Here is a 55,991-nt window from a genome sequence, read left to right as displayed (position 1 = left end):
TTTGCTGCCCTGCCGGCGATGGCCATGCCACTGGATGACGATGATGACGGTGTTGCCGCGGCGCTGGCCACGGCCAATGTTCCGCAGGCGCTCAAGCTGATGCTCGAGGCGGCGATGGAATCGGGCAACGAGAACGACGTTGCCGTGATCGTGAAATATGCGCGCACCGCGGCACCGGACGGCGCCGACCAGCTGGTGAGGATCGCGGCCGATTGGCGCGATTCCAGGACGAAGAAGGCGCAGGCCAAGATCCGCAGCGCCGATTTCTTCGCGCTGGTGAAGGGCCATGCCGAGCTTGGCGGCTATGTGACCACCGGCAATACCGAGAATGTCGGCATCGCGGCGGCGATGGAGCTGAAGCGCGACGGGCTGGAATGGCGCCACAAGCTGCGTATCCAGGGCGACTATCAGGAGAGCCTGGGGATCACCACGCGCGAGCGCTATCTCGCAGCGTACGAACCCAACTGGAAGTTCGACGACCGCGCCTATCTCTACGGTGCCGCGCAATATGAGAGCGACCGCTTCTCCGGTTTCTCCGACCGCGTCTCGCTGTCGAGCGGGATCGGCTACAGCGCGGTCAAGTCGCCGGCGGTGGAGCTCGACCTCGAAGTGGGTCCGGCGTTCCGGTACACCCGCTTCATCGATCAGCCGGCCGAAAGCAATGCCGCGGCGCGCGGAAGCGTGGATTTCGGCTGGAAGATCACCAAGGGCATCTCGGTGACGCAGAATGCCTCGGCCTATCTGCAGAACGCCAACAGCACCGTCTCGTCCAAGTCGGCGCTGCTCACCAAGCTCTTCGGGCCGCTCTCGGCGCAGTTCAGCTATTCGCTGCAATATGAAAGCACCCCGGCGATCGGGCGCAAGAGCACCGACTCCACCAGCCGCGCGGCACTGGTCGTCGATTTCTGACCTGACGGCTCGGCCGGCTGCTTCCTTCCTTGTTCCCCGGCTTTCGCCGGGGAACCGAGTGGTAAGCGGTGCCATGCCTTGCCTGCATGAGATTCCCGGCGTTCACTGGGGTGACCGCAATAATATTTCGCGCTAGGTCCAGTGGATGACCGAGCTTTCCAAGACAGAACGCGCGGCAGTGGAGAGGGCCGCGGCCTCGCCGATGCTGGCGCGGACCGAGGCCTGGACGGCGATCAACAGCGGCACCCGCAATATCGCGGGGCTCGCCCGCATGGCCGATGCGCTGGCCGACGCATTCTCCGTCCTGCCCGGCCCGATTACGCTGGTGGAGCCCGAACCCGCCGACAGCGTGACCGTCGACGGCCAGGTGCTGCCCCTCGCCCATGGCCATCATCTTCACCTAGCGGTGCGTCCCGACGCGCCGGTGCAGATCCTGCTAACCGGCCATATGGACACGGTCTATGGTGCCGATCATCCGTTCCAGGCGAACAGCTGGCTGCCCGATGGCAACCTCAATGCGCCGGGTGCCGCAGACATGAAGGGCGGGCTTGCCCTGATGCTCGCGGCGCTGGAGGCAGTGGAGGACAGCACGCTCGCCTCGCATATCGGCTATGAGGTGCTGATCAATTCGGACGAGGAGACCGGCTCCTTCTCCTCGGCCGGGCTGATCGCCGGCGCCGCCAAGGGCAAGATTGCCGCGCTCACCTATGAGCCTGCGCTGCCCGATGGCACGCTGGCGGGCGCCCGCGGGGGTACCGGCAATTTCTCGATCGTGGTCCACGGCAAGTCCGCCCATGCCGGGCGCAACCCCGATGAGGGGCGCAACGCGCTGGTCGCTGCCGCGGACCTGGCGATGCGGCTCAATGACGCCAAGGCTCCCGGGCTTGCGGTGAACCCGGCGAAGATCGACGGGGGTGGCCCCAACAATGTCGTGCCCGAACTGGCGATCCTGCGCGTCAATTTCCGGCCCAAGGATGCCGAGGCGATCACTCGCGCCCGGATCGCGATCGACCAGGCCGTGGCGATCGTTTCCGTGAAGCATGACGTACGCATCCATGTGCATGGCAGTTTCAACCGCCCACCCAAGCCACTGGATGCCGGTGCTGAGAAATTGTTCGAACTTGTGCGCGCATCCGGCGCCGACCTGGGCATTCCGGTCGCCTGGAAATTCTCCGGCGGGGTGTGCGACGGCAACAACATCGCCGCCTGCGGGGTGCCGGTGGTCGACACGATGGGCGCGCGCGGCGGCCTGATCCACAGCCCGGACGAATTCCTGATCCCGGAAAGCCTGGCCGAACGCGCCGCGCTTTCCGCCGTCACCATGTTGCGTATCGCCGAAAAGGGGAAGTTATGAGTTTCGTGATCCGTGCCGCCCGCGACGAGGATCTGCAGGCGCTCTACGAGATGGCGAAGCTGACCGGCGGTGGCTTCACCAATCTGCAGCCCGAGAAGGACGTGCTCCGCGCCAAGCTCGCGCGCAGCCATGCGGCGTTCGATCGCGCCGAGGACGAGAGCGGCGACGACGTGTTCGTGCTGGTGCTCGAGAATGTCGATACCGGCGAAGTGCGCGGTACCTGCCAGATCTTCACTGCCGTGGGGCAGCGCTGGCCCTTCTATTCCTATCGCCTCGCCACCGAGACCAAGCATAGCGAGGAACTGGGCCGAACCTTCCGCGCCGAGACGCTCAGCCTGGTCAACGACCTTGAGGGCTGCTCGGAGGTGGGCGGGCTGTTCCTGCATCCGGGCGAACGCGCCGGCGGGCTGGGCATGCTGCTGGCACGCAGCCGTTACATGTTCATCGCCCGCCACCGGGCGCGCTTCGCCGAGCGGATCCTTGCCGAACTGCGCGGGGTGATCGACGAGGCGGGCGGTTCGCCCTTCTGGGATGGCGTGGCGGGGCGCTTCTTCGGGATGAACTTCCAGGAGGCGGACAGCTTCAATGCGATCCATGGCAACCAGTTCATCGCCGATCTGATGCCCAAGCACCCGATCTATACCGCGATGCTCTCCGAGAGCGCGCGCGGGGTGATCGGCCTGCCGCACCCCTCTGGCCGGGCCGCGATGCGGATGCTGGAGAGCGAGGGCTTCGCCTGGGAGCGCTATGTCGACATCTTCGACGGTGGCCCGACAATGACCGCGCGGACCGACCAGGTGAACACGGTGCGCGATGCCAGGACCGCCAGGGTGTCGGCGATCGAGCCGGGCGGCGAGGCCGCGCTGGTCGCGACCGGGCGGCTCACCGGCTTCCGGGTGACGCAGGGGCGCGTGACGGCGCAGGGCGACGGCGTCGTCATCGATCCGCGCACTTCCGAGCTGCTCGCGGTCGGCTTGGGCGACGAAGTCATGCATGTGGGCCGCTGATGCTTACCGAGATCAATTTCGACGGGATCATCGGCCCCAGCCATAATTATGCGGGGCTGAGCCACGGCAACCTCGCGGCAACGCGCAACCGGGGCGAGACCTCGTTCCCGCGCGCTGCGGCGCTGCAGGGCATCGCCAAGATGCGCGCGAATATCGCGCTGGGGCTGACCCAGGGCATCCTCCTCCCCCATGCCCGCCCGGATCACCGCTGGCTGGCGCGCCTCGGCACCCGTTTCGAGGATGCGCCGCCGCACAGCCAGGCCCAGGCGCTCTCCGCCTCGCCGATGTGGGCAGCCAACGCCGCGACTGTCTCGCCGGCGCCCGATACCGGCGACGGGAAATGCCATCTGAGCGTCGCCAATCTGGTGACGATGCCGCATCGCAGCCATGAATGGCCCGAGACGCTGGCGCAGCTGCGCATCGCCTTTGCCGACCCCGCCTTCACGGTGCACGGTCCGGTGCCGGCGCCGTTCGGGGACGAGGGCGCGGCCAATCACATGCGGCTTGCCGCCGAGCATGGCGCACCGGGGGTCGAGGTGTTCGTCTATGGCATCTCGGGCGGCCCCTTCCCTGCCCGCCAGCATCCCGATGCCAGCGCGGCGGTGGCGCGCAAGCACCGGTTGGAACGCGTGCTGTTCGTCCAGCAGTCCGAGGAGGCGATCGCCGCCGGCGCGTTCCACAACGACGTGGTCGCCGTGGCCAACGGACGGGTGCTGTTCGCGCACGAACAGGCCTTTGCCGACAAGGACCGCTTCTACGCCGACCTGCGCGCGATGCTGCCGGAAGTGGAGATCGTCGAGGTGCCCGCGGCGAAGGTCAGCCTCGCCGACGCGATCAAGTCGTACCTGTTCAACGCGCAATTGGTGACGCTGCCCTCGGGCGAGATGGCGCTGGTGCTGCCGGGCGAGGCACAGGCGACGCCGAGCGTGTGGAACTGGCTGCAGGAGCATGTCGCGGGCAATGGCCCGATCCGGCGGCTCGAGGTGGTCGATGTCCGCCAGTCCATGGCCAATGGCGGCGGCCCGGCCTGTCTGCGCCTGCGCGTGGTCTGCGATCCGTCGACAGTTGATCCGCGCTTCTTGGTCGACGATGCAAGGCTCGATCGCATCGCATCCGTGATCGAGGCGCATTGGCCCGAGGCGATCCCGTTCGACTCGATCGCCGACCCGGCGCTGATCGCCCAGGTGGAGGCGGCACGGGCCGCACTGCTCGAGGCGCTGGACCTGTCGGATTTACTTACAGGTAACCATCCGTTTTAACGCGAAACTACGTATTTTGGCGCTTGGCCCGGGGCTTGCTTAACCTCTGGCATGTTCTACCGCATCGGCCGCCTGTTCACGATCAAGTCCAAGTTCGAGGCGTTCCTCGTGATCTACGGCCTTGCCTGCGGCGCGACGGAGCGCGGCGTGCACTATCTCGGCAAGTTTCCCGGGTGGGAGGGCTGGATGCTCTTCGCACTCTGCCCGATTGCTGTATTCATGGCGGGCGCCAAGATCCTGGACAGCTTCGATGTTCCGGATTGACCAGCGAATTGTTTCTGTAACGATCGGGGTTTAGCGGCCGTCGGGCTGGCCTGTGGGGAGGTTTTGAGCGCGTGCGTTTGTTCCGGGGTATATTTTCTTCTCTCGCAGCGCAGGCGCTGCTCGCCGCGGTAGTGCCGGGCGGCCTGATGGTATTCGTGATGCACGAGAGCCAGCAAGCCGAACTGGCCCAGCGTGACCGCGAGCGGCTCGATGCGTTCGTGCAGACCGCCGCGGAAGCAGCGCGCGCCGGGCGCCCGCTCGACCAGGTGGCGCAGCTCCCCGGGCCGCTTTCCGGGCGCGTGCTGCTCGTCGATCCGCAGGGTCAGGCCATCGCCGGCCCGACCACCAGCCTCGCCACGCGCGCCGAACGCCCGGTCCAGGTCGATGGCCGCACCGTGGCGACCGCCAAGATCGTCCGTCCGCCGGAGCTCAACGACCAGGATCGCCGGGTACTCGCCACCCAGTATATTGGCGTGGCGGCGATCGTGCTGGTGCTGTTCGTGCTGCTGCTGGTGATGGCCTATGTCTTCGCCCGGCGCTGGACGAAGCCGCAGCTCCAGCTCTACCGGATGAGCCGCGACGTGGTGAACGGCGATCTCGACCTCTATTTCGACGAGGAAGGCCCGGCCGAAGTGGTGGCGACGATGCGCAACCTGCGCCGCATCGCCAGCCAGTTCAGCCGCCTGGAGACCGCACGCCGCACCTGGCTGGTGTCAATCTCGGGCGAACTGAAGACGCCGACCGAGAATATGGGCGAGCATTTCATCAAGCTGTGCGAGGTGGATCCCCCGCTCCCGCCCGAACTGATCGGCGCGATCGAGGAGGATACCCGCCGGCTGATCCACATGGCCGAGGACCTGAACGCGGTGGCGCTGGCCGATCTCGGCCGCCTGCCGGTCAGCTTCGCCCAGGTCGATCCGCGCGCGCTGATCCACAACGCCATCTATGCCGACAGGAAGCGCGCCGAGGCACAGGGCGTGCGGCTCGAGACGAGCACGCTGCCCGAATATACGGTGATCGTGAAATGGGACGGCGCGCGCATCGAGCAGCTGTTCGGCGCGCTGATCGACAATTCGCTGCGCTACACGCCGAAGAACGGCCGAATCGTGCTCGGCCTCGAAAGCTCGCGCGATGCCTGGCGCCTGATCATCGACGACAATGCCCCGGGCGTGGATGTGATGCTCGCGCAGCGGCTGTTCGAGCCCTTCTACCGGAGTTCGGACCGTTCGGACGAATCGGCCGCCTCCGGCCTTGGCTTGGCGACGGCGCGTGCGATCGTCGAGGCGCATCATGGGCGGATCGAGGCGAGCCGCTCGCCGATCGGCGGCCTGCGCGTGACGGTGATCCTGCCAGGCAACCCACCCACCGCCTGATTTGCCCTGTAACGGCCGACAGACCCAAGCCCCGCCTGACCTCGGTCTGGCGGGGCTTTCTGTTTCGAAGAGCTTCTGAAGGGCCCTGCGGCCGCCGCCGGAACGCGCAGAGCCTGAAACAGAAAAACCCCGCTAAGCCGTTGGCCTAGCGGGGTTTTAATTGGCGCACCCGGAACGATTCGAACGTCCGACCCTCAGATTCGTAGTCTGATGCTCTATCCAGCTGAGCTACGGGTGCGCTGTGGAGGGGAGCCTTTAGAAGCGCTTTTTGGATCGCGCAAGCCGTTGCGTGCACTTTTCCACAGGCATAAGGCACTTTCATGCGATTTATTCTGCTGCTCAGCCTTACCGCCCTCGCCGGATGCACCGAATCCACGGGGCGCTTCCCCTCGTTGCTGCCCCGGCCGATTGAATCGACCAGCCTGGCCGAGCCCGATCGCCCCGTGGCGATGGCGGCCCCCGACGCGGCGCTCGACAAGCGAATCGCCGAGATTCGCGGGACGCTGGCAGAGGGGATCAAGGCATTCACCGCCGGCGCTCAGGATGCGGAGGCCAAGATCGCTGTCTCCCGCGGGCTCCCGCAGGGGTCCGAGGCATGGCTGCAGGCGCAGGTAGCGATGGGATCGCTGGCCGAGTTGCGCCGCCCGGCGGTCTCGGTGCTCTCCGAGCTGGAGGAACTGGCGACGCAGCGCGGTGTGGATGGCTTGCCGCCCTACCCAGCGCTCGATGCGGCGGTCGCGGAAGCCGACCAGGCGGCCACGCAGCAGCAGAACCGGATCGATTCGCTCGAAGCCGCGCTGGGCGGCACCGGCAACTAGGCTCAGTCTTCCGTCAGGTCCGGGTGCAGAACGCGCAGCACCGGGATCACCGACGCATAATCATCGGTCCAGGGCTGGAATTCCGGCCAGCTCTTGAGCTGCCGCCAGCCCCCGCCCCGTGCCGCCAGCCGCTGCAGCACCGCGGGATCGTGGCTGAGCGCAATCCATTCCGAAGCCGATTCGGCTCTTGGCTCGACCTGATCCACCTTGGTGCCCCCGCCCGGCAGCGGCGTGGCGATGAAATGCGGCGCAGGTTCATAGGACAGGCGAATCGCCTTCCATCCCCCGTCACGCGCTGCCGCGGACACCACCGGTGCCAGCGCCATGAACCGGTTCGAGATATGGACCAGCAGCAGCCCGTTCGGCGCCAGCACCCGGCTATAGGTGGCGAAAGCCTGGCGGGTGAGCAGGTGCATCGGCACCGAATCGGACGAAAAGGCGTCGAGCGCGAGCAGATCGAGGCTGGCGGTCTGCGATTCGGTAAGGCGCACCCGGGCGTCGCCGATCGAAATCCGGGTCTGTGGCGCACATTGGCGCAGGAAGGTGAACTTCCCCGAATCGCGGGCGAGCTGCACGATCGCCGGATCGATCTCGAAGAATCGCCACGCCTGGCCGGGCTTGGCATAGCAGGCGAGCGTGCCGGTCCCGAGGCCGACCACGCCGACACGAGCCGCGGGCCCGTAAAGCTCGGGCAGCGCCTGCATCGCCTGCCCCACGCCTGACCCGGGAACATAATAGGTGGTGGGCTGGGTCGACTGCGCGCCCTTTAGCTGGATGCCGTGCAGCGTGGTGCCGTGCGCCAGCTGGTTCTCGTTCTTGTACTCGGTGACGGTGTAGACACCGAAATAGCTACGGGTGCGCGCGTCGGAGAGCGAGAGCTGGATCGAGCGATAGCCGCCGAACAGGATCAGCCCGCCCGCCAGCGCCGCCAGATAGGCCGGACGCCGCCCTACCGCGACCAGCCCGAGCACGGCGACCAGCACAAAGGCGATCTGCTCGTGCATCTCGCCGAGCAACTGCCCCGGATTGGCGATGCCGATCCAGACCAGCAGCGCCACCAGCGCGCCGATCAGGACCGTCTTGCCACTGGCGCCGTGCAGCCAGAAATCGCGGATCACCGGCAGCAGGAAGATCTGCGGGCTGAGGATGCCGGCGGCGAACACCAGCAGCGGATATTCATAGGTCCAGTCGAACAGGATCGGCGCGAGCAGACCTGCGAACACGCCGCCCAGCACGCCGCCGAACGACATGGCGAGGTAGAAGTCGGTCAGCCGGTCCGGTGCCGGGCGCAGGGCATACATGCGGGCATGCAGCGTCACCGAGACGGTGAACAGCAGCAGCAGGCCGATGAGCGCATTGAGATAGGCAAGCTGCTGGTGCCCGGCGATCAGCGTGGCACCGAACATCAGGATGATCACCGGCGCGAAGCGGGTGAGGATGTCGGGCAGCACCGCATTGTCGCGGAAGGCGACCGAGAAGCTGAGCAGATAGAGGCCGAGCGGCAGCACCCATAGCATCGGCACCGCGACGATATCGGTGGTGAGGAAGGTGGTGGTGGCCAGCATCAGTCCCGAGGGGACGAAGGCCAGAATAATCCAGTGCAGCACGCGGCGGCGCGGCGGCGCGGGCGTGTGATGCGCGACGTGCGGCTCGCCCTCGGCCTGGCGTGGCAGGCGGGCGGCGCAGGTGGCAACAAGTGCGAGCACCAGGACATAGCCGGCGGTCCACAGCCAGCTCTGCCCCTTGAGCGCCAATGTCGGCTCGACGATCAGCGGATAGGCGATCAGCCCGCCGAAGCTGCCGATATTGGACGCCGCGTAGAGCGCGTACGGATCACGGCCATGGCTGGCCAGGCTGTACCAGCGCTGGAGCAAGGGTGCCTGGGCCGAGATGGCGAAGAAGAGCGGGCCGATCGAAGCGATGAGCAGCCAGGGCACCCAGATCGCGGGCTCGGCATCGCCGGGCAGCTCGGTGGCGCTCACGCCGATCGGCAGCCAGAGCGCGGCGACGATCAGCACGCCGATATGGATGGTCGCCTGCATGCGCGGCGGCACGCGGCCGAGCCAGTGCGCATAGGCATAGCCGCCGAGCAGCAGCGCCTGATAGACCAGCATCGCGCTGTTCCACACCGCCGGCGCGCCGCCGAGCCGCGGCAGCGCCATGCGCGCGACCATGGGCTGGACGAGGAAGAGCAGGAAGGATCCGGTGAGGATCGCTGCCACGAACAGCCAGCGCGTGGTGCGCGATCCGGCCTGTGGCGTCACGTCTTCGATGCTGCCCTCCATCCCGTCAGCGCCCCCTGCCGCTCTGGGCCGATTCGGCTTGCCGATCGCTGAACCGAGGTTGGGGGAAGGATTGTGCGGGATACGTAACGAACATGCCGCGGAGGCAAGCAGAGGACGTCCTGCTAGTAAAGGGCCAGGATGTTTCCGCTACCTTTTGCGCCGTGCCATCAGTCCGCCGGGCGCGCGATCCGATAGGTGATGTGCGGGTTGAGCCAGTCGGGTGCATTGGGGTGGATGAAGTCCTCGTCCTGCGCGCGCGTCATGCCCAGCCGCTCCATCAGGCCCCAGCTGCGGGTGTTGCCCAGCACCGTCATCGCCGCGACCTGGGGCGTATCGAGATTTGCCCATGCCCAGTCCAGACTGGCCTGCGCGGCTTCACGCGCATAGCCCTTGCCCCAGCCGGTAGCGGCCAGACGCCAGCCGATCTCGACCTGCCCGAACAAAGGCGTGCCCTCGGGCCCGGGCTTGAGCCCGCAAAAGCCGAGGAACGCGCCGTCTTCCTTGCGCTCGATCGCCCAGAAGCAATAGCCGTGCGCACCGAGCAGCGCGTTCTGGCGCGCCATTGCGGCATCGGCATCCTCGGCACTGAGCGGCGGGCCGAGGAATTCCATCACTGCCGGATCCCGGCCCATGGCGTGCCAGGCAGGGCGATCGCTGTCTTGCCAGCGGCGGAGGATCAGGCGGGAGGTTTCGATCATCATGCTTCCTAGTCGGTCGTTCCGGGGCGCGTAAGGACATAGACGATCTGCGCGCCGACGGGGTCTCCGGGCGGATAGCCCTGGTGGTGGAAATCGAGATCGGGCCTGCGGGTCATGCCCAGGCGCTTCATCAGGCCCCAGCTCGCCTGGTTCTCGATCGTGGTCCAGGCCCCGATTGCCCGGGCATCGAGGTTGGCCCAGCCCCAGGCGATGCTTGCCTCGATCGCCTCGCGGGCATAGCCCCTGCCCCAATGCGGCTCCGCGATCCGCCAGCCGATCTCCGGCATGCCGGCGACCAGCGCACCCGGGGGATAGTCCGATGCGATGCGGATGCCGCAGCTGCCGATCAGCTCGCCGGTATCGCGCAATTCGGTGGCCCAGTAGCAATGGCCGAAATGGGCATGATCGTTCAGCCGGCGCTCGAACATCGCGTCCATCTTCGCCACGGGCTGGATCCCGCCCAGATACCGCATCATCGGCCCGGTATTGAAAATCGCATCGAACGCCGGGCGCTCCTCCGGCCTCCAGGGCCGCAGGCGGAGACGCTCCGTCTCGATCATGCCGGGCGGTCGATCGCGTAGACGATCATCGCGCCGAAAGGGTCTTCCGGCGCGAAATCGGGGTGCCGGAAGTCGAGATCGGCGCGCCGCCGCATGCCGAGCCGCTCCATCAGGCCCCAGCTGCGCGTGTTGCCGATCACCGTCCAGGCGGCGATGCGCGGGCGGTCGGTATTGGCCCAGCCCCAGGCGATGCTCGCCTCGGCCGCCTCGCGGGCGATGCCCTGCCCCCAGAATTTCTCGCCGATCCGCCAGCCGATCTCGAGCTCGTCCGATACCGGCGTGTTCGGATGGCCACCGATGCGGACGCCGCAGACCCCCGCCATCTCGCCGGTCTCGCGGATCTCGACCAGCCACATGCAATGGCCGTGGCGGGCCTGCTGGTCGATCATCTTGTCGATGATCGCGTCGTGCTTGGCCTGGGGCACCGGGCCGCCGAAATGCTCCATCATCGCCGGGGTATTGGCGAGGGCATGGAACACCGGCTTGTCGGCCTCGACCCAGGGGCGGAGGCGCAGGCGGGCGGTCTCGATCACCGGGCGAGCAGCTTCGCCGCCAGCGGCGCATGATAGGTGAGCACGCCCGAGCAGCCGGCCCGGCGGAAGGCCATCAGCGTCTCGAGCACCAGCGCCTCGCGCTCGCCGGCGCCCGCTGCCGCCGCGGCCTCGATCATCGCATACTCGCCGCTCACCTGATAGGCGAAGACCGGCACCTGGAACTCGCTCTTCACCCGCAGGATGATGTCGAGATAGGGCAGGCCCGGCTTGACCATCACGCTATCGGCGCCCTCGGCGATGTCGAGCGCGACTTCGCGCAGCGCTTCCTCGGCATTGGCCGGGTCCATCTGATAGGTCTTCTTGTCGCCCTTGAGCAGCCCGCGCGAGCCGACCGCGTCGCGGAACGGGCCATAGAAAGCCGAGGCATATTTGGCGGCATAGGCCATGATCTGGACGTTGACGTGCCCGTTCGCCTCCAGCGCCGCGCGGATCGCGCCGACACGGCCGTCCATCATGTCCGACGGGGCGACGATGTCCGCCCCCGCCTCGGCCTGGACCAGCGCCTGGTCGACCAGCACCGCGCTGGTCTCGTCGTTGAGGACATAGCCATTGGCGTCGACGATGCCGTCATGGCCGTGGGCGGTATAGGGATCGAGTGCGACATCGGTGAGCACGCCGATATCGGGCACCGCGTCCTTGATCGCCTTGATCGCCCGGCACATCAGATTGTCGGGGTTGAGCGCCTCGCGCCCGTCATCGGTACGCAGTTCGCGCGGCGTATTGGGGAACAGCGCCAGGCAGGGAATGCCCAGGTCGCGCGCCTCGCGGGCGCGGTCGGCAATGCCGTTCAGCCCCCAGCGCGAGACGCCGGGCAGCGAGGCGATCGGCTCCTCCCCTTCCCCTTCTGTGACGAAGAGCGGCCAGATCAGGTTGGCCGGGGTTAGGACGGTCTCGGCATGCATCCGGCGGCTCCATTCGGAGGCGCGGGTGCGGCGGAGGCGAAGCGCGGGATACTGACTCATGCTGGGGCTGATGCGCCCTCAGCAATTGGGTTGCAAGCGTCCGGCGGGTTCGGTGGTCGCCAGCGTCTCTTCCTCGACCTTTTCGGGCTCGGGCGGCACCACCAGCACCTGCGATCGCCAGCCGCCGTACCGGTAATAGAGCGAGGCGAACAGCAGCGAGAAGGCCGATCCGATCGGGAAGGAAAGCCATAGCGCATCGGTGCCGAACCAGCGCTGGCCGAAGAATGCGAAGCCGAAGCGGATCGGGAACAGGGTGAACGCCAGGATGACCAGCGGCGGCACGGTGGCGCCATTGGCGCGCACGGTGGAGAACAGCACCATCGTCGCGCCGAACATCAGGAAGGTCCAGCTGGCGAGAAGCTGGATATGGCGGGCGATCGGGATGGCCGGACTCTCGGAACCGACGAACAGCGCCATTACCGGGCGATCGAACAGGATGATCGCGACGATCACGATCAGCGTGACGATCGTGTTGAAGATCAGCCCCGAACGGGTGATCGCGCCGACCCGATCCCATTTGCCCGCGCCGATATTCTGGGCGGCCATGCCCGATACCGCGACGCCGATCGCCATCGCGGGCATCTGGATATAGGTCCAGAGCTGTTGCGAGACGCCATATGCCGCGGCGGTATCGACGCCGAGCCGGTTGACCAGCCCGACCATGGTGAGGCCGGCGGTGGACATCACCAGCATCTGCGCCCCCATCGGCAGGCCCTTGGCGACGATCGTGCGGACCAGCGCGCCTTCGGGGATCAGGTAGCGCAACTCGGGTCCGCGCAGCCGCACCGGCAGGTCGCGCCAATAGACATAGGCGAGCAGGCCAAGGCTCGAGACGATCCCGGCGATCAGCGTGGCGGTGGCCGAGCCGGCGATGCCCATGCGCGGGAACGGCCCGATCCCGTCGATCAGCAGCGGGTTGAGCCCTGCATCGATGATCACGCTCAGCACCATGAACCACAGCGGCGTGACCGAGTCGCCGGTGCCGCGCAGGCTCATCTGGATCAGCACGCCGAGCATCGAGAACGGCAGGCCGAGGAAGATCACCCGCAGATAGGCCAGTGCCATCTGCTGCGCCTCGCCCGGCGTGGCGAGCAGGCGGAGGATCTGAGGAGCGAAGACCCAGCCGATGATGGCGATCAGGCAGGCGCCGCCCATCACCAGCCCGATCGCGGAACCGAAGGCGCGGCGGGCGGCCTCTACGTCGCGGCGGCCCATCGACTGGCCGATCAGGATCGTCGCGGCCATGCCGAAGCCGAACACGGCCGAGAACATCAGGAACATGATGATATTGGCATTGGCCGTCGCGGCCAGCGCCTGCTCGCCGAGGAAGCGGCCGACCCAGATCGTGTTGATCGAGCCGTTGAGCGACTGGAGGATGTTCGAGCCGAGCGTCGGCAGCGCGAACAGCAGCAAGGTGCGGCCGATCGGGCCCTGGGTCAGGTCGTGTCTGGGAGGAGGGCCGGCCATGATGCTCGCTTCGGTTGGGCGGGAAGAGAAACTACCCGCCTGCCCTTCACCAGCATTGGCCGGCGTTCAGGTCAAGCTACCCGAGTGCGTCGGCGACGCGTGGCCCACAGGCCGATCGCACCCAGTGCGAACAGGCCGACCGCCTCACCCGGGATCGGGCTAGGGCCGCCACCGCCGGGGGTGCCGGTGCTGGGCGGGTTATAGGTGCCGGTATAGGTGCCGAGATGGAACTCGCCATTCTGGGTCAGGCTGCCGAACACCGCCGAACCCTGGATGTAGTTGCCCTTGGTCGCCGCTGCCGTGGGCGCGAGGACCGAGCCGCCCCATGCGGTACTGGCGTTCAGCGTGGTGGCGTCGGGGAAGTTCCAGATGACATGCTCGCCCAGCCCCTGGGTGCCGCCGAGGAAATTGTCGTTCAGGTTGACGTTTCCGCCGCTGACATTGACGATCGCGGTGTCCGCGCCGTTCAGGTTGAACTGGATCTCGCCGATCTTGTCGAGATCGGCCGCGCTGATGTTGAACACCGCAACCCCATCCGCATTCGGCATGGCGTTGAAAGTGCCGCGATTGCCGGCAATCACCAGGTTGCTGTTCGCGTCGAGGCCGCCGAGCGTCTTGGACAGGTCGGTCAGGCTCGAGCTGAGCAGGCTGCCCTGCTGCTTGAGGTTTACCGAGAAGCTGGGATCGCTCGCCGCAAGTCCCGACTGCACCGTGTTCTGGTTGACGTTGGTGTTGGCGATCGTGCCGCCGACCTTTACCGTCTGCGCCGCGCCGTTCAGGTTGAAGCCGCTGTTGACGTTGCCGCCGATCACCGCGCCCGAACCGTTGTTGAGGTTCTTGGTCGATCCGTTGACGTCGCCGACCACGGTGAGGCCAGGAATGCCGAGCGGGCTCGGGGTTGGATTCGCGATCTGATAATTGGAAGAATTGCCGTTGAGGTTGCCGCCGACAAAGGTACGCCCCTCGACTTCCGACGAGGAGGTCAGGTCGCCGAGCACCACCAGGTTCCAGGTCCGCAGCGCATCGAGCCCGGCGACGGACTGGGCGGAAGCGGGTGCAGCGGCGAACAGCGCCACGGCAGCAACGCCGGCGGACATCAGGAAGCGGCTCATGGAGAACTCCGAGGGGTACGACTCGAAGTTGGTTAAAGACGCTGCACCGCAGCAGGGAAATTGCGAAGCTTGGTTAACGGCGTCCCGTATCGGGAGCAGCAACGAAACGACACCGTCGCCCCGGTCCCAAACATCGTCATCCCCGCCTCCGCGGGGATGACGGAATAGAGCTTAACCGAGACGAGCCAGCGCCGCGCTCAGCCGCTCGGCCTCGGCTGCCTTTTCGGCATGATCGGCGCGGGCCTTCTCGACTGCCTCGGGCTTGGCCTTCTCGACGAAGCTCGGGTTGTTGAGGCGACCGGCAAGCCCGTCCCGCTCCTTCTCCGCCGCGGCGATCGCCTTGGCGAGGCGGGTCTTCTCGGCTTCGATATCGACCACGTCGCCGAGCGGCACCACGAAGGTCGCTTCGTCGACGACGATCTGCAGCGAACCGCCGGCAGGCACCTCGCCCGAAGCCTGATCGACGCGCGCCAGACGCGCCAGCGCTGCTTCCTGGCGACCAAGCCGGGCGGTGGTTTCACCCGAGGCATCGCGCACGAAGACCGGCAGGCGAGCACCTGGCGGCACGTTCAGTTCGGTACGGGCGGCGCGGATCTCACTGACGAGCCGGATCAGCCAGTCAATCTCCTGCGCGGCCGAGGGATCGAGCGCACGGGCATCGGCCATCGGCCACTTGGCGACGATCAGTTCATAGTCGCGCGGGCCCATCTTCGACCATAGCTCTTCGGTGATGAAGGGCATGAACGGGTGGAGCATGACCAGGATCTGGTCGAGCACCCAGCCGGCGACCGCGCGGGTCTCCTCGACGCCTTCCGCACCCTCACCCTGCAGCACCGGCTTGATGAGCTCGAGATACCAGTCGCAGAAGCGGCTCCAGACGAACTGGTAGATCGTGTTCGCCGCTTCGTCGAAGCGCAGGTCGGCCAGCGCCAGGTCGAGCGCCTGCACGGTGGCGACGGTCTCGGCGATGATCCAGCGGTTGACCGCGAGGTTCGCCTCGGGCGCCTCGATCGTGGTCGAGGCCGAGATGCCGTTCGACTGGGCGAAGCGCGCGGCGTTCCACAGCTTGGTCGCGAAGTTGCGATAGCCCTCGATCCGCTTCTCATCCATCTTGATGTCGCGGCCCTGGCTTTCCATCGCCGCCATGAAGAAGCGCAGCGCATCGGCGCCGTAATTGTCGATCAGCCCGAGCGGATTGACGACGTTGCCCTTCGACTTGGACATCTTCTGCCCGTCCGCCGCGCGGACCAGGCCGTGCAGGTACAGCGTCCTGAAGGGCACTGCCTTCATGAACTGCAAGCCCTGCATCATCATGCGGGCATCCCAGAAGAACAGGATGTCGAAGCCCGAGATCAGTACGTCATTGGGATAGCGCCCGCCGAGCGTGGGATCAGGGTTCTCCGGCCAGCCCATCGTCGCGAAGGGCCAGAGCGCCGAGGAGAACCAGGTGTCGAGCACGTCGGGATCGCGGGTGAGCGCAACGCCCTCGCCCGCCTGTGCCTGGGCTTCCGCTTCGGTCTCCGCGACATAGGCGGTGCCGTCTGCGTCGAACCAGGCCGGGATCTGGTGGCCCCACCAGAGCTGGCGCGAGACGCACCAGGGCTGGATGTTCTCCATCCAGTTGAAATAGGTCTTTTCCCAGCTCTTAGGCACGACCTTGGTCGCACCCGAACGGACGGCCTCGATCGCCGGCTTGGCCAGCGTCGCGGCATCGACATACCATTGGTCGGTCAGCCAGGGCTCGATCACGTCGCCCGAGCGGTCGCCGAACGGCGTCGCGATCGTGCGCGGTTCGGCGTCATGCTCCTCGCCGTCCTTGTCGACATGCGGGATCAGGAAGCCTTCTTCCTTCAGCCGCGCGACCACCAGCTTGCGCGCCTCGAACCGGTCGATGCCGAGCAGGTCGTCGGGGATCAGCCCGTCGGACGTCTGGGTGATGCGGGCCTTGGTATCGAGCATGTTGAGCATGTCGCGCGCCTCGATCCCGGCGCGGCGGCCGACCTCGAAGTCGTTGAAGTCATGCCCCGGCGTGATCTTTACCGCGCCCGAGCCGAGCTCCGGATCGGCATGCTCGTCGGTGACGATCGGGATCAGGCGACCGGTGATCGGCAGGCGGACCTGCTTGCCGACCAGCGCGGCGTAGCGCTCGTCGGTCGGGTGCACGGCCACCGCCATGTCGGCCAGCATCGTCTCGGGGCGCGTGGTCGCGACCTCGATGAAACCCGATCCGTCGGCGAGCGGGTATTTCAGGTGCCAGAAGCTGCCCTTGACGTCCTTCGTCTCGACCTCGAGGTCGCTGATCGCGGTGCCGAGGCCCGGGTCCCAGTTCACCAGGCGCTTGTCGCGGTAGAGCAGCTTCTGCTTGTGCAGCTCGACGAACACCTTGAGGACGGCCTTGGAGAAGCCCTCGTCCATGGTGAAGCGCTCGTTCGCCCAGTCCATCGAGCAGCCGAGGCGGCGGAGCTGCTGCGTGATCTCGCCGCCGCTCTCTTCCTTCCACTCCCAGACCTTGGCGACGAATTCTTCGCGCGTGAAGTCGGTGCGCTTCTGCTGCTTGAGGTTCATCTGGCGTTCGACGACCATCTGGGTCGCGATGCCGGCATGGTCGGTGCCGACCACCCAGCGCGCGTCCTTGCCCTTCAGCCGGGCATGGCGGACCAGGATGTCCTGCAGCGTATTGTCGAGCGCATGGCCGATATGCAGGCTACCGGTCACGTTGGGCGGCGGGTTGACCAGCGTCCAGGGATCGGCGCCATCCCGCTCGGGGCGGAACAGGCCATTGGCTTCCCAGTGCTGGTACCAGCGGGATTCGAGTTCGGCGGGGTCGAAGGTCTTGGGGAGTTCGCTCATGATCGAGCGGCTTTAGCGGCGAGCCGGGCCCCGGGTCGATACAAAACTCGCGGATGATGCAGGTTGTTGATACAAATGCGTAACGACCGAGCCGAGGAGGGAGGCGATGATGCGTCTGGAAATGACCGTGCTGGTGTGGAGCTGCCTGTTGGCGCTCGTGCACATCTTCGGTGCCGCGCAGGTGAAGACCCGGCAATATGGCACCAAATGGAATATGGGTGCCCGTGACGAGGAACTGCCGCCCCCTGCCCCGATCGTCGGGCGGATGAGCCGCGCCCAGGCCAATTTCTTCGAGACCTTCCCGCTGGCGATCATCGCGGTGGTGGCGCTGAGCGTCACCGGTACGCAGACCTTCTGGACCCAGCTCGGCGCGCTGCTCTGGCTGGGCGGGCGGATCGTCTACCTGCCGCTCTACGCCGCCGGCGTGCCGGTGCTGCGGACGATCGTGTTCCTGGTCAGCCTGGCCGGCATCCTGATGATGCTGTGGCCGTCGCTGGCGCTCGGCATCGGCGCGAACACGATCCTGGGCTAGCTTCCCCGCGCTAGAGCGCGAGGTCGATGTCGACGATGGCGCGGTCGGCCAGCGCGTTCGGTCCCCAGACCGGCGAATGGACGATCGTGCCGTCGGCTTTGGTCCAGGACAGGCGCACGCTGATCGGAACGCCCGGCGTCACGACATAGCCGCCGCTCGCCGGGAAGCGGCTGCGGTCGCGCAGCAGCCATTTCGCGAAGCCGGTGAGCGGTCTGGCGCCGGTGATCTGGCCGGCGATCATCCAGTTGGTGGCGCCGCCCTCTCCAGCCGTGCCGATCTCGACGTGCACCGGGCCGCTGGCGTCGATGCGGCGATGCTCCACCGCGATCCAGGCATCCAGCGGCTGCGGCACCGGGTTGCGCTCGGCGACCGGATCGACGGGGCGGATGCCCAGGTTGCGCAGCAGGCGGTTCACCCCCGCGCTGCCGCCCGCGAGCACCAGCGATTCGATGAGCCGGCAGAGGAAATGCGCATCGGCACCGCCGGTGTCATAGCCATAGTTCGCGAACAGCTCGATCAGCAGCACCGACTGGAAGCCGAAGGTCACCGCCAGCGCGAACAGGCAGGAAAGGATCGGCTTGATGTTCCGCCCGTTGAAGAAGGCCGCGACGAAGCCGAGGTTGAAGAACCATGCCAAGGCGGATTCTAGGATCGCCGCGAGCACGAACAGCACGATCAGCGCCTTGCCCGATTCGGTGATCACCTGGGGCGCTTCCGGATCGCCTGCATCGGCGCCGGGCTGGTTCGCCTGGGGTGGAATGGCGGCTTGCGGCGCGGCCGCATCCACCGGCGCGGCTGTTTCATTGGCGACGAATACGCCGTCCTGCTCGTTGGCGACAAGGACACCGTCCTGCGCCAGCGCCGGCCCGACGACCAGATTGGTGGAAAGCAGGAACAGAATGGCGAGCAGGCTGCGCATCAGGTGTCTCCCCCAAAGACAAGGGGGATCAATTACCCGATACGCAGCCTGCTAGCTAACGGACTTCAAGCCATTTCCGAGCGAATTACTGCGCGGTCTTGCCGGTATACTGGTCCAGCCAGCCGAGCACATTGCCATACCATTGCATCGAGTTCTTCGGCTTGAGCACCCAGTGGTTCTCGTCCGGGAACACTAGCAGCTTGGACGGTATCTCGCGGCGCTGGAGCGCCGTGAACGCGGCCAGGCCCTGGGTATAGGGGATGCGGAAGTCCTTCTCGCTGGTGATCACCAGCTGCGGGGTCTTCCACTTGTCGACATGATTGACCGGGTTCCACTTCTCGAACGCGGCGGGGTCCTCGAAATAGGCCTTGCCGCCATGTTCCCACTCGTCGAACCACAGTTCCTCGGTCTCATAGGCCATGGCGCGGGCGTCGAACACGCCGTCATGCTGGACGATGCACTTGAACCGATCGGGCCACTGTCCCTCGATCCAGTTCATCATGTAGCCGCCATAGGAGGCGCCGAGCGCGCAGGCATTGTCGGCATCGAGATACGCGAACTTGTCCGTCGCGGCCTTGAGGCCCTTTTGCAGGTCCTCGAGCGGCCAGCCGCCCCAATTGTTGCGGATCGCGTCGGTGAAGGCCTGGCCGTAGCCGGTCGAGCCGTGGAAATCGACCGCGACCACCGCATAGCCGGCGCCGGCGAACACGGCCGGGTTCCAGCGATAGGACCAGCTGTTGTTGCTCGAACCCTGCGGACCGCCATGGACGATGAAGGCGATCGGTGCCTTCTTGCCCTCGGCCAGGCTGGCGGGCTTCACCGAATAGCCCCAGACGGTGTCGTTGTTGGCGCCGGCGAAGCTGAACCGCTCGACCTTGGGCAGGTCGATGCCGGCAAGCTTCTCGGCGTTGACCGAAGTCAGCCGCGTGCTGGCCTTGCCCTTGAGCGCGTAGAAATCGTCGGGCGCGGTCAGGCTGTTCATCGAATAGACCACGCCGCCTTTGGTCGGCACGATCGCCGAGACATTGCCGAGCTGGGTGAGCCGGGTGACCTTGCCGGTCTTCGGATCGACCGACCAGATCGGGTTCTCCTGGGTATCCTCGGCGGTGACGTAGATCGTCTTCGAATCCGGCGCCCAGGCGATCGAGCCGACCGAACGATCCCAGGCCTGGGTCAGCGCCTTCACTTCGCCGGTGGCGAGGTTGCGCAGCTGGAGTACCTGGCGATCGGCTTCATAGGTGGCGCGCGCCATCGAGAAATAGGCAAGCCACTTGCCGTCGGGCGAAACGGTCGGGAGATTGTCCATCCCCTCATTCGCCTTGGTCAGATTCACCGGCGCCGAGCTGCCGTCGGCAGGCGCCGCGAAGATGTCGAGATTGGTCGACTTGGACTCGATCCGCCCCGCCTCGCGCAGCGCGAAATAGACGGTCTTGCCGTCCGCGCTCCACGACACTTCCTCGCCCCCGCCAAAGGGCTTGGAAGGCGTGTCGCCGATCAGGCTGCCGACGATCGGGGTGCCGTTGCCGGTGGCGCCGTTCGGGCCGAAGGGCAGCACGAACAGCTGCGAGCGCTCGCCGTTCGACCACATATCCCAGTGGCGGACGAACAGCTGGTCATAGGTGCGGCCCGAGCCGGCGTTCGGGTCCTTCTTGACCATCGCCGGCTCGAGGCTCGGCGCGCCGGGCCTGCGATCGGCCCAGACGAGCAGCTTCGAGCCGTCGGGCGAAACCTTGAACCCGCTGAACCCGCCCGGGATATGGGTGAGCTGGGTCGCGGTGCCGCCGGTGATGGCGACGCCCCACACGGCATCGTCGCCGCCCTTGTCCGACTGGAACCACACGGTCTTGCCGTCGGCCGAGAATTGCGGGCTGGTCTCGTTGACATCCGCTTCCGCCACGAGCTTCTCGGGCTTGGCGCCCTTCTCCGTCAGGTCGAGGCGCCACAGGTCGTAGCGCCCCTTGTTGGCGGCGAGATCGGTCTCGCGCTGCTGCCAGACGAGCCAGTGGCCGTCGGGCGACACCGCCGGCGCGCCGACGCGCGACAGGGTGGCGACGTCCTGGATGGTGAGGTCACGCGCCAGCGCGGGCGCGGTGGTGGCGGCGAGCGCAACGCTCGCGAGCAGGATGTGCTTCATGGCCACGAGGATAGCCGGAAGGTTGCGGGCGTTACAATCGGCCAGCACCATCAAACCAGCCATTTTCGTCATCCCGGCGAAAGCCGGGATCTCGTGCGGCTCTTTTCCACAATCGCCTAAGATCCCGGCTTTCGCCGGGATGACGGATTAGTCGTGGGATTGGAAAACAGCCGGTTACCGCCCGGTGATTCGCGAGATTTCCTTCGCGACCATGTCTTCCACCAGACGCGGCAGGTTGGCATCGAGCCAATCGCTCAGCATCGGCTTGAGCATCGAGCGGACCATGCCCTCCAGCGTGTCCGAGCCGGTCACTTCCGGCTTCACCACCATGCGCGACAGCGCTTCGAGCGGGCCGCGAGTCGCCTGTGCTGCGCTCTCCGACACGATCGGTTCGGCGGGCTGCTCGACCGGTGCCGCGGCGGCGGGCGCGACAACCTTCTTGGCGGGAGCTTCGGGCTGCGTGGGTGAACCCATCGACATCGGCGTCGGCGTCTCCAGACTGTCGTCTTCGACCGGTTGGCTCAGCTCAAGTATCTCGTCAACCGTGGCGGACTTGTCCGCCACCGTCGTCGTCGCGCGACCGGCACGACGCGTACGCGTCGCGATGGCAGCATCGCCTTCCTCGGCGATGATGCGCTTGATGGAGGAAAGGATCTCCTCCATCGACGGTTCGCTACTGATGTCCCCCATCAACCGGCTACTCCTGCAAGCCCCGGGGTGGGGTAATCACGGCTTTTTACGGTTAATGTCAACAGGCCGCGTGGTGTCGGTGCGCTGGAGCACCGGGTCGAGCGACGTGCCGCTGACATCCGGCGTCTGCACCGGCGTCTGGTTGGTGCGGGTGCCCACCGTCTGCGGCTCGGGATCGTCGTTGCGGTCCGACCAGCGATTCTTCACGCGCTTGTAGTTGATCTCGGGGTCGTAGAGCGGCCCGCCGTCAAGGTTAAGGTCGCGTGCCTCGGCCCGGCCCATCGCCGCCAGCAGCTGGAAGCCGGCCACATAGGCGTCGCGCTCCGCCGTGACATAATTGACCTGGCTGTTGAGCAGTTCCTGCTCCGCGTTCAGGATGTCGAGGATCGTGCGGGTGCCGACGCTGTTCTCGGCGCGGACGCCCTCGAGGCTGAGTTTGTTGGCATCGACCGCGACGCGGGTCGATTCGATCACCCGCAGCGAGGACTGGTAGTTCGCATAGGCCGAGCGGACCTGGGCGATCACGCCGCGCTCGGTGAGCGTGACGGTTTCCATCGCCGCGGCACGGCGCGCCTGGGCCTGGCGGACCTGCGCGGCCGGGCGGCCGCCCTGGAAGATCGGCAGCGTCACCTGGGCGCCGACGCTGTTCGCGATGCCGTTGGCGTTGATGCCGTTCGCGGCGTGCAGCTGGTCGCTCAGCGAGCCGAGATAATTATAATAGTTGCTGCTCGCGGTCAGCGCGACCTGGGGCGAGCGCGTCGCCCTGGCGGCACGCACGTCGAACGCGGTGGCATCGCGCTGCTTCTGCGCCGCCTCGAGGTCCGGATTGCTCGCGATCGCGGCCTGTTCGGCATCCTGCACGTCGCCCGGCAGGTTCGGCAGCGCCGGCGGCTGGGCGAGCACGCCCGGAGGCGCGCCGATGATGCGGATATAGTTTTCGCGCGAACCGATCAGCCCGGCTTCGGCGGTGCGGAGCTGGCTCTGGGCAAGCGCGAGGCGGGCTTCCGACTGGGCGACGTCGGTGCGGGTCAGGTCGCCGACTTCGAACCGGTCGCGAGTCGCCTGGAGGTTAACCTCCAGCACATGGACGTTCTGCTGGTTGAGGCGAACGATCGCCTCGAAGCGCAGCACATCGACATAGGACGTCACCGCATCGGTGAAGAGCTGGGCTTCCGAACCGCGCAGGCTGGCCTGGCCGGCATCGACGCGGGTTTCGGCCGCGCGCACCGAGTTGCGCACGGCGCCGCCCGAATAGACCGGCACCGAGACGCTGAGGCCGGCGCGGCCCTGGCGGGTCGGCCCGGCGAACGGACCTGAAAGCGCGTCGCTGTCATAGATGCTGTCGGTGACCGACGCGGTGCCGTTCAGGCCCGGACGGCCCGCGGCTCGTGCGATCGGGACATTCTCGTCGTTCGCGCGCTGGGTGGCGCGGTCCGACTGGAGGCCCGGATTGGTGTTGTACGCCTGAACCAGTGCATCGCGCAGCGTCGTCGTCGGTTGCGCGGCCTCGGCCGGCGCCGCAGTGCCGACTTCGACGCGTACGGGCGTGCTGGTGCCCGAACGCGTCGTCGTGGTCTGCGCGGCAGCAGGCACGGCAATCGCAACAAGGCTGACGCCCAGGAACAGAGAGGAAATTCGCATGAGCCTCTTCTTCAGATCAGAATTTAAAGGTTCGTAGGCGTTCGAAACCAGGAAGCACTGCACATTCGATGTCGGCGAAGTCGGTGAGGCCGAAGCCCCCCTCGGTCCGCTGACCGGTGGCGAGACGGGTGACGCCCCGATCCACGATACCGGTGACCACGCGGCCATCGGGCTTGAGCTGGTCGAGCAGCGCGGCGGGAAGCTCCTCGACCGCGCCATCGACCACCAGAAGATCATATGGGCCTTCCGAGGCGTGGCCGGCGGCCAGCGGACCCTCGATCGGCTCGACATTGGCATAGCCGGCCAGCGCGGTGCGGGCGAGCGCGGCCAGGGCCGGCTCCTCCTCGACCGCGACCACCGACGTGGCGAGGTCGGCGAGCAGCGCGGCGGCATAGCCACCGGCGCCGCCGATCAGCAGCACCTTGTCGGTCGGGCGGACATTCGCGACTGTCAGCAGCCGGCCCGTCGCCAGCGGCAGGTTCTGGCTGCGGCCGCCGGGCAGCGGCAGCAGCGTGTCGCGATAGGCGATCGCGCGATTCTCTTCCGGCAGGAAGTCCTCGCGCGGAACGCGTGCCATCACCTCGACCACGCGAACATCATTGACCGCGTTGGTGCGCAGCTGGCTGGCGACCATCGCGTGGCGCATCACTTCGAAGCGGTTCGCCTCGGCAGGCGCGGTATCGACCGAAAGAGCCATCATCACTCCGGATATCTGGCACAACCGTATTAGTTGTGCAATACACTGTTTCTGTAGGCGGCTTGTATCCCCTTCATATGGCTTCGCCAAGCAATGCGCGCAGCTATTTTTGCACTGCAATGTTGACAGGACCGCAAGCACCTGCGCATTGCCGCCCCTCGCTCCGAGGCCCGATGGCGGAGTGGTGACGCAGAGGACTGCAAATCCTTGCACGCCGGTTCGATTCCGGCTCGGGCCTCCACTCTATTTCCCCACCATGACGCGTCACCTTTTGGCTGTGCCGGTGTGGCTTTCCTGCAACTCATCTACGGATTCGCACGGCCCGTCGGCGACGTACCGACCCGCACGCGGAACAAATCACGATTCCGTGCCGTTGACCTCCCGATTATCGGGAGACGAGGCATGTACGATTTCGGCATCCGACACGCTCTTACCGGCTATCGTGTCGCGTATCGTCCGCAGCAGCAGAATTATTGTCCGGGCTGCGGGGGATCCCATTGGGTCATCGGCCGGCTGACCGCTGAATGCGCGTTCTGCGCGACGGCATTGCCGCTGATGGCGGGGGGCAGTTCCGGCAATGGTCTTATCCGTCGCCAGGGCGAGGCGGCGTTGGCCGCCTGAACCTCCCGCCTGCTCATGCGTTTCCGCGGGTCTGAACTCCGCGAACAGGAACGCTTATGACCGATGTTTCCGTTACCTCGCCCGTCGAGCGGATCGCGCGCGTGATCGCCGCCGAGATGCTGAGCCCCAATGGCGAGGCGTTCGAGGAACCGGTGGAACCGGTCGGGCTCATGGTCGAGCGGATCTGGCCGGTCGAGGTCGAGCGGGCGATGGCGATCCTGCGTACCCTGCGCGAGCCGACTCGCGAGATGGTCGCGGCCGGGCGCGAGGCGGGGGATGATCCGGCGTTGATCTGGAACGCGATGGTCCGCGCCGCGCTGGAACAGGCGGTGCAGACGGTGGAGACCGTGGCCGAACCCGCCTGAGGCTTGCAGCCCGGGCGCGAGCCGCTAATGCCTCCGGAATGACCGGCGCCCAGCTCACGCTTTACAATTCGCTCACCCGCAGTTTGGAATCCTTCCAGCCGCTCGACCCCGCGCAAGGCGTACGCGTCTATTCGTGCGGGCCGACGGTCTATAATTACGCCCATCTCGGCAATCTGCGCGCCTATGTCTTCACCGACACGCTGAGCCGGGTGCTGACCTGGAAGGGCTATCCCCTCACCCATGTCATCAACATCACAGATGTCGGCCACCTGACCAGCGACGCCGATGCCGGCGACGACAAGATGGAAGCGGCGGCCAAGGCCCAGGCGAAGAGCATCTGGGACATCGCCGCGCATTACACCGCAGCGTTCAAGCAGAACATTTCGGATCTCAACATCCGCCAGCCGAGCCGCTGGTCGGTGGCGACCGATCACATTGCCGAGATGATCGACTTCGCCGAGAAGATCGCGCCCGAGCATTGCTACGAGCTCGAGTCGGGCCTGTATTTCGACACGACCAGCGTGCCCGACTATGGCCGCCTTGCCGGCAACCAGGATGACGCCGCCGAAGGGCGGATCGATCCGGTGGCCGGCAAGCGTCATCCCCAGGACTTCGCGATCTGGCGCAAGTCGCCGCAGGGCGAGCAGCGCCAGATGGAATGGGACAGCCCCTGGGGCAAAGGCGCGCCGGGCTGGCACCTCGAATGCTCGGTGATGAGCATCAAATATCTGGGCGCTCCGTTCGACATCCATACCGGCGGCATCGATCACCGTGAGATCCACCACCCCAACGAGATCGCGCAGAACCAGGCGTTCTGCGGTTGCTCGGATACCGGCTCGCATTTCTGGATGCACAACAACTTCCTGGTCGACCGCCAGGGCAAGATGTCCAAGTCCAAGGGCGGCTTCACCACGCTGCAGTCGCTGATCGACGCGGGCGTGCATCCGCTCGCCTATCGCCTGATGTGCCTTTCGGCGCAGTACCGCAGCGAGCTGGAATTCTCGGCCGAGAACCTCGCCGCCGCCCTCACCCGCCTCAAGCGACTGGTGATGACGGTGAGCGCGCTCAAGGCGCGAGCCGAGGGAGACGGCACTGCTCCGGTCAACTGGCTGGAGCGGCTCGACGAGGCAGTGTCGGACGATCTCAACACGCCCAAGGCACTGCCCGCGCTCGACGAGATGCTTGCCGAGAAGAAGCTGTCGCCCGCCGATCGCCTCGCCGGCCTTGCTGCGTTCGATGCGGTGCTCGGCCTGCGCCTGCTCGAGCTGACCCGCGAGGAACTCCGCGTCCGCCCCGCCGGTGCGACGATCACCGCCGAGGAGATCGAGGATCGTCTGGTCGAGCGCAAGGAAGCCCGGCTGGTGAAGGATTTCCAGCGCTCGGACACGATCCGCGATGCGCTTGCGGCCGCCGGTATCGAGGTGATGGACGGCGATCCGCTCGGCTGGGACTGGAAGCCGGCGATTTAATCGCAGCGGGCAGGCTTCGCAGCGCCGGCGACCGGCTTGGTCGATGCCGGCTGGGTTTCCGTCGCCATGGCTGCACCGGACAGGCGTCGTCCCTGTCCGGAGTCGCCCCGATGAAGCCCTACCCTGTCCTTGTCACGCTGCTCGTCGTCCCTGCCCTGTTCGCCGCCGCGACGGTCTGGGCCAATGGCGACGAACCAGAGCTCGCCGGCAGCTGGTCCCAGGCCTCGATCGGGCAGGAACTGGTGATCGCGCCGAAGTTCAAGCTGCAGCCGAGCATGACGCCCAACTACGGCACCAGCCTGGGCGGGACGGTCGGCACCGGCTCGTATACCAATACCACGATCGTCACCGAAGCGACGCCAATGCGTGTCGACCGCCGCATGAACCTGTCGATCCGCCCTGACGGCGGCTATAGCTGGCGCATCACCAAGGTGCAGCCGGAGGGCGCGCGTTGCGCCCGGACGATCGACCAGGTGAAGCAGGGGCGCGTATCGATCGCGGGCGGCAAGATCAGTTTCGCGACGAGCGGCGGCACCGAGACCTGGCGGAGCAGCTGCGGCAAGAGCGGCACTGGCGCCGTTGCGGCCATCACCGAGACCTATCGCTATTCGCTGGCCGCCGGCGTGCTCTCGGTTCGCGGTTCCGGTGGAGTGAACTGGCAGTTCCGCCGCAATTGACCCCTGGGTCAGCCCTGAAGCGTTGGCGGGCGCAGGCAGCGCCGATTTTGTCGCAGCGACGTTCCTTCTGGTGGCGGCAAATCACAAGGGCGGGGTGAACTTTCACCGCAGGGCCGTCCATGTCTCGATCGAACCACACCCGCCTCGCCGGCCTGTCCGCTTTTCTGGCTTTCCTCGTCGTCGCACAGGGCAGTGCTCACGATGCGGCGCGAGCCGCGCCGCTCCCGATGCAGGACTGCGCGGCGGCGCTGCAGCAGGCGGCGGACGATATTTCGGCGCTGCCCTCCTCCACGCCTTCTGAGGTCAACGACCAGCTGCAGCTCGATTACGATGCGGCACAAGCGGCGACCAGTCCCGCCGCCTGCATGGCGATCGTCCTCCGCATGAACGAGGTCGTGCGGCGCTATCGCGTTACGGGCAGCGCGGACGGTGCAGGTGGTGCCGGACCGGGTGCACGAAGGTCCGGCCAGGGCAGCGACCGCGCAGCTGCGACGCCTGCGCCCTCCGCCGAGCAAATTGCCCGGGAAGATGTCGAGGAGCGGCGCCGCGAACGCCTCGAGCGGGCAACCCAGGACCAGAACGAAGACGTCAGCGCGGTCGCCGCCTATGGCGAGGCACTCGCTGCCTATCGCTTGGCGATCCACGCTGTCGCCAAGGCTGTGCAGCCGCAACCCGAGCTCGGAAGCGTGGATAAGCCGATAGCCGAGATTGGCGTGCTCATCGAGCGGATGGAGAACGACATCATCGTCAATGACAATGTCGATGCGCTCCACGCCAGGCTGGAGGATGCCTTCCGGCGGATCGACGAGCTGCGCAAGGCTGCCGATCGTGCCTCGGAGCGCTTCCGGGCGGCGAAGGCAGCCAAGGAGGCGGCGGAAAGCAATAAGCCTGGCGATGACCCTTTGCTGGGACCATTGGTTCCGCTGCGCTTCTACAAGAACTACAAAGTGGCGGAAGAGCGCTATCTCCAGGCCGCGCGCAGGCTCGCGCAAGCTGAATTCGCCGCCAAGCAGGCGCGCAACAAGATCGACCGCTGGATCCACTGGTACCAGCCGTTTCTCGACATGAAGCCCGGCTATAAGCAGGCCTATGACGCGGCCTATGCGCGGCATGCCGAGGAGCAGGAGAGTGTCAGGAACAAGTGCGACAATATTGCGCTCAGCGCCTGCGCCCAGCTGACCCGCACCACCAATGAGCGGCAGAAGCGCGAACTGGACGGCATCTTCAACAGCTATGTGATCCGGCAATAGGCCGTATCGGGCGGCCGGATTTCTCGCAGTTGCCCTTGCATCCCCCCGCCCGCTTTCGCCAAATACGGGCCTGAATGGTTAGGAGCAGGGCGATGCGGAAAGAGCAGCTGGAGCCGGCGGGCACAGGGCTCGGCCGATGAAGGCCGTCCTCCCCGCGCTCGCCCGGCCACTCGTCGAGCCGCAACTGCCGGCGGGCCTCGATATCGCCTGGTTCGCTACGCCCGAGGAAGCGCGCGCCGCGGTAGCCGATGCCGATATCGCCTGGCTCGATCACAACAATCCGCAGATCTGGGCGGAGAACGTAGCCGCGGCGACGCGGCTCCAATGGCTGTCGACCATCTATGCCGGGCTCGACGTGCTCGACACCGCGCTGCTGCGCGAACGCGGCACCCGGGTGACCAATGGCAGCGGGGTCAATGCGCATACCGTCGCCGAATATGCGGTTATGGGCGCGCTGGTCGCCGCCAAGCGCTTCGACCAGGTCGTCCGCGCCGCCGATCGCCAGGAATGGCCTACGGACGCGCCGGGCAAGCTCGAGCTGTTCGAAAGCAAGGCGCTGGTGATCGGCTATGGCACGATCGGCAGGCTGATCGGCGAGCGATTGCAGGCCTTCGGCGTTGAAGTGACCGGCGTCACCCGTTCAGGTGCCGAAGGCACGGTGGGCCCGGATGCCTGGCGCGCGCTGCTGCCCGAGACTGACTGGGTGTTCCTGGCCGCTCCGTCCACCGATGCCAGCCGCGCGATGATCGGCGCCGAGGAACTGGCGGCGATCAAGCCGAGCGCCTGGATCATCAATGTCGGTCGCGGCGAGCTGATCGACCAGGACGCGCTGATCGAGGCCTGCACCAAGCGGCGCATCGCCGGCGCTTTTCTCGACACCGTTACGCCCGAGCCGTTGCCGCCGGAGCATGCGCTGTGGACCACGCCCAACGTCATCCACTCGATGCACCTGTCGGGTCGCAGCCAGACGCGCATGTTCCTCCGCGCCGCGGCCCTGTTCGTCGAGAACATCAACGCGTTCGTCGAGGGGCGTCCGCTCCGCAACGAAGTCGATCTCGCCGCCGGCTATTGATTTCCGCTTGCCCAACCGAGGTGGTGAAGATTAGTTAGGTGCATGCCTAACCAAATCGACGCTGCCTTTGCCGCGCTTGCCGATCCCACCCGCCGGGTGGTGGTCGAGCGGCTGGGCGACGGCCCGGCCAGCGTCAGCGATCTCGCATCCGGCTTCACCATGGCGATGCCGAGCTTCCTCCAGCATGTCCGGGTACTCGAGGGCGCCGGGCTGGTCCGCACCGAGAAGCAGGGCCGCGTCCGCACCTGCACCCTCGAGCCGCTCGCCCTTGCGGCGGTCGAGCAATGGATCATCGAGCGCCGCCGCGCGACCGAAGCGCGTTACGATCGCCTCGCCAAATTCCTCGACGCCGAGGATCAGGAGAATTGAGCATGGCCGAAGCCGTCCACGACAAGTTCGTCATCGAGCGCCGCTTCAAGCAATCCCCGGCCCGGGTCTTCGCCGCCTTCGCCAGCGAGGAAGGCAAGGCGCGCTGGTTCTCTGGCCCGAACGAACTCTGGGACATGGTCGATCGCCATTTCGACTTCCGGGTCGGCGGCACCGAGCATCTGGAGGGCCAGTGGAAGAGCGGCACGGTCACTCGCTTCGACGCCTCCTATCACGACATCGTGCCCGACAGCCGGATCGTCTATGCCTATCGCATGAAGCTGAACGGCAAGCCGATCTCGGTGAGCCTGTGCTCGATCGAGCTGCAACCAGACGGCGCCGGAACCCGTCTGCTCCATACCGAGCACGGTATCTATCTCGACGGCTATGAGGATAATGGCTCCCGCTTCCATGGGATCAGCCTGCAGTACGACAAGCTGGGCGAGACGCTGCCCGACTGAGCCGGGCATGCCCCGCCCTCCCCGCGATCAGGCTCCCACCACCTCCGGCAGCGCCGCGGCATAGCGCTTCACGTCCTCGATCCTGCCGGTCGAGACGCGCGACCATTGCGACCATTTGCCATAGGCGCCGCGGATCTGGATGCCCTTGGCCGCCATCGCCTTCTGCACCGCATCGGCATCGGGCACCTTTACATAGACGAAGTTCGCCTGGCTCGGCGCGGCGGTCAGTCCCGCCTTCTTCACCGCATCGAGGATCAGCCCGCGCCCTTCCAGGATCCGGTTCTTCGAGAAGCCGGTAAAGGCGGTGTCGTTGTACGAGGCGATCGCCGCCGCCAGCCCTGCGGTATTGCCGCCGAAGCTCATCTCGTATTTCCGGATCGTCGCGATCGTCTCGGGCTGGCCGATCGCGAAGCCGACGCGCAGCCCGGCCATGCCGTAGATCTTGGAGAAGGTGCGGCAGACGAGCAGGTTGTGCCCCTCCTTCACCAGCGCCGAGACCGAGCTGTAGTCGGGCCTGTCGGTCAGCTCCATATAGGCTTCGTCGACCAGCACCGTCGCGCTCGGCCCGACCTTGCGGACGAACGCCCGCATCGCATCGCCGTCGAGCAGCCGCCCGGTCGGGTTGTTCGGGTTGCAGATATGGACGAGCCCGACATCGGGTCCCACCGCCGCCGCCATCGCATCGAGATCGATGTCGAGATCGGGCTTGAGCGCCACCCGCTTCAGCTTCGCGCCCTTGGCCTCGGCATAAAGCGCGGTCGTATCCCAGAACAGCTCGGGGCACAGGATCGCGCCCTTGCCCTTCAGCGCGAGCCCCGCCGCGCTCAGCACTTCGGTCGAGCCGCTGCCGAGCGCGACATGATCCGGCGTCACCCCGAAGCGCTCGGCGATCATCGCGGTCAGCTTCCTGGCGGCGGTGTCGGCGTAATAGCATCCCTTGGCCGACCATTCGGCGATCGCCGCGATCGCGCTCGGCGCGGGGCCATAGGGGTTCTCGTTGCGCGAGAGCAGCGCGATATCCGCCGCCGGCCCGAACAGCGGCGCTTCGGCCCCCGCCGCAGCATAGGCAAGGCGCGGCGGGAATGCAGCGCAGGCCGCGGTTGCGGCACCGCCGCGGATCAGCGTCCTTCTCGAAAGCTCGACCATCTTCGCCTCCATCATTTGAGTCCGTTGCGGATCATCACGATCCCGATCAGCACGAGGTACAATCCGAAGATCCGGCGCAGCAGCGACGGACTGAGCGCATGCGCGGCGGCGACGCCCCAGGGCGCCGAGATCAGCGTGGTCGAGGTGACGACCAGTGCCGCCGGCAGGTTGACGAAACCCAGCGAGCCGAACGGCAGCCCAGGCTTGCCCAGCCCGATCGCGATGAAGCCGATCACGCCGGGAATGGCGATGATCGCGCCGATGCCCGAGGCTGTGGCGATCGCGCGGTGGATCGACTTGCCGCACAGCGTCATCACGATGATCGCGATCGTGCCGCCGCCGATGCCGAGCAGCGAGGAAAAGGCGCCAAGCCCGCCCGCGATCCCCGCCCGCGCGGCACCGCCCGGCATGGCAGTCGCCAGCTGACGCTCGGCGAGCAGCGGGAACAGGAAGTGCAGCGCCATGATGAGCACGCCGGTGCCGAAGATCGCGGCCAGCCCCGCGCCCGGCACCCGTGCCGCCAGCAGCACGCCGCCGCCGACTCCGAGCACGATCCACGGCGCCCAGCTTTTCAGGACGTCGAAGTCCACCGCGCCGCGCTTGGCATGGGCGTGGACCGAGCGGATCGAGGTCGCGACGATCGTGGCCAGCGAAGTGCCGATCGCGACATGCGCGAGTTCGTCCGGGCTGCCGCCCAGCAGCGGCAGCACCGCGAACAGTGCCGGCACGACGACAAATCCGCCCCCGATCCCGAAAAGCCCGCCGGCGAACCCGGCTACCAGCCCGGCGGCAAGCATCGCCGCGAGCGCTTCCACCCAGGCAACCGCGGTCACCGGGCACTTCCTTCGAGACTGGGTACGCGCAAAAGAACTTTGGGCACGAAACTCTCCCGCTGAGCTTCCTGCCTCTCCCGTCGCAGCGCGCTTCCCGGTCCGCGCCCTTTGGGCCGTCGGACGGTGCGTGCCGCTATGTACGTTCCTTGCGACGCATGGCCGCGTCGCTGCCGGCCTGCGATTCCGGCGTATGCGAGGCTATCAGAGACCGTGGCGACTGCAAGTGCGCATGAATTACCCTGCTGGGGAAATTTTCGCTTGCAGGATTTTACCCAGCGGGGGTAAGGCGCCTGCACTATGACGACACTTGCAGGCACCAAGATCCGCCGCTTCCGCGAGGAACGCTCCCTCACCCGCGCTGCCTTTGGCGCCTGGTTCGATATTCCGGGCTCTACCGTCCAGGGCTGGGAGAAGGATGGCAAGCGCGCCAATGCCAAGGTGGCGAACCTGATCGCCGCGCATGGCATTGCCGGCCATGCCGACTGGAATGTGACTGTGCGCGACGCGGAGAATGACATGCATGCAAGCTGGAGCCCCTCGAGCTGGAAGGCCGCCGAGGCGCGCCAGCTGCCCAATTACCCCGATCAGGGCGCGCTCGACGCGGCGACCAACCAGCTGACCTCCTTCCCGCCCCTCGTCTTCGCCGGCGAGGCGCGCGAGCTGACCAGCGAGCTGGCCAAGGTGTCGCGCGGCGAGGCCTTCCTGCTCCAGGGCGGCGATTGCGCCGAGAGCTTCGCCGAGTTCCACCCGAACAACATCCGCGACACCTTCCGCGTGCTGCTCCAGATGGCGGTGGTCCTCACCTTCGCCTCGAAGCTGCCGACGGTGAAGCTCGGCCGCATGGCCGGCCAGTTCGCCAAGCCGCGCTCGGCCGATACCGAGACGATCAACGGCGTCGAGCTGCCGTCCTACCGCGGCGACAATGTCAACGACATCGCCTTCACCCCCGAGGCGCGCATCCCCGACCCGCAGCGAATGCTCCAGGGCTATTCGCAGTCGGCGGCGACACTCAACCTGCTCCGCGCCTTCGCACAGGGCGGCTATGCCAATCTGCACCAGGTCCATAAATGGACCCACGACTTCATGGGTCGTAGCCCCTGGGCGAAGAAGTACGCCGATGTCGCCGACCGGATCGGCGAGGCGCTCGACTTCATGGCCGCCTGCGGCATCGATGCGGACAGCGTGCCGCAGCTCAAGGCGACCAGCTTCTACACCAGCCACGAGGCGCTGCTGCTCCCCTATGAGGAAGCGATGACGCGCCAGGATTCGCTGACCGGCGACTGGTACGACACGTCCGCGCACTTCCTGTGGATCGGCGATCGCACGCGGTTCGAGGGGTCGGCGCATGTCGAGTTCCTGCGTGGCATCGGCAACCCGATCGGCATGAAGTGCGGCCCCAGCCTGGAGCCGGACGCGCTGCTGCGCCTGCTCGATACGCTGAACCCGAGCCGCACACCGGGCCGGATGACGCTGATCACCCGCTATGGCCACGACAAGATCGAGGCCGGACTGCCCAAGCTCGTCCGTGCGGTGAAGCGCGAGGGGCATCCGGTGGTGTGGAGCTGCGATCCGATGCACGGAAACGTCATCAAGGCCGCGAACGGCTACAAGACCCGTCCGTTCGATCGCATCCTGGCCGAAGTCCGCGGCTTCTTCGCCGTGCACCGTGCGGAGGGTACCTTCGCCGGCGGCATCCATGCCGAGATGACGGGGCAGAATGTCACCGAATGCACCGGTGGCGCGATCGACATCACCGAGCAGGGCCTGGCTGATCGCTACCACACGCATTGCGACCCGCGCCTCAATGCGGGACAGAGCCTGGAGCTCGCGTTCCTGCTTGCCGAAATGCTCAATGAGGAAATGGCTGAACGCAGAAAAGCCGCTGCTTGATCGAATATTACGGAACCGCTCCGTTAATTAACGGATTTACATCGCTGTCAGCATCCTGGATTGGCTACGCTTTGCGCGGAGTTTTGCTTGGCAACGGTGAGGGAGCGTCTGCCAGAGAATTGGTTTGCGGCGGTGCTCCCGGCGCTGCAGCTGTTCGTCGGTGCGCTGGCCGGCTGCATCGCCTGGGCTCTCTGGCATCGCTCTACCGGCCATAGCCCTCCCATCGGGCTCGCCATCGGCGTTTCGGTCGGCGGATTGCTGCTCACCAGCACGCGATTCTGGCCACTGCTCGCGGTGGCGGTGCTGCTCACCTATTGGCTGTTCCAGTCTCCCTTCCCGCTGATCGAGCAGCTTTTCCGGGCAATGGGGCTGGCGCTCGGTGCATTGGTCACCGCGATGCTCATCAAGCGCCGTGGCATCAACCCGAATGAACTGCTCGATCCGCGTTCGATCCTCTGGATCTTCCTGGCCGCGGTTGCCGGCTCGCTCGTCGCGGCCACGATAGTCGCGCTTGGCGCGACGGTGGTGGGGCAACCGGCTACTTTCATTGACAGGTTCGCGCAGCAAGGGCTTGGCATGATCCTTGTGGCGCCGCTGGTGCTTGTGTGGGCGACCCCGCCGCGCGAGCGCTGGTCGCCCTTGCGCTGGGTGGGCTTCGTCGCGGTCATGCTGTTCTGCGGCGCCATCGCCGCCCATGCCTTCCTTACGACGACCGGCAGCCCGATGAGCTGGGCGATCTTCCCACCGCTGGTGCTTGCCGCGCTGGGATGGCACCTGCGGGGCGCGACGACGTCGGTGGTGATCAGCGCATTGATCGTGCTGTGGAGCACCGAGATCGAAACCGGCCCCTTCTCCACTGCGGCGTCGGACCATCGCCAGCTCCTGGCCCAGATATTCGTCGCGGTGACCTGTGCGACCATATTCCTGCTGGCTGCCTATGCCGATGAGCGCCATGCGGAGGACAAGCTCAGCCTGGCGGCGCGCAGGCTGGAGATCGCGCGGCTGAACCTGACCAACATGGTCCGCGATGCGACTTCGGCGGTGGCGATCCTTGACCGGAATCTGCACTTCGTCGCCACGTCCAAGCGTTTCATCACCGATTTCCGCCTGCCCGAGGGCGTGTCGATAGAGGGGCGCAGCCATTTCGAGGTCTTTCCGACCTGCGCTCCGGAGCGTCGGCAGCAATATGCGCGCGTGCTGGCGGGCGAGACGCTTTCGGGCAATGGCGATGCCTTGCATCATCCGGACGGCACTGTCGATTATGTCCGCTGGAGCTTCCACCCGTGGCGCGACGAGGACAGCCAGATCGCCGGCGTCGTGATAACCAGCGAGTTCATCACTGCCGAGATGGAGGCGCGGCGCAGGCTGGAGGAGGCCGAGCGCCGCTATCGCGCCGTGTTCGAGCAGGCCGGCGTGGGCGTCGCCCGCCTCTCGCTCGAGGGCGTCTTCCTCGAAGTGAACGACCGGATCTGCGAGATGACCGGCTATCCCCGCAATGAGCTGCTCGGGCAGAATTGCCGCAAGGTCGGCACCGCGGAGCAATGGCCGTCGACCGAGGAAGGCATCCAGGCGCTCGCCCGTGGTGAAATTCCGCTCTATTCGGACGATCGCATGCTGCGGCTGCCCGATGGTCAGCTGCGTCCGGTGCATTGCACCGCCAACATGGTGCGGGCGGGCGACGGCGCGCCGGATTATATCGCGGTGGTGATCCTCGACGTGTCGCGCCGCATCGCCGCCCAGCGCGCGCTCGAGGAAAGCGAGAAACTGCTCCGCCTTGCCCAGGAAGCGGCTGGCGTGGGGGTCTGGGAGATCAATCTGATCCGTGGCGGCTCGCGCCATTCGCCGGAAAGCGCGCGCCTGTTCGGGCTCGAATGGCACGAGGGCGAATATCGCCTGGCGGATGTCGCCGATCGGCTCGGGATCGATCAGGTCATCGAGCTGCGCAAGGCGATCGTCCATGCGCGGCGAACCCAGGGGCCGCTCGACATGACGCTGCGCCTCACCATGGCCGATGGCGAGATCCGCTGGGTGACGCTGCAGGGTCGCTATGATCCGCACAATGGCCAGCCGCGGCTGCTCGGCCTAATCATCGACATCACGCATGATATCGAGGCGGAGGCGCAGCTGCGCGAGGCGCATGAGAAGCTGCTCCGCCTCGCCCGCCTGAACGCGATGGGCGCGATGGCGTCGACGCTGGCGCACGAGCTGAACCAACCGCTGGCGGCGATCACCAACTATCTCGAGGCCTGCCGCTACCTCACCCGCTCGCGCGGCGATCCCGATCATGACATCCTCGACGCGCTCGACCGGGCTCGGGTGCAGGCGCTGCGGGCCGGCGACATCATCCGCAAGATCCGCTCCTTCACCGTCACCGGCGAGGTCAACCAGGCGCATCTCGATCTTGATCGCGTGATCCGCACCGCCTGCACCGCGGTGCGCCAGCTCAAGGTCTCGCGCGAAGTGACGATCGAGTGCGACTGCGACACCGGTGAGGCCGAGCTGATCGGCGATGCGCTCCAGATCGAGCAGGTGCTGACCAACCTGATCCGCAACGCGGTCGAGGCGACCAGCCATAGCCCGCTGCGTGAAGTCAGTGTGACGGCCCGGACCGAGGAACATGAGGTGATCGTCCGGATCGCCGATTCCGGCCCGGGCCTCAGCGACGCGATCCTCGACAATCTGTTCGAGCCGTTCCGCACCACCAAGGAAAGCGGCACCGGCCTCGGCCTGCCGATCTGCCGCACCATCGTCGAGGCGCATGGCGGGCGGCTCTGGGCGGAGAACCGGCCCGAGGGCGGTGCGATGTTCAGCTTCGCGCTGCCGAGCGTCGAGGCCAGCGTAACAGCCTGAGGCACTGCGCAACAAACTGAAACACCGCTGCAAGACCCGGCCGTCAGAGGGGAGCGGGCCGGCGCCTTGCCCCTCTGTGACGCCGGTCCCCCAAACCTACGGGGCGGCCGAATCTCCCCCTGACATTACGGCCGCCCCGGCCTTTCCGGGCCCTAGGGAAACAGATCCACCACCTCGGCACCCTCGCCCTCCGCGGCGAGCAGCAGGGTGCGGTGGCAATGGGCCGGATCGCGCTCGAAACAGAGCAATGCGCTTGGCTTTTCCGCCGCCAGCGCCCGCATCCTCGCCGCTTCCGCCTGTGCCTCGGGCAGCTCGAGCTGGCCGGCATAGACGCCGCGCAGCGTCTTCACATCGCCCTTCTTGGCGGCGTCGCGGCCCAGCTTGGGCGTGCCGAGGTTCTTGAGCAGCACATAGTCGATCCCCGCGTCCTTCAGGCTCGCCGCGAGGATGTTCTTCGAGAAGCCCGGCCGCCGCGACAGCGGCACCGCCCGCACGTCGATCACCCGCTCCACCCCGGCCTTGCGCAACGCCGCAATGAACTCGTCCATCGTCGTCGCTTCATAACCGATGGTGAAGATCCTCATGCCGTGGGCGTCTCCTGGTTCAGGGCATGAACGCCGCCCCAGGCGATCAGTGCCTGGCCGATGAAATAGGTCGGCCACACCAGCAGCGACGCGACCAGCGGCGGCAGCATCCGCCCTTCGTTGAGGAAGATCAGCCAGTCGGACACGAAGAACAGCAGCGCGCCCGCCGCGACCAGCGTGCCGAGCCGGCTGAGCATCGCCGAGGCCGCCATTAGCGACAGGCCGAACACATAGAAAGCGAGCAGCTCGACCTGATAGCCGCCCTTGAACACCCACCAGGCGAGCAGCGCCATGCCCATCGCCACCGGCGGCGCGATCCACTGGGCGGCGGGTACGCGCTTGTGGCGCAGATAGAGATAGGAAGCGAGGAAATGCCCGGCGAGGAAGGCGAGCCCGCCCGCCGCCATGCCCTGCAGCTCGAGCAGCACGTCGCCCAGCGCGCCCAGCGCCAGCACGGCCCCGAGCACCCGCCCGTCACCGTTTGCCGCCTTGCCCCGTGCCCAGAAGGCGAGCAGCGCCACGCCCGCGCCCTTCCACACCACCGCGGCGGTCCCGCCCGCCGCCAGCCAGACATTGGCGTAATAGGTGGCGCCGGCGATCAGGGCGAGCGCGAAGAGCGGGTCGATACGGGTGCGGTCCATTCGCCCTTGATGCCGTGTGACTGGCGCATTGCCAAGCTTGGCGCTACCGGACGTCCCCATGCACGACATTCACATCATCGGCGGCGGTCTGGCCGGCTCGGAAGCCGCATGGCAGCTGGCCAACAAGGGCTTCAAGGTCCGCCTTTCCGAAATGCGCGGCGGCGGCACGATGACGCCGGCGCACCAAACCGAGGGCCTGGCCGAGCTGGTCTGCTCGAACAGCTTCCGCTCGGACGACGCCCAGAGCAACGCCGTGGGCCTGCTCCACCAGGAAATGCGCGACCTCGGCTCGCTGATCATGGCGCAGGGCGACATCCACAAGGTCCCCGCCGGCTCCGCCCTCGCCGTCGACCGCGACCGCTTCTCCGACGGCGTCACCGCCGCGCTGATGGCGCATCCGAACATCGAGATCGTCCGCGAGCGTATCGACAAGCTACCCGAGAGCGGTCTGACGATCGTCGCCACCGGACCGCTCACCGCGCCCGGCCTGGCCGAGAGCATCGGCACCGCCACCGGCAAGGACCAGCTCGCCTTTTTCGATGCGATCGCCCCGATCGTGCATCGGGACTCGATCGACATGGACGTGGCCTGGTTCCAGTCGCGCTGGAACAAAGTCGGCCCCGGCGGCACGGGCAAGGACTATATCAACTGCCCGATGACCAAGGAGCAGTATTACGCCTTCCACGCCGCCCTGATGGCCGGCGAGAAGACCGAGTTCCGCGAGTGGGAGGATGTCCCCTATTTCGAAGGCTGCATGCCGATCGAGGTCATGGCCGAGCGCGGGCTGGAAACGCTCCGCTTCGGCCCGATGAAGGGCGTCGGCTTGGATGACCCGAAGACCGGCCGCTGGCCCTATGCGGTCGTCCAGCTCCGCCAGGACAATGCCAGCGCCACGCTCTGGAACATGGTCGGCTTCCAGACCAAGCTCAAATATGCCGAGCAGGTTGCGCTGTTCCGCACGATCCCGGGGCTCGAGAATGCCGAGTTCGCCCGCCTGGGTGGCCTCCACCGCAACACCTTCATCAAGTCGCCCGAACTGCTCGACGGCCAGCTCCGTCTCCGGAGCGCGCCGCATATCCGCTTCGCCGGCCAGATCACCGGCTGCGAAGGCTATGTCGAAAGCTCGGCGATCGGCCTGCTCGCCGGGCGCTTCGCCGCGGCCGAGCTCGCCGGCGAGACGCTGACCGCGCCGCCGCGCGAGATGGCGCTGGGCGCGCTGCTCTCGCACATCACCGGAGAGGCGGAAGCCGAGACCTATCAGCCGATGAACGTCAATTTCGGCCTGTTCCCGCCGATCCCGGGCAAGACGAAGAAGGCCGATCGCAAGCTGATGTACACCGATCGCGCCCGCGAGGCGAAGACCGGCTGGATGGCTCAGCCCTCGCTGTCGTCCGCAGCGTCCTGAGCCGCCGGCGTCTGCGCCTTCGCTCCGGCGGGCGCGCAGACGCAGCGCGGCTTGGGCTTGCGCTTCACGGCGGTGGTGGCGAATTCGGCGCGGGTCAGCACGCCTGACTTGTCCTTGTCCGCCCCGGCGAAGCGCTCCACCGCCTTTACCGACCATTCCTCGAAGCTCAGCTTCCCGTCCCGGTCGGTGTCGAGCCGGGCGAACAGCTTGCGGCGCAGGGCGAAGAACTCGTCCTTGCTGATGCCGTCATTCTTGTCCTTGTCGATCCGGTCGAACCGCTTCTGCTCGCGCGTCTTTGCGGCGGCGCTCGGCGGCTCCCCCGGAACATCCTGCTCCGTTTCGGACGCGATTGCCGCCACGGGCGCCTTTGGAAGGCTGTTTCCGGTACTGGCGGACCCGCGAAACAGGAAAAGACCCGCCACGACCAGCAGCAGTGCACCGCCCGCTCCCACCAGATAGCGCCACATTTCCGCTCTCCCCTCTGAGAAGAGCGAGGCTAACGCGGCACCGGGGTCAGCGTCCAGTCAGCCGGTGCCAGAGCAGACGGCCGACGCGCCCCGGCGCGCCTGCCGCCTGGGGTGCCTCGGCCAGGTCCATCCGCGCCAGATGCGCCAGCGCGCCCAGCGCGCGTCCCGCCCGGCTCCAGCGCGCGCCGCTGGCCTTGGCAAGCAGCGGAACCGCGAGATCGCGGGCAGTCGCCCTCTCGTCCTCCGCATCCAGGTTCCGGCCGAGATCGGCGATCGCCCAGCCCTGCCCCGCGACTGCCAACGGGTCGCCCTTGGCGCCCAGCAGCGCGCCCGCGGCAAGGAACAGATGCCCCCGCCCCTCGCCGAAGCGCCGGATCGCATCGGCGTCGAGCACTTCCTCCTCGATCAGCACTTCCCAGCCATGGACGATTGGCACCAGCGACGCGCCGGTAACGCCGCGCGGCAGCACCTCCGCCTCGATCGCGCGCAGCACCGGCTCTGCGGGCGCCGGCGCGCGATCGAGCTTCTCCAGCGCCTCGCGCCACCAGGCCAGCCGCATCTGGCCGACCGCCGGCTCGCGAGTAGTCCGCAGCAGCTGTGCCAGTGCGTCGTCCAGCGCGAGCAAGGCCACCAGGCCCGGGCGGCCGGCAATCGGTGCATAGCTCAGTGCCAGATCTCGTTCCGGCTGCTCCACGATCCCGTTCATGCCGCGAGTCCCAACGGTCTTAAGGCCCGCATTAACCTTCCGGATTTATACGTATTTAGCGACAACTGAGCCAAGCAGTCTCGTTGTCGGGGGATGAGGGGCGCAAAAATGAGTGACGGCCGGCCGATTGCGGGTGGTTCGATACGCGCTTTTCTGGGCGCGCTGGCACGTGATACGCGTGCGAACACGCTTGCCATCATGGCAATCGCGCTGATCCCGCTTGCGGGCATGGTGGGCGGCGGCATCGACATCAGCCGCATGTACATCGTCAAGACGCGTCTGCAACATGCATGCGATGCGGGCGCGCTCGCGGGCCGCAAGACGATGGGCGGCGGCACCTGGGCGCAGACGGTCAACGGCACCGCCAATTTCCCCGAGGTAACCGCGAAGAACTATTTCGACGCGAACTACAACAAGGACGCGTATGGCGCCGGCACCGTCACCAAGGCGTTCAGCGAGAATGCCGGCAAGGTGAGCGGCACCGCGTCGGCCGTGCTGCCGATGACGCTGATGCGCATCTTCGGCAAGACCTCCGAGACGCTCAGCGTCACCTGCGACGCCGAAATGCGCCTGCCCAACACCGATGTGATGTTCGTGCTCGATACCACGGGCTCGATGGATCAGGACGACGGCAAGGGCACCAAGAAGATCACCGGCCTGAAGACCGCGGTGAAATGCTTCTACGAGATCGTCGCGCGGCTCGACACCGACGCGACCTGCGAAGGCGGCGCGCCGAGCGGCGGCACCGGCAACCAGGTGCAGATCCGCTTCGGCTTCGTGCCCTATGCCACCAACGTCAATGTCGGCCGTCTGCTCAAGACCGAGTGGATGCCGGACAGCTGGACCTACCAGACGCGCAAGCTCGCCAACACGCCATCGGGCAACTGGGGCAACTGGACCAGCCAGCAATCCACCTCGTGCGGCAACATCCCGGAAGACACCGAATCGCGTCAGTACACGATCGACAGCCGTGATCGCTGGGGCAATTGCACCTATCGCTATCGCAACTGGTCGGGCACCGCCGCCAAGTGGAACTATGGCGCGCTCAGCCAGACGATCTCGGGCCTGAAGAACGGTACGAACTGGAATGCCAGCTTCACCCTGCCGATCGGCGCGGGCGGCGCGCAGACCACGCTTACTTGGGACGGGTGCATCGAGGAGCGCACCACCGTGCGCCAGTCCACCTATCAGCCGATCCCGAGCGGCGCCAAGGATCTCGATATCGATTCGGTGCCCGATTCCGATGCCACGCGCTGGGGCCCCGCGCTTCCCGGCATGATCTTCACGCGCAAGACCGGCGCGCGCAACGGCGGCAGCTATGACCTGGCGGCGGTGAACAACACCGACGCGATCTATAACAACACGTCCTACTACGCCTGCCCGACGGTGGCGAAGAAGCTCCAGCCCTGGACCGCCAGCGATTTCGACGATTATGTCGACAGCCTCACGCCCGAAGGCAACACCTATCACGACATCGGCCTGCTCTGGGGCGCGCGCCTGCTCTCGCCGACCGGCATCTTCAAGTCGGAGAACGCCTACACCCCGCAGGGCGGCGAGATTGAGCGCCACCTGATCTTCATGACCGACGGTGACACCTGCACCGGCACCGACAACTATACCGCCTATGGCGTGTCGTGGTTCGACCGCCGCACGACGGATGCCTCCTCGGCGCCGACCGATGGCTGCACCGACACCGGCACGCTCACCACGCAGGTCAACGCGCGCTACACCGCGCTGTGCGAGGCAGTGAAGAACAGCAAGATCACGCTGTGGGTGATCGCCTTCGGCAACCTTGCCGCGTCCACCGAGACGCGCCTCACCAACTGCGCGACCACCGGCCGCTATTTCAAGGCAACCAGCTCCAAGGACCTGCAGGACAAGTTCCGCTCGATCGCGGACCAGATCTCGCAGTTGAGGCTCACCAAATGATCCGGCGCCCCCTTCCCCGTCTTGCTCAGGACGAGCGCGGCGCGACGATCGTCGAGTTCGCGATGATCGCCCCGGTCATGGGCATCCTGCTGCTCGGCGCCTTCGACGTGGCTCACACGCTCTACATGCGCGCGGCGCTGCAGGGCGTGGTCCAGAAGGTCGCGCGCGATTCAACGCTGGAAAGCGGCCTCGACGTCAATACCCAGGCCACGCTCGATGCCAAGGTGACCGGCCAGGCCAAGGCGCTCGCCAATAACGGCACGGTGGCGATCACCCGCAAATGGTATCGAACCTTCAGCAACGCCGCGGCCGCGAAGTTCGAGCCTTTCACCGACACCAACGGCAACGGCACCTGCGACGGTCCCTCGGGCGGCACGCCGGGCGAGCTGTACGAAGACAATAACGGCAACAACAAATGGGATTCGAGCGGCGGCAACAGCGGCGCGGGCGGCGCCAAGGATGCGGTGGTCTACACCGTGTCGGTCAGCTATCCGCGCTTCTTCCCGATCTACCGGATCATCGGCGGCTCGAACCAGACCACGGTTACGGCCTCCACCGTGCTGCGCAACCAGCCCTATGGCGACCAGGGCGCTCCCACCGTGAGGAACTGCCCATGAGCCGCGTATCGGCCCTTCCTCGCCTGCTGCGGCGCTTCCGGGATGACAAGAGCGGCGTCGCGCTGCTCGAATTCGCCTTCTCGCTGCCGATCGTGCTGACGCTCAGCCTCACTGGCGCCGAGCTGACCAACTATATCATCACCAAGATGCGGGTGAGCCAGATCGCGCTTCACCTCGCGGACAATGCCGCGCGTATCGGCTCGGGCACGCAGCTCCAGGCCAAGACGATCAGCGAGGCGGACATCAACGACCTGCTCACCGGCGCGGACCTGCAGTCGGGCGAGCTCAAGCTGCTCGCCAATGGCCGCGTGACCATTTCGAGCATCGAGCCCGATCCCAGCAACTCCGGCAAGTCGCGCATCCGCTGGCAGCGCTGCCAGGGCGACAAGACCTCGCTGGGTTCGACCTATGGCGCCCAGGGCGACAAGAACCTGGCCGGCGTTGGGCCTTCGACCCGCCAGGTCGCGGCACCCGACAATGGCGTGACCATGTTCGTCGAAGTGCGCTTCCAGTACACGCCGCTGATCAAGACCTCGCTCTCGCCGACCAGCGAGTTGAACGAGATCGCCTCGATGATGGTGCGCGATCGCCGCGACACCACCGACGACAGCAGCCTGGGCAACGCCGCGACGCATCCGCGCGGTATCTACAAGGTGAGCGGCGTCAGCCCGTCAATGTGCTCCGCCGGCCAGGCCTATCTCGAAACCTAGACGTCAAAGCTTCGCGCCTGCCGGTCGTTCTCCCTCGACCGGGCTGGCAAAAGAAAAGGCCGGGGTCTCCCCCGGCCTTTTCCGTGTTCGCTATGAAGCCGATCAGCCCTTGTAGGTAACCTTCTTCACTGCCGCGACCACCTTGTCGGCGGTGATCAGCGCCAGCTTCTCGAGGTTCGCCGCGTAAGGCAGCGGCACGTCCTCGTTGGTCACGCGCAGCACCGGCGCGTCGAGGTCGTCGAAGCCTTGCTCCATCACGACCGCGGCGATTTCCGACGCGATCGAGCAGACCGGCCAGCCTTCCTCGACCACCACCAGGCGGTTGGTCTTCTTCAGGCTCTCCAGAACGGTAGCCGTGTCCAGCGGACGCAGCGTGCGCAGGTCGACCACTTCGGCGTCGATGCCCTCGCCTGCCAGCTTGTCGGCGGCTTCCAGGGCAACGCCCACGCCGATCGAGTAGCTGACGATCGTCACGTCCTTGCCCGCCCGGACGATACGCGCCTTGCCGATCGGCAGGACATAATCGTCGAGCTGCGGGATCTCGAAGTGACGGCCGTACATCAGCTCGTTCTCGAGGAACACGACCGGGTCTTCCGAGCGGATCGCCGCCTTGAGCAGGCCCTTGGCGTCCTGCGCGTCATAGGGGGCGATCACGATCAGGCCGGGGACGCTGGCGTACCACGGGCCATAGTTCTGCGAGTGCTGCGCGCCCACGCGCGAAGCGGCACCATTCGGACCGCGGAACACGATCGGGCAGCGCATCTGGCCGCCGGACATGTAGTTGGTCTTCGCCGCCGAGTTCACGATGTGGTCGATCGCCTGCATCGCGAAGTTGAAGGTCATGAACTCGATGACCGGCTTGAGCCCGCCCATCGCCGCACCCGCACCCAGGCCGGCAAAGCCGTATTCGGTGATCGGCGTGTCGATGACGCGCTTCGGGCCGAACTCCTCGAGCAGGCCCTGGGTCACCTTGTAGGCGCCCTGATATTCGGCGACTTCCTCGCCCATCACGAAGACGCGCGGATCCTTGCGCATCTCCTCGGCCATCGCGTCGCGCAGCGCTTCGCGGACGGTCACCTTGACCATCTCGGTGCCCTCGGGGATCGCCGGGTCCTGGACCGTGGCGGCCTTCTCGCTGGCGAGCTGCTTGGTGCCGCTGTCGGCCTTTTTCGGCCCGCCATCCTCGCCGGCAGCCGGCTCCGCCGCGGCAGGCGCAGGCGTCGGGGCCGGCGCAGCAGCAGGTGCCGGAGCCGCGGAGGCATCCTCACCCTCGCCCGCAATCGTCGCGATCACGGTGCCGACCTTCACGTTATCGGTGCCCTCGGCGACCAGGATCTTCGCGATCGTGCCCTCGTCGACCGCCTCGAACTCCATCGTGGCCTTGTCGGTCTCGATCTCGGCCAGGATGTCACCCGACTTCACCGTGTCGCCTTCCTTGACGAGCCACTTGGCGAGCGTGCCCTCCTCCATGGTGGGCGACAGCGCCGGCATCTTCAGTTCGATCGCCATCTCAGTAGGACTCCACCAGCACGTCGGTATACAGTTCGGAAGCATCGGGCTCGGGCGTCTGCTCGGCGAAGTCGGCAGACTCGTTGACCACCTTGCGAATCTCCGCCTCGATCGCCTTCAGCTCGGCCTCGGTGACCTTCATGTCCTCGAGCTCGCGCTTGACCTGCTCGATCGGATCCGACTTGTCGCGGACCGACTGGACCTCTTCACGCGAACGATATTTCGCAGGGTCGGACATCGAGTGCCCGCGATACCGGTACGTCTTCATCTCGAGGATGATCGGGCCCTTGCCCGCGCGGACCCAGGCCAGCGCTTCCTCGGCGGCGCCTCGGCAGGCGAGCACGTCCATGCCGTCCACCTGGATACCGGGGATGCGGAAGCTCTCGCCGCGACGATAGAGCTGGTCTTCCGACGAAGAGCGGTTGACCGAGGTGCCCATGGCGTACTGGTTGTTCTCGATCACATAGATGATCGGAAGCTTCCACAGCTCGGCCATGTTGAACGATTCGTAGACCTGGCCCTGGTTCGATGCGCCGTCGCCGAAATAGGCCATGGCGACGCCGCCATCCTCGTTATACTTGTGCGCGAACGCTAGGCCGGTGCCGAGCGACACCTGCGCGCCGACGATGCCGTGGCCGCCGTAGAACTTCTTCTCGGTCGAGAACATGTGCATCGAGCCGCCCTTGCCGCGGCTGATGCCCGCCGCGCGACCGGTCAGCTCGGCCATGATGACCTTGGGATCGATGCCATAAGCGAGCATGTGGCCATGGTCGCGATAGCCGGTGATCACCGAGTCCTTCTCGCCGTCGAGCGCGGACTGCAGGCCGACCGCAACGGCTTCCTGGCCGATATAGAGGTGGCAGAAGCCGCCGATGAAGCCGAGGCCATAGAGCTGGCCGGCCTTCTCCTCGAAGCGGCGGATCAGCAGCATCTGCTTGTAGAATTCGAGCAGCTGCTCCTTCGAAGCCTCGAACCGCTTGGGCTCTTCGGGCCGCTCGCGGTTGGTCTTTGCGGGTTCAGTCGTTTTGCGTGCCGGTGCTTTGGCCACAGGAAATCCTCGTCCGGGGAGGGGGAAAGGCGGGTGCCTATAAGCGCGTTTTTGCCCGCCGCGCAACAACGCGCGAATAGCCGGTGCCGTGCCCCTGACGCGACGGCAATTGCACTCTATGCAACCAAAGATGCGAGTTGCGAAAGTTGCAATGCAGCATGATTTGGAGGCGCTGCGGCGTAGGAGAGAAGATGCCGCCGCGCGCGGTTCGCCCGCCCCTACCCGCTCGTCCCAACCAGTTCCCCGGCGAAGGCCGGGGGCCAGCTGCAATGCCGTTTGTGAGGCTCCCGCTCCTCCATACTCCCCTCCCTGCAAGGGAGGGGGCGGGGGTGGGTTGCGCCCCCGGACTTCCCGGGGGCGCCCGGCGAGACGGCATCGGAAAAAGAAAAGGCCGGGCATCGAGCCCGGCCTTGTTCTAACCCACCCCTGGCCCCTCCCTTTGCAGGGAGGGGAATAGAAAAGACTACCGCCCGGTAGTCCCCGCCCCATGCTTCTGCAGCGGGATCACCACCTCGTCCGGCCGCACGACATTGAGCTGCTTGCGCGCCAGCTCATCGGCCAGGTCGGGATCGACCCCGCGCTTCTGGTCGAGCAGCTCGACGCGGTTCTTCAGCGCCGCGCGCTGCTTGTCGAGCGCGGCATAATCGGCCTGCTTCTGCTCGAACTCGGCCTTGGTCAGCTTGGTCTGCATCACGCCGGTGGGCCCGAGCACGGCGTTATAGCCGAAAAAGCCGATGGCGATCAGCGTCACCGCCGGCAGCCCGGCCCGGCGCAAAAGGGTCTGGAACGGAGAAGCAGCACGCGATCGCATTTGGTGTTTTTCGCTTAACCACGCCCCGGGCGCAAGGCCCGTATTGGTGCGGAGGAGATCGAGCCAGCCTCTCTATGCACTCACAAAGAAGCGCGCCCCGGCTTTACGGCATCTTGGTGGGCTTTAAACTCGTCCTCGATTGAATTCACGAGCTTCTCAACGTCGCCTTCTTCGTAAACCTCAGGTGCACTTGGCGCCGCGCGCAGGATTTCCAAAGCGGCATGATAGGCTGTCATCAACCGCTCATCGGATGGCCGACCGGCGATAAAATACGCCTTAAACTCATCGCTGGCACCTATGTTCACTGAGGACAGATGCCCCATCCACCGTCGTGCCTTATTCTTGATATTCTCAGCATCGACTAGGTCGAAAGACAGGGGCTCATATGCATGAATGCGCCCGTTCTTCCACGAATGCGTGAACTCAATCGTATCCACGCTGCCTCGAATTACCTTCGATTCAAACTCAATAGGGACTTTGCGATCCACCAGCGCCTGTCGGACGGGACGCCATACGTCCTCGTCAGTTTTACGATTTTCAGTACGTCGATCATATATCGAAAGCATTCGGTCGGCGATTCGATTGAACTCTTTATCAATGTCTTTCGCGATGCCGGTTCCAATCTCCGACCACTGCAACGAGCTTCCATCATGCGGAAGCATCCGCAATGCGATTGCCCTTGCGTCGCCGCTGGAGAAAAGCAGATCCGCTTCAACCTGCTTTGCCACCACCTTGGACGCGCGGCGTACAGCTGAGATAGCGCTCGCGAAAGCGGCACGATCAAGATCGTAAAAGAGCGGACGTATACGCTTAATGCGTTCCTTGAATTCCGAACGCACGATTGGAGCATCAACTCCCTGCCCCGGCGCGAAAAACACGATTCCGACGTTAACGAACTCGCCCGTCACGATATCATGGACGTAGCGCAGGACGCTGTAGCTGTAAGGCCGGCGGCTCATGTCAGGATCCGATCCAACTCAGTCATACAACCATCGATATTATCACGAACCTGTCGAATCTTGTTTAAGATATCGGCGATGAAAACCTCATCACGCCAACCATTCGGCACCGCGGCGCCATAGGCGTCAATGTCCGCGTCACGCAAGTCTGACCACCTGGCTCGTATCGCATGATGGTTGATGTGCTGCGAGAGCAACTCTCGCCGAAAGATATGTTTCCCGGGCTCGGTAAACGAGCCCATACCCCGAGAGCCCACGGCTTCAAACCGATCAACCCCCGTGGAAACGCTAGCTCGTGATCGAATATCCTGAGATTATCGCCGCTGACGAGGCAGTTAGGGTTTCCGTCGCGCCTATCAACGTTTTCAATGAAACCGTCGAACGCGAGGATTTCGGCAGCAGTTTGCACCATGCGGGGAGACAAGCGATTAGCCGCCGTCCAAGCAGGCCACTGCGGCCAGACGAGGCGCGATCCGAACGCTAGATTATCGAATTCCGAGAAACGACCTCTAACCGCCGGAGGAAGACACTCTCGCCAATCTGCGGGTATCGATACCACAAACGGTTCTGGGATGGGCAGGTCTAGAGCGGCTGCCAGACATGCCGCAATTATTTCAACAGAAAGCGAATTCGTCCCCATATCGCACGACGAGGAAAACTTCAGAACAACCTCGATTACGTTACCATCATCCGCTTCCGCAGCGACGACTATAGGCTGGGTTCGGCCACTTCCGACGTCTTTAACATATTGGACAGCTTCCAGAGTTCTGAGCACTCGTAACTGCCTCCCCACCCTTCTTCGCTCGAAACAAATTCGAAGCAGAGAGAAGAGTCAAGGAGTGTTATCGTAGGAGGGTCGTCTCCGGTACATTCGTTCGCGCCAACCTTTAAAGAACGAATAGGGGCGTTTAAGATGCAGCCCATCCCTCCCGCCCGAAGGCAGGAGGGGGCAGAACCAAGGCTTACTTCTTCAGCACGCTCCGCCCGGCATAAACCGCGGCATCGCCCAGTTCTTCCTCGATCCGGATCAGCTGGTTGTACTTGGCAAGCCGGTCCGAGCGGGCCAGCGAGCCCGTCTTGATCTGGCCGCAGTTGGTGGCGACCGCCAGGTCGGCGATCGTCGCGTCCTCGGTCTCGCCCGAGCGGTGCGACATCACCGCGGTGTAGGACGAGCGCTGCGCCAGGCTCACCGCTTCCAGCGTCTCGGTCAGCGTGCCGATCTGGTTGACCTTCACCAGCAGCGAATTGGCGTAGCCGCCCTCGATGCCGCGCGCGAGGCGCTTCGGGTTGGTCACGAACAGGTCGTCACCGACCAGCTGGACCTTGCCGCCCAGCTTCTCGGTCAGCGCCTTCCAGCCTTCCCAGTCGTCCTCGGCCATGCCGTCCTCGATCGAGAAGATCGGGTACTTGGCGGCCAGCCCGGCGAGGAAGTCGGCATTCTCGAGCGACGAGAAGGTCTTGCCCTCGCCCACCATCTTGTAGGCGCCGTCCTTGAAATATTCGGTGGCGGCGCAGTCGAGCGCGAGCATCACGTCGTCGCCCGGCTTGTAGCCGGCGGCTTCGATCGAGCTCATGATGAAGTCCAGCGCCTCGGTGGTGCTGGCGATGTTCGGCGCGAAGCCGCCCTCGTCGCCCACGCCGGTGGCCAGCCCCTTCTCGTGCAGCTTCTTCTTGAGCGTGTGGAAGATCTCCGAGCCGCAGCGCACGGCCTCGACGATGTTCTCCGCGCCCACCGGCACGATCATGAATTCCTGGAAGTCGATCGGGTTGTCGGCATGCTCGCCGCCGTTGATGATGTTCATCATCGGCACCGGCAGCACGTGGGCGTTGACGCCGCCGACATAGCGATAGAGCGGCAGGCCGCGCGCATCGGCAGCGGCCTTGGCGGCAGCGAGGCTCACGCCGAGGATGGCGTTGGCGCCCAGCCGGCCCTTGTTCTCGGTGCCGTCGAGCTCGATCATCGCGGTGTCGAGATCGGCCTGGTCCTCGGCTTCCATGCCGACGACTTCCTCGAAGATCTCGCCGTTGACGTTCTCGACTGCCTTGTCGACACCCTTGCCGAGCCAGCGCGACTTGTCGCCGTCGCGCAGTTCCACGGCTTCGTGCGCGCCGGTCGAGGCGCCCGAGGGAACTGCGGCGCGGCCGAAGCTGCCGTCCTCCAGCATCACGTCGACTTCGACGGTGGGGTTGCCCCGGCTGTCGAGGATTTGGCGAGCATGGACGTCGATGATTGCGGTCACGAAACGGTCTCCCTAGATATGGGGTAATGAGGGCGCGACGCGGCCTCTAACGGCTCCGGATGGAACTCGCAAACGTGGCCGTTGTTGTTTCGCAAAAGGCATGGAGGGTTTTTGGCATGGCTGACGAAACGACGGGCGAAGTGATCGAAGGCGCGGCGGAAACCACCGCCGAGGCAAAGCGCAACGCCAGCGATACGATCCGCGAAAAGGCGAATGAACTCGGCACCCAGGCGGCGGAGCGCGCACGTGCCTTTGCCGGCGAAGGCAAGGAAAAGGCTACCGGCGCGCTCGATGAGGTCGCCAAGATGATGCAGTCGGCCGCGGCCGACGTCGATGCACGACTCGGCGAGCAATACGGCAAGTACGCGCGCTCGGCGGCGGACGGCATCGCCGGCTTCGCCGACAATCTGCGCGGCAAGGAAGTCGATGACCTGATCGACGACGTGACGGCGTTCGTCCGCAAGAGCCCCGCGGTGGCGGTCGGCGTCGCGGCGGGCCTGGGCTTCGTGCTCGCGCGGATCATCAAGTCGGGCATCGATGCGGCGTCCGACGCCGGCGACGCGCCCGAAACCCCGTCCGACAAGGCCTGAGGGGCCTGACGGGGGGTGGACGAACCAAAGCCTGAACTGCCGCCTGCCGGTGCGCCGGCGGCCGAGCCCAGCATCGGCGAGTTGCTCCAGCAGCTCGTCGATAATGGTCGCGCCTATGCCGATGCCGAGATCGGCTATTATCGCACCCTGCTGCGTTCCAAGCTGCGCGATGCGCGCTCGATGCTGTGGATGGGCGCGGTGGCGATGGCGCTCGCGCTCGCCGCTGCGGTGGCGCTGGTGATGGGGCTGGTCCTCACGCTGGCGCCGCTGGTCGGGCCCGGCTTCGCGACGCTGATCGTGGTGAGCCTGTTCCTGGCGATCTCGGGCCTGATGGGCTGGCTCGCCTGGACGCATGTGAAGCGTATCTTCAAGGAAAAGCCGTGAGCGAGAACCCGCATGATGTCGAGGCGGCGCGGGCTCGGATCGCGGAGGCCCGGGCGGCTTTGTTCGGCACGCTCGGCCAGGTCCAGTCACGGCTGAGCCCGTCGAACCTGGCGCAGGATGCGGTGGAGAGCGCGGCGCAGGGCGTCGCCAGCGTGGCGCGCAAGGGTGCCGAGGCGGTGCGCAGCCGTCCTCTGGCCGCTGCGGGCGTCGTGGCGACGATTGGGCTGGTGATGGCGCGCGGCTGGATCGGCGACATCCTGGCGAAAAGGCATGAAACTCGCGACCCGGCCACGGGTTTGAAGCGTAAAGGCAAGAAAGAAGGATCCTCGTGATGAGCACCAATCCCGCGAACGAGAAGCAGGGCGCCGGCGAGAGCCTCGCGTCCAATCCCTATGCGCTGGTCGCCGGCGGCATCGCGCTCGGCGTGGTGATCGGCATGCTGGTGCCGCGCTCGCAGAAGGAGCGCGAGCTGCTGGATGCCACCGGAAAGCAGCTCGCAGGCAGGGTTACGGGCACGGTTGCCGCGGTCAAGGAAGCCGGACGGGCAGAGATCGAATCCCTCCTCCCCGGCCGCGACGAGGCAAAAAATCGCGTCGGTGCGCTGTTCGGGAATGTGCTGGATGCAGCCAGGGATGCAGCGCAAAAGGCTTGAGGCCGGCGCGCCTGCTTCCTAAGGGCCTCTATAAAACCATAAAGTGTTTTTCGGAGGCCCAATGAGCAAACTGCACCTCGTCTTCGGCGGTCGCGTGACCGACCCGATGACGCTTGATTTCGTCGATCCCTCGAAGCTGGACGTGGTCGGCATCTATCCCGATTATGCCAGTGCCGAAAATGCCTGGCGCAGCGCGGCGCAGCGCACGGTGGACGATGCCGAGATGCGTTATGTGGTAGTCCATCTCCACCGCCTGCTCGAGCCCGATCTGGAGGCCTGAGCTCTTTCCGGACCGCTGTCCCCGCCATGGGGTGGGGATAGCGGTTCAGGCTTTACGCCAATGCCACATGAACAGCGGCCGCGCGGCTGCCAGGCCTGCTAGGAATCCGCCTATGGGGGCCGCGGCGCTCCAGGACAGGGATTCGAAGAGCGGGACGCCCTGGGGCGTGGGCTGGAGTAAACCGGTCAAAATCGAGATTACCGCCCAGGCCGCGGCGAGCCAGGCCACGTGGACCGTCCTTGCGGAGAATGGACCGACCGCCCGGGTGCGCGGCTGTCCGTAGAGCAGCGCATAGGCACCCAGCACCGCCGACACCGCGCCGTTCATGCCGAGCAGCGGCCACAGCGCATCCGGCGTCAGCAGATAATAGACCCCGGCCGACGCGAAGGCGCCGATGACGTAGAGCAGCAGGAACTGCGGCCAGCCGATCACCTGCTCGGTCTTCTGCCCGGTGATCACCAGGATCAGCACGTTGAAGAAGATCTGCAGCGCGCTGACATGGATGAACAGCGTCGTCAGCGGCGTGAGGATCGCGGGCACCGCCGGCGTGCCCGGGGTGAACAGCTCCGCCCCGGCCCGCGCCGGGATGAACCCGCCGAGCACCGCGGCTTCCTGCAGATTGCCGGTGATCAGGATCACGGCGCCAACCAGCGCCGTGATCGCCGAAATCAGGATCGTCGCGGGGAAGTCACGAAACTTCACGCTCAGATGAATTCGATCTTGGACACCAGATAATAGCGGTCGCCGGCGGGCACCGAGACCTCGACTTCCTCGTCCACCTTGCGCCCGATCAGCGCGCGGCCGATCGGCGAGTTGTACGAGATGCGGCCCTTGTTCACATCCGCCTCGGTCTCGCCGACGATCTGGTACTTGAGCGGCTTGTCGTCCTCGTCGAGCAAGGTCACCGTCGCGCCGAACACGACCTTGTCGCCCGAAAGCTCCTTCGGATCGATGATCTGGGCGCGGCTCAGCTTGCCTTCGATATCGGCAATCGTGGCCTCGTTCTGGCCCTGCTGCTCCTTGGCGGCATGATATTCGGCGTTTTCCGAGAGATCGCCATGTGCGCGCGCCTCCTCGATCGCATCCACGATCAGCGGGCGCTCGATTTTGAGGCGCTTCAGCTCCGCGGTCAGCTTCTCATAGCCTTCCTGAAGCATCGGCATCTTATCGACCGTCGCCATCCACCAAGTCCTTCAAAACGCCCCGTCCCACAAGCGCCCCCTTCGGAGACGCCCGCACATGGATACTGATGGGGGGAGATCAATTGTGCGAACGCGAATAATAAGCCTGCCGTTGCCGCACTGCAAGGCTAGGAAAGTTACGTCGCTGTGGAAGCTGCGATAATAATGCTCCCCAGCCCCTGCCGGGGAGCAGCATTATCGATCAGCCGCGCGAGGCGTAGAAGTCCTGCAGCGGCCGCACGTCCAGGCTGTGCTTCGACAGCGCCTCGATCGCCCGCGCCGCCGCGACACTTGCCTGCGCCGTGGTGAAGTACGGGATCTTGAGGTTGAGCGCCGAGCGGCGGATGTCCGACGAGTCCTTGAGCGACTGCCAGCCTTCGGTGGTGTTGAAGATCAGCGCGATATCGCCGTCGAGGATACGATCGACGATGTGCGGGCGGCCCTGCGCGACCTTGTTGACCCGCTCCACCGCGATGCCCTCGGCTTCGAGATAATCCGCGGTGCCGCCGGTGGCGACGATGGTGAAGCCCATCCCGGCGAGCAGCTGCACGCCCGGCAGGATCACCGGCTTGTCGCTATCCTTCACGCTGACGAACAGGCGGCCCGAGCTCGGCAGCACGGTCCCCGCCCCCAGCTGCGCCTTGGCGAAGCTGGTCGCGAAATCGAGGTCGATGCCCATCACTTCGCCGGTCGACTTCATCTCGGGGCTCAGCACCGGATCGACGCCGGGGAACTTGTTGAACGGGAAGACGGCTTCCTTGACCGCGATATAGTCGATGTCGCGATCGATCTTCGGCAGATCGGCCAGCTTCTCGCCCGCCATCACGCGGCTCGCGATCTTCGCCACCGGCGCGCCGATCGCCTTGGCGACGAACGGCACGGTGCGCGAGGCACGCGGGTTCACCTCGATCAGGTAGACCTCGCCGTCCTTCACCGCGAACTGGATGTTCATCAGGCCCTTGACCTTGAGCGCGCGCGCCAGCGCATCGGTCTGGCGCTCGATCTCGGCGATGATCTCGGCCGGCAGGCTGTAGGGCGGGATCGAGCAGGCGCTGTCGCCCGAATGGACGCCGGCTTCCTCGATATGCTGGAGCACGCCGGCGACGACCACATCGGTGCCGTCGGCGATCGCATCCACGTCCACCTCGACCGCGTCACGCAGATACTGGTCGATCAGAACCGGGCTATCGCCCGAGACCTGCACGGCGGTCTGGATATAGTCATCGAGCTGCTGGGTGGAGTCGACGATCTCCATCGCGCGGCCGCCGAGCACGTAGCTCGGGCGCATCAGCACCGGATAGCCGATCCGCTCGGCGATCTTCACCGCCTCGTCACGGGTGCGGGCCAGGCCATTGGCCGGCTGCTTGAGGCCGAGCTTCTCGACCAGGTCGGCGAAGCGCTCGCGGTCCTCGGCCAGGTCGATCGCGTCGGGCGAGGTGCCGAGGATCGGGATGCCGGCATCTTCCAGCGCCTTGGCGAGGTTGAGCGGGGTCTGGCCGCCGAACTGGACGATCACGCCGACCAGTTCGCCCTTCGACTTCTCGACATGCAGGATCTCCAGCACGTCCTCGGCGGTCAGCGGCTCGAAATAGAGGCGGTCCGAGGTGTCGTAGTCGGTGCTCACCGTCTCCGGGTTGCAGTTGACCATGATCGTCTCATAGCCCGCGTCCGCCAGCGCGAAGCAGGCATGGCAGCAGCAATAGTCGAACTCGATGCCCTGCCCGATGCGGTTGGGACCGCCGCCCAGGATCACGATCTTCTTGCGGTCGCTCGGCGCTGCCTCGTTCTCGGGCTCGCCGAAGCTCGGCGCTTCATAGGTCGAGTACATGTACGGCGTCTTCGCCTCGAACTCGGCCGCGCAGGTGTCGATCCGCTTGAACACCGGGCGCACGCCCAGCTTGTGGCGGTGCGCGCGCACGTCATTCTCGTTCACGCCGCCGGTCATCGCCTTGACGACCTCGCCGATCAGGCCCGACGACTTCGCCATGGCATCGGTACCCGCGCGCAGGTTCGCCGACTTGAGCGCGAGGAACGCCAGGCGCTTGTCGCTGAAACCCATCGCCTTGAGGCGGCGCATGCCGGCCGCGTCCTGCGGCAGCCCCTCTTCCATCACCTGCGTTTCCGCAGCGATGATCTCGGCGAGGCGCTCCATGAACCACGGGTCGTACTGACCGATCGCGCAGACTTCGCGCA

55 protein-coding genes, 2 tRNA genes and 1 pseudogene (2 of these 58 only partly in view) are annotated in these 55,991 nt (G+C 66.0%); 28 read left to right on the top strand and 30 right to left on the bottom strand.

Translation table 11 applies throughout. The features are described 5' to 3' along the window. From O3305_RS04560 to O3305_RS04535, 6 genes are all read left to right on the top strand, one after another. Positions 1-909, top strand: the 3' portion of a protein-coding gene (locus O3305_RS04560; RefSeq protein ID WP_269575324.1) for a DUF481 domain-containing protein. The gene continues 33 nt to the left of window position 1, outside the view; 909 of the gene's 942 nt are visible here — the last part of the coding sequence; the start codon falls outside the window, past its left edge; the stop codon is at positions 907-909. Positions 910-1,054: 145 nt separating this feature from the next. Continuing rightward, positions 1,055-2,263, top strand: a complete 1,209-nt coding sequence (locus O3305_RS04555; protein WP_269575323.1) for a hydrolase — start codon at positions 1,055-1,057, stop codon at positions 2,261-2,263. Next, positions 2,260-3,270: an arginine N-succinyltransferase gene (locus tag O3305_RS04550; RefSeq protein WP_269575322.1), complete on the top strand. Its 1,011-nt coding sequence runs from the start codon at positions 2,260-2,262 to the stop codon at positions 3,268-3,270. The genes O3305_RS04555 and O3305_RS04550 overlap by 4 nt, the downstream gene beginning before the upstream one ends. Further along, positions 3,270-4,529: an N-succinylarginine dihydrolase gene (locus tag O3305_RS04545; protein ID WP_269575321.1), complete on the top strand. Its 1,260-nt coding sequence runs from the start codon at positions 3,270-3,272 to the stop codon at positions 4,527-4,529. The genes O3305_RS04550 and O3305_RS04545 overlap by 1 nt, the downstream gene beginning before the upstream one ends. 51 nt (positions 4,530-4,580) lie before the next feature. Then, positions 4,581-4,793 (top strand): hypothetical protein, encoded by a 213-nt coding sequence (locus O3305_RS04540; RefSeq protein WP_184166210.1) that lies wholly within the window; start codon positions 4,581-4,583, stop codon positions 4,791-4,793. A gap of 71 nt (positions 4,794-4,864) precedes the next feature. Continuing rightward, positions 4,865-6,166 (top strand): sensor histidine kinase, encoded by a 1,302-nt coding sequence (locus tag O3305_RS04535; RefSeq protein WP_184166213.1) that lies wholly within the window; start codon positions 4,865-4,867, stop codon positions 6,164-6,166. A 161-nt stretch (positions 6,167-6,327) separates the two neighbouring features. On the opposite strand, the gene O3305_RS04530 is transcribed toward O3305_RS04535, so the two are convergent. Next, positions 6,328-6,404 (bottom strand) — tRNA-Arg (locus O3305_RS04530). Between the two features lie 82 nt (positions 6,405-6,486). Here O3305_RS04530 and O3305_RS04525 point away from each other — a divergent pair. Then, on the top strand, positions 6,487-6,984 hold the full coding sequence (locus O3305_RS04525; protein WP_269575320.1) for a hypothetical protein: 498 nt from the start codon (positions 6,487-6,489) through the stop codon (positions 6,982-6,984). Between the two features lie 2 nt (positions 6,985-6,986). Here the strand turns inward: O3305_RS04525 and O3305_RS04520 are convergent, their stop codons facing one another. From O3305_RS04520 to O3305_RS04485, 8 genes are all read right to left on the bottom strand, one after another. Then, a complete protein-coding gene (locus O3305_RS04520) occupies positions 6,987-9,269 on the bottom strand; it encodes a fused MFS/spermidine synthase (RefSeq protein ID WP_269575319.1) in 2,283 nt (760 codons plus the stop codon). 167 nt (positions 9,270-9,436) lie between these two features. Next, positions 9,437-9,967: a GNAT family N-acetyltransferase gene (locus O3305_RS04515; protein WP_269575318.1), complete on the bottom strand. Its 531-nt coding sequence runs from the start codon at positions 9,965-9,967 to the stop codon at positions 9,437-9,439. Positions 9,968-9,975: 8 nt separating this feature from the next. Next, complete coding sequence (locus tag O3305_RS04510; RefSeq protein WP_269575317.1) at positions 9,976-10,527, bottom strand: GNAT family N-acetyltransferase; 552 nt, start codon at positions 10,525-10,527, stop codon at positions 9,976-9,978. Next, a complete protein-coding gene (locus O3305_RS04505) occupies positions 10,524-11,060 on the bottom strand; it encodes a GNAT family N-acetyltransferase (protein ID WP_269575316.1) in 537 nt (178 codons plus the stop codon). Before O3305_RS04505 ends, O3305_RS04510 begins: the two co-directional genes overlap by 4 nt. Further along, entirely contained in the window at positions 11,057-12,043 is a 987-nt protein-coding gene (gene hemB / locus O3305_RS04500) for a porphobilinogen synthase (protein ID WP_269575315.1), read from the bottom strand. Before hemB ends, O3305_RS04505 begins: the two co-directional genes overlap by 4 nt. Before the next feature lie 18 nt (positions 12,044-12,061). Continuing rightward, positions 12,062-13,510: an MATE family efflux transporter gene (locus O3305_RS04495; RefSeq protein ID WP_269575314.1), complete on the bottom strand. Its 1,449-nt coding sequence runs from the start codon at positions 13,508-13,510 to the stop codon at positions 12,062-12,064. Positions 13,511-13,581: 71 nt separating this feature from the next. Continuing rightward, positions 13,582-14,622, bottom strand: a complete 1,041-nt coding sequence (locus tag O3305_RS04490) for a choice-of-anchor A family protein (protein ID WP_269575313.1) — start codon at positions 14,620-14,622, stop codon at positions 13,582-13,584. Between the two features lie 171 nt (positions 14,623-14,793). Next, positions 14,794-17,472, bottom strand: a complete 2,679-nt coding sequence (locus tag O3305_RS04485; protein WP_269575312.1) for a valine--tRNA ligase — start codon at positions 17,470-17,472, stop codon at positions 14,794-14,796. Between the two features lie 109 nt (positions 17,473-17,581). Between O3305_RS04485 and O3305_RS04480 the strand changes: the two genes are divergently transcribed. After that, positions 17,582-18,004 (top strand): MAPEG family protein, encoded by a 423-nt coding sequence (locus O3305_RS04480; RefSeq protein ID WP_269576457.1) that lies wholly within the window; start codon positions 17,582-17,584, stop codon positions 18,002-18,004. 10 nt (positions 18,005-18,014) lie between these two features. Here O3305_RS04480 and O3305_RS04475 read toward each other — a convergent pair whose 3' ends face one another. The 5 genes from O3305_RS04475 to O3305_RS04455 all read right to left on the bottom strand — a co-directional run bounded on the left by O3305_RS04475 (position 18,015) and on the right by O3305_RS04455 (position 24,088). Continuing rightward, the gene (locus tag O3305_RS04475) at positions 18,015-18,923 is read right to left on the bottom strand and encodes a hypothetical protein (protein ID WP_269575311.1); all 909 of its coding nucleotides are present in this window, start codon (positions 18,921-18,923) and stop codon (positions 18,015-18,017) included. Between the two features lie 85 nt (positions 18,924-19,008). Next, positions 19,009-21,057, bottom strand: coding sequence for an alpha/beta hydrolase family protein (locus tag O3305_RS04470; RefSeq protein WP_269575310.1), 2,049 nt, complete (start codon positions 21,055-21,057; stop codon positions 19,009-19,011). Between the two features lie 174 nt (positions 21,058-21,231). Beyond that, positions 21,232-21,747 carry a DUF2497 domain-containing protein gene (locus O3305_RS04465; RefSeq protein ID WP_269575309.1) on the bottom strand — a complete coding sequence of 172 codons (516 nt, stop codon included), beginning with the start codon at positions 21,745-21,747 and terminating at the stop codon, positions 21,232-21,234. A 36-nt stretch (positions 21,748-21,783) separates the two neighbouring features. Beyond that, complete coding sequence (locus O3305_RS04460) at positions 21,784-23,388, bottom strand: TolC family outer membrane protein (RefSeq protein ID WP_269575308.1); 1,605 nt, start codon at positions 23,386-23,388, stop codon at positions 21,784-21,786. Between the two features lie 16 nt (positions 23,389-23,404). Then, complete coding sequence (locus O3305_RS04455) at positions 23,405-24,088, bottom strand: protein-L-isoaspartate O-methyltransferase family protein (RefSeq protein ID WP_269575307.1); 684 nt, start codon at positions 24,086-24,088, stop codon at positions 23,405-23,407. A gap of 164 nt (positions 24,089-24,252) precedes the next feature. Between O3305_RS04455 and O3305_RS04450 the strand changes: the two genes are divergently transcribed. From O3305_RS04450 to O3305_RS04410, 9 genes are all read left to right on the top strand, one after another. Beyond that, positions 24,253-24,326 (top strand) — tRNA-Cys (locus O3305_RS04450). Positions 24,327-24,487: 161 nt separating this feature from the next. After that, complete coding sequence (locus tag O3305_RS04445) at positions 24,488-24,706, top strand: hypothetical protein (RefSeq protein ID WP_269575306.1); 219 nt, start codon at positions 24,488-24,490, stop codon at positions 24,704-24,706. Positions 24,707-24,762: 56 nt separating this feature from the next. Continuing rightward, on the top strand, positions 24,763-25,071 hold the full coding sequence (locus O3305_RS04440; protein WP_269575305.1) for a hypothetical protein: 309 nt from the start codon (positions 24,763-24,765) through the stop codon (positions 25,069-25,071). A 38-nt stretch (positions 25,072-25,109) separates the two neighbouring features. Further along, positions 25,110-26,540 (top strand): cysteine--tRNA ligase, encoded by a 1,431-nt coding sequence (gene cysS / locus O3305_RS04435; RefSeq protein WP_269575304.1) that lies wholly within the window; start codon positions 25,110-25,112, stop codon positions 26,538-26,540. 110 nt (positions 26,541-26,650) lie between these two features. Further along, positions 26,651-27,217 (top strand): hypothetical protein, encoded by a 567-nt coding sequence (locus O3305_RS04430; protein WP_269575303.1) that lies wholly within the window; start codon positions 26,651-26,653, stop codon positions 27,215-27,217. Between the two features lie 119 nt (positions 27,218-27,336). After that, positions 27,337-28,467 (top strand): hypothetical protein, encoded by a 1,131-nt coding sequence (locus O3305_RS04425; RefSeq protein ID WP_269575302.1) that lies wholly within the window; start codon positions 27,337-27,339, stop codon positions 28,465-28,467. A gap of 136 nt (positions 28,468-28,603) precedes the next feature. After that, positions 28,604-29,539, top strand: a complete 936-nt coding sequence (locus O3305_RS04420; protein WP_269575301.1) for a D-2-hydroxyacid dehydrogenase — start codon at positions 28,604-28,606, stop codon at positions 29,537-29,539. A 42-nt stretch (positions 29,540-29,581) separates the two neighbouring features. Then, the gene (locus tag O3305_RS04415) at positions 29,582-29,908 is read left to right on the top strand and encodes an ArsR/SmtB family transcription factor (protein ID WP_269575300.1); all 327 of its coding nucleotides are present in this window, start codon (positions 29,582-29,584) and stop codon (positions 29,906-29,908) included. 2 nt (positions 29,909-29,910) lie between these two features. Then, complete coding sequence (locus O3305_RS04410; RefSeq protein ID WP_184166265.1) at positions 29,911-30,366, top strand: SRPBCC family protein; 456 nt, start codon at positions 29,911-29,913, stop codon at positions 30,364-30,366. A gap of 27 nt (positions 30,367-30,393) precedes the next feature. Here the strand turns inward: O3305_RS04410 and O3305_RS04405 are convergent, their stop codons facing one another. Continuing rightward, positions 30,394-31,512, bottom strand: a complete 1,119-nt coding sequence (locus O3305_RS04405) for a pyridoxal phosphate-dependent aminotransferase (protein ID WP_269575299.1) — start codon at positions 31,510-31,512, stop codon at positions 30,394-30,396. An 11-nt stretch (positions 31,513-31,523) separates the two neighbouring features. Next, positions 31,524-32,309 (bottom strand): sulfite exporter TauE/SafE family protein, encoded by a 786-nt coding sequence (locus tag O3305_RS04400; protein WP_269576456.1) that lies wholly within the window; start codon positions 32,307-32,309, stop codon positions 31,524-31,526. A 552-nt stretch (positions 32,310-32,861) separates the two neighbouring features. On the opposite strand from O3305_RS04400, the gene O3305_RS04395 reads away from it, so the two are divergent. Together O3305_RS04395 and O3305_RS04390 are read left to right on the top strand one after the other, a co-directional pair. Next, positions 32,862-34,235 (top strand): class II 3-deoxy-7-phosphoheptulonate synthase, encoded by a 1,374-nt coding sequence (locus O3305_RS04395; RefSeq protein ID WP_184168277.1) that lies wholly within the window; start codon positions 32,862-32,864, stop codon positions 34,233-34,235. Positions 34,236-34,331: 96 nt separating this feature from the next. After that, complete coding sequence (locus tag O3305_RS04390; RefSeq protein ID WP_269576455.1) at positions 34,332-37,085, top strand: sensor histidine kinase; 2,754 nt, start codon at positions 34,332-34,334, stop codon at positions 37,083-37,085. A gap of 152 nt (positions 37,086-37,237) precedes the next feature. On the opposite strand, the gene O3305_RS04385 is transcribed toward O3305_RS04390, so the two are convergent. Together O3305_RS04385 and O3305_RS04380 are read right to left on the bottom strand one after the other, a co-directional pair. Next, positions 37,238-37,669: a DUF488 domain-containing protein gene (locus tag O3305_RS04385; protein ID WP_269575298.1), complete on the bottom strand. Its 432-nt coding sequence runs from the start codon at positions 37,667-37,669 to the stop codon at positions 37,238-37,240. Beyond that, positions 37,666-38,310, bottom strand: a complete 645-nt coding sequence (locus O3305_RS04380; RefSeq protein WP_269575297.1) for a lysoplasmalogenase family protein — start codon at positions 38,308-38,310, stop codon at positions 37,666-37,668. Before O3305_RS04380 ends, O3305_RS04385 begins: the two co-directional genes overlap by 4 nt. Before the next feature lie 58 nt (positions 38,311-38,368). On the opposite strand from O3305_RS04380, the gene trmFO reads away from it, so the two are divergent. After that, a complete protein-coding gene (gene trmFO, locus O3305_RS04375) occupies positions 38,369-39,715 on the top strand; it encodes a methylenetetrahydrofolate--tRNA-(uracil(54)-C(5))-methyltransferase (FADH(2)-oxidizing) TrmFO (protein WP_269575296.1) in 1,347 nt (448 codons plus the stop codon). On the opposite strand, the gene O3305_RS04370 is transcribed toward trmFO, so the two are convergent. Together O3305_RS04370 and O3305_RS04365 are read right to left on the bottom strand one after the other, a co-directional pair. Beyond that, entirely contained in the window at positions 39,685-40,182 is a 498-nt protein-coding gene (locus O3305_RS04370; RefSeq protein WP_269575295.1) for an EF-hand domain-containing protein, read from the bottom strand. The two genes, trmFO and O3305_RS04370, sit on opposite strands and share 31 nt — an antisense overlap. Before the next feature lie 46 nt (positions 40,183-40,228). Next, entirely contained in the window at positions 40,229-40,888 is a 660-nt protein-coding gene (locus O3305_RS04365) for a squalene/phytoene synthase family protein (RefSeq protein ID WP_269575294.1), read from the bottom strand. Between the two features lie 198 nt (positions 40,889-41,086). Between O3305_RS04365 and O3305_RS04360 the strand changes: the two genes are divergently transcribed. Genes O3305_RS04360 through O3305_RS04350 form a run of 3 tightly spaced genes read left to right on the top strand, consistent with a single transcriptional unit; the run spans position 41,087 to position 44,144 of the window. Continuing rightward, positions 41,087-42,817, top strand: a complete 1,731-nt coding sequence (locus tag O3305_RS04360; protein ID WP_269575293.1) for a pilus assembly protein TadG-related protein — start codon at positions 41,087-41,089, stop codon at positions 42,815-42,817. Further along, positions 42,814-43,434: a TadE/TadG family type IV pilus assembly protein gene (locus tag O3305_RS04355; protein WP_269575292.1), complete on the top strand. Its 621-nt coding sequence runs from the start codon at positions 42,814-42,816 to the stop codon at positions 43,432-43,434. The genes O3305_RS04360 and O3305_RS04355 overlap by 4 nt, the downstream gene beginning before the upstream one ends. Then, positions 43,431-44,144, top strand: coding sequence for a TadE/TadG family type IV pilus assembly protein (locus O3305_RS04350; protein WP_269575291.1), 714 nt, complete (start codon positions 43,431-43,433; stop codon positions 44,142-44,144). The genes O3305_RS04355 and O3305_RS04350 overlap by 4 nt, the downstream gene beginning before the upstream one ends. 102 nt (positions 44,145-44,246) lie before the next feature. On the opposite strand, the gene O3305_RS04345 is transcribed toward O3305_RS04350, so the two are convergent. The 7 genes and pseudogenes from O3305_RS04345 to eno all read right to left on the bottom strand — a co-directional run bounded on the left by O3305_RS04345 (position 44,247) and on the right by eno (position 50,711). Further along, positions 44,247-45,653, bottom strand: coding sequence for a pyruvate dehydrogenase complex E1 component subunit beta (locus O3305_RS04345; protein WP_269575290.1), 1,407 nt, complete (start codon positions 45,651-45,653; stop codon positions 44,247-44,249). A 1-nt stretch (position 45,654) separates the two neighbouring features. Then, positions 45,655-46,701 (bottom strand): pyruvate dehydrogenase (acetyl-transferring) E1 component subunit alpha, encoded by a 1,047-nt coding sequence (gene pdhA / locus O3305_RS04340; protein WP_269575289.1) that lies wholly within the window; start codon positions 46,699-46,701, stop codon positions 45,655-45,657. Between the two features lie 463 nt (positions 46,702-47,164). Beyond that, on the bottom strand, positions 47,165-47,512 hold the full coding sequence (locus O3305_RS04335) for an FtsB family cell division protein (protein WP_269575288.1): 348 nt from the start codon (positions 47,510-47,512) through the stop codon (positions 47,165-47,167). An 80-nt stretch (positions 47,513-47,592) separates the two neighbouring features. Beyond that, a complete protein-coding gene (locus tag O3305_RS04330) occupies positions 47,593-48,471 on the bottom strand; it encodes a DUF3037 domain-containing protein (RefSeq protein ID WP_269575287.1) in 879 nt (292 codons plus the stop codon). Further along, positions 48,468-48,617, bottom strand: a complete 150-nt coding sequence (locus O3305_RS04325; protein ID WP_269575286.1) for a hypothetical protein — start codon at positions 48,615-48,617, stop codon at positions 48,468-48,470. The genes O3305_RS04330 and O3305_RS04325 overlap by 4 nt, the downstream gene beginning before the upstream one ends. A gap of 194 nt (positions 48,618-48,811) precedes the next feature. After that, a pseudogene (locus O3305_RS23120) lies at positions 48,812-49,246 on the bottom strand (HipA family kinase); the annotation flags it as partial. Positions 49,247-49,433: 187 nt separating this feature from the next. Next, positions 49,434-50,711, bottom strand: a complete 1,278-nt coding sequence (gene eno, locus O3305_RS04320) for a phosphopyruvate hydratase (RefSeq protein WP_184166311.1) — start codon at positions 50,709-50,711, stop codon at positions 49,434-49,436. A 116-nt stretch (positions 50,712-50,827) separates the two neighbouring features. On the opposite strand from eno, the gene O3305_RS04315 reads away from it, so the two are divergent. From O3305_RS04315 to O3305_RS04295, 5 genes are all read left to right on the top strand, one after another. Continuing rightward, complete coding sequence (locus tag O3305_RS04315) at positions 50,828-51,301, top strand: hypothetical protein (RefSeq protein ID WP_269575285.1); 474 nt, start codon at positions 50,828-50,830, stop codon at positions 51,299-51,301. 15 nt (positions 51,302-51,316) lie between these two features. Then, on the top strand, positions 51,317-51,685 hold the full coding sequence (locus O3305_RS04310; protein WP_269575284.1) for a phage holin family protein: 369 nt from the start codon (positions 51,317-51,319) through the stop codon (positions 51,683-51,685). Continuing rightward, on the top strand, positions 51,682-52,017 hold the full coding sequence (locus tag O3305_RS04305; protein ID WP_184166320.1) for a DUF3618 domain-containing protein: 336 nt from the start codon (positions 51,682-51,684) through the stop codon (positions 52,015-52,017). The genes O3305_RS04310 and O3305_RS04305 overlap by 4 nt, the downstream gene beginning before the upstream one ends. Continuing rightward, complete coding sequence (locus tag O3305_RS04300; protein ID WP_184166322.1) at positions 52,017-52,337, top strand: hypothetical protein; 321 nt, start codon at positions 52,017-52,019, stop codon at positions 52,335-52,337. Before O3305_RS04305 ends, O3305_RS04300 begins: the two co-directional genes overlap by 1 nt. Positions 52,338-52,398: 61 nt before the next feature. After that, a complete protein-coding gene (locus O3305_RS04295) occupies positions 52,399-52,617 on the top strand; it encodes a DUF4170 domain-containing protein (protein WP_269575283.1) in 219 nt (72 codons plus the stop codon). Positions 52,618-52,662: 45 nt separating this feature from the next. On the opposite strand, the gene O3305_RS04290 is transcribed toward O3305_RS04295, so the two are convergent. From O3305_RS04290 to carB, 3 genes are all read right to left on the bottom strand, one after another. Beyond that, positions 52,663-53,319 carry a rhomboid family intramembrane serine protease gene (locus O3305_RS04290; protein WP_269575282.1) on the bottom strand — a complete coding sequence of 219 codons (657 nt, stop codon included), beginning with the start codon at positions 53,317-53,319 and terminating at the stop codon, positions 52,663-52,665. 2 nt (positions 53,320-53,321) lie between these two features. Continuing rightward, a complete protein-coding gene (greA, locus tag O3305_RS04285; RefSeq protein WP_184166329.1) occupies positions 53,322-53,798 on the bottom strand; it encodes a transcription elongation factor GreA in 477 nt (158 codons plus the stop codon). A gap of 202 nt (positions 53,799-54,000) precedes the next feature. Next, positions 54,001-55,991, bottom strand: partial view of a carbamoyl-phosphate synthase large subunit gene (gene carB, locus O3305_RS04280; RefSeq protein ID WP_269575281.1) — the 3' portion only. It continues 1,339 nt past the right edge of the window; the window shows 1,991 of its 3,330 coding nt (coding positions 1,340-3,330); its start codon lies off the right edge, out of view — the gene reads right to left on this strand; the stop codon is at positions 54,001-54,003.

It is taken from the genome of Sphingomonas sp. NIBR02145, from assembly GCF_027359115.1.
In the GTDB taxonomy this organism is placed as follows: Bacteria; Pseudomonadota; Alphaproteobacteria; order Sphingomonadales; family Sphingomonadaceae; genus Sphingomonas; species Sphingomonas kyeonggiensis_A.
This window is presented reverse-complemented; position numbering and strand designations above follow the sequence as displayed.

Bases quoted from the DNA above. Each gene is read 5' to 3' on its own strand.
- O3305_RS04430 (WP_269575303.1), top strand. From the start codon at position 26,651: ATGAAGCCCTACCCTGTCCTTGTCACGCTGCTCGTCGTCCCTGCCCTG.
- O3305_RS04405 (WP_269575299.1), bottom strand. From the start codon at position 31,512: ATGGTCGAGCTTTCGAGAAGGACGCTGATCCGCGGCGGTGCCGCAACC.
- O3305_RS04495 (WP_269575314.1), bottom strand. From the start codon at position 13,510: ATGGCCGGCCCTCCTCCCAGACACGACCTGACCCAGGGCCCGATCGGC.
- O3305_RS04545 (WP_269575321.1), top strand. From the start codon at position 3,270: ATGCTTACCGAGATCAATTTCGACGGGATCATCGGCCCCAGCCATAAT.
- O3305_RS04445 (WP_269575306.1), top strand. From the start codon at position 24,488: ATGTACGATTTCGGCATCCGACACGCTCTTACCGGCTATCGTGTCGCG.
- O3305_RS04460 (WP_269575308.1), bottom strand. From the start codon at position 23,388: ATGCGAATTTCCTCTCTGTTCCTGGGCGTCAGCCTTGTTGCGATTGCC.
- O3305_RS04395 (WP_184168277.1), top strand. From the start codon at position 32,862: ATGCATGCAAGCTGGAGCCCCTCGAGCTGGAAGGCCGCCGAGGCGCGC.
- O3305_RS04470 (WP_269575310.1), bottom strand. From the start codon at position 21,057: ATGAAGCACATCCTGCTCGCGAGCGTTGCGCTCGCCGCCACCACCGCG.
- O3305_RS04525 (WP_269575320.1), top strand. From the start codon at position 6,487: ATGCGATTTATTCTGCTGCTCAGCCTTACCGCCCTCGCCGGATGCACC.
- O3305_RS04420 (WP_269575301.1), top strand. From the start codon at position 28,604: ATGAAGGCCGTCCTCCCCGCGCTCGCCCGGCCACTCGTCGAGCCGCAA.
- O3305_RS04360 (WP_269575293.1), top strand. From the start codon at position 41,087: ATGGCAATCGCGCTGATCCCGCTTGCGGGCATGGTGGGCGGCGGCATC.
- O3305_RS04455 (WP_269575307.1), bottom strand. From the start codon at position 24,088: ATGATGGCTCTTTCGGTCGATACCGCGCCTGCCGAGGCGAACCGCTTC.
- O3305_RS04490 (WP_269575313.1), bottom strand. From the start codon at position 14,622: ATGAGCCGCTTCCTGATGTCCGCCGGCGTTGCTGCCGTGGCGCTGTTC.
- O3305_RS04385 (WP_269575298.1), bottom strand. From the start codon at position 37,669: ATGAGGATCTTCACCATCGGTTATGAAGCGACGACGATGGACGAGTTC.
- O3305_RS04345 (WP_269575290.1), bottom strand. From the start codon at position 45,653: ATGGCGATCGAACTGAAGATGCCGGCGCTGTCGCCCACCATGGAGGAG.
- hemB (WP_269575315.1), bottom strand. From the start codon at position 12,043: ATGAGTCAGTATCCCGCGCTTCGCCTCCGCCGCACCCGCGCCTCCGAA.
- O3305_RS04415 (WP_269575300.1), top strand. From the start codon at position 29,582: ATGCCTAACCAAATCGACGCTGCCTTTGCCGCGCTTGCCGATCCCACC.
- O3305_RS04520 (WP_269575319.1), bottom strand. From the start codon at position 9,269: ATGGAGGGCAGCATCGAAGACGTGACGCCACAGGCCGGATCGCGCACC.
- O3305_RS04315 (WP_269575285.1), top strand. From the start codon at position 50,828: ATGGCTGACGAAACGACGGGCGAAGTGATCGAAGGCGCGGCGGAAACC.
- O3305_RS04555 (WP_269575323.1), top strand. From the start codon at position 1,055: ATGACCGAGCTTTCCAAGACAGAACGCGCGGCAGTGGAGAGGGCCGCG.
- O3305_RS04425 (WP_269575302.1), top strand. From the start codon at position 27,337: ATGTCTCGATCGAACCACACCCGCCTCGCCGGCCTGTCCGCTTTTCTG.
- O3305_RS04540 (WP_184166210.1), top strand. From the start codon at position 4,581: ATGTTCTACCGCATCGGCCGCCTGTTCACGATCAAGTCCAAGTTCGAG.
- O3305_RS04330 (WP_269575287.1), bottom strand. From the start codon at position 48,471: ATGAGCCGCCGGCCTTACAGCTACAGCGTCCTGCGCTACGTCCATGAT.
- O3305_RS04550 (WP_269575322.1), top strand. From the start codon at position 2,260: ATGAGTTTCGTGATCCGTGCCGCCCGCGACGAGGATCTGCAGGCGCTC.
- O3305_RS04380 (WP_269575297.1), bottom strand. From the start codon at position 38,310: ATGGACCGCACCCGTATCGACCCGCTCTTCGCGCTCGCCCTGATCGCC.
- O3305_RS04510 (WP_269575317.1), bottom strand. From the start codon at position 10,527: ATGATCGAGACGGAGCGTCTCCGCCTGCGGCCCTGGAGGCCGGAGGAG.
- O3305_RS04350 (WP_269575291.1), top strand. From the start codon at position 43,431: ATGAGCCGCGTATCGGCCCTTCCTCGCCTGCTGCGGCGCTTCCGGGAT.
- O3305_RS04365 (WP_269575294.1), bottom strand. From the start codon at position 40,888: ATGAACGGGATCGTGGAGCAGCCGGAACGAGATCTGGCACTGAGCTAT.
- O3305_RS04370 (WP_269575295.1), bottom strand. From the start codon at position 40,182: ATGTGGCGCTATCTGGTGGGAGCGGGCGGTGCACTGCTGCTGGTCGTG.
- greA (WP_184166329.1), bottom strand. From the start codon at position 53,798: ATGGCGACGGTCGATAAGATGCCGATGCTTCAGGAAGGCTATGAGAAG.
- O3305_RS04300 (WP_184166322.1), top strand. From the start codon at position 52,017: ATGAGCACCAATCCCGCGAACGAGAAGCAGGGCGCCGGCGAGAGCCTC.
- trmFO (WP_269575296.1), top strand. From the start codon at position 38,369: ATGCACGACATTCACATCATCGGCGGCGGTCTGGCCGGCTCGGAAGCC.
- O3305_RS04480 (WP_269576457.1), top strand. From the start codon at position 17,582: ATGCGTCTGGAAATGACCGTGCTGGTGTGGAGCTGCCTGTTGGCGCTC.
- O3305_RS04485 (WP_269575312.1), bottom strand. From the start codon at position 17,472: ATGAGCGAACTCCCCAAGACCTTCGACCCCGCCGAACTCGAATCCCGC.
- O3305_RS04295 (WP_269575283.1), top strand. From the start codon at position 52,399: ATGAGCAAACTGCACCTCGTCTTCGGCGGTCGCGTGACCGACCCGATG.
- O3305_RS04475 (WP_269575311.1), bottom strand. From the start codon at position 18,923: ATGCGCAGCCTGCTCGCCATTCTGTTCCTGCTTTCCACCAATCTGGTC.
- O3305_RS04410 (WP_184166265.1), top strand. From the start codon at position 29,911: ATGGCCGAAGCCGTCCACGACAAGTTCGTCATCGAGCGCCGCTTCAAG.
- O3305_RS04515 (WP_269575318.1), bottom strand. From the start codon at position 9,967: ATGATCGAAACCTCCCGCCTGATCCTCCGCCGCTGGCAAGACAGCGAT.
- O3305_RS04465 (WP_269575309.1), bottom strand. From the start codon at position 21,747: ATGGGGGACATCAGTAGCGAACCGTCGATGGAGGAGATCCTTTCCTCC.
- O3305_RS04400 (WP_269576456.1), bottom strand. From the start codon at position 32,309: ATGCTTGCCGCCGGGCTGGTAGCCGGGTTCGCCGGCGGGCTTTTCGGG.
- O3305_RS04355 (WP_269575292.1), top strand. From the start codon at position 42,814: ATGATCCGGCGCCCCCTTCCCCGTCTTGCTCAGGACGAGCGCGGCGCG.
- O3305_RS04440 (WP_269575305.1), top strand. From the start codon at position 24,763: ATGACCGATGTTTCCGTTACCTCGCCCGTCGAGCGGATCGCGCGCGTG.
- O3305_RS04335 (WP_269575288.1), bottom strand. From the start codon at position 47,512: ATGCGATCGCGTGCTGCTTCTCCGTTCCAGACCCTTTTGCGCCGGGCC.
- cysS (WP_269575304.1), top strand. From the start codon at position 25,110: ATGACCGGCGCCCAGCTCACGCTTTACAATTCGCTCACCCGCAGTTTG.